This window comes from Xenorhabdus sp. BG5 (assembly GCF_015163665.1).
Classification (GTDB): domain Bacteria; phylum Pseudomonadota; class Gammaproteobacteria; order Enterobacterales; family Enterobacteriaceae; genus Xenorhabdus.
In genome coordinates this window covers 1-48,442 of record NZ_JADEUG010000029.1, presented here as the reverse complement: position 1 = coordinate 48,442, position 48,442 = coordinate 1, and the positions used below count along the sequence as shown (strand labels likewise).

Genomic DNA, 48,442 nt, shown 5'->3' with positions numbered 1-48,442 from the left:
ATATAAATGATTATATAACCCTATTAATTTAATTACATTGGAAACTTTTTCAATATTAATTAATTTATTAATAACAAAATAACCTCAGTAAATAAAATCTACCAATCTCACATTTTCAAAAAAAATCAGATAGATTAAACCTTACCCAAAATGTAAAAAATAAAATAAAAATCAATGAAATAAAAAAAGATATTGACTAATAAACCCTATTATTAGTGAAACAAATAATAATAATTATCATTTACATTATCATTTGAACGGTGTACGTTTTTCTCGCGCGATAGATCAGGCCGTTTTTAAGATTGGGTAACGAGGGATCCCCCACTCCAAACGAGGATAATGATGAAAAAGTTCAACGTATTAATCGCCGCTTTAGGCACATTGGGATTTATGGCACAGGCTCAGGCAGAAGTTGGTTTCGGGCAGAGTCAAATAAGCTCACCATCATATATCAAGGTTGGTGAAACTCAAACAGGTTCAAATTCACACGGTGGTGCGAATGGCGCCCCAGGCATTGGAGTCAGTTCAATCGGTGGAGGAAAACTCATCGGTTTTTCTAGCTTAACTCGCATGGCACCAACGGACAGCAATGGTATTCATAATATCTCAAGAGCAGGTGCACCAGGCTCTCATGGCGGGATGGGGGTATTCCATTTCAGCAAAGTTGCCAATGCTGACGTTTACTTCGGTGAATGGTCTCAGACCGGTCAGGCTGGTGATAGTACCCATACGGTTTACTATGCAGGCAAGGATATCACTACCAATATTCCAACCGACGGTACAGCAACTTATACAGTGACAGGTATTAACCAGTACAGCGGTGACAATGCTCTGGCCGGTACATTTACCGCAGACTTCGGTGAGAAAACCCTGGTCGGTTCCATGGAAAATACCGCAATGACAATAGATATTAGTGCCAATATTGGCGCTGATGCCAAATTCAACGGTATAGCCATAACTGATGATTTGGTTGGCAGCACCAGTGGTCACTTCTTTGGCGATAACGCATCTAGTTTGGCAGGGTATGCGAAATTTGCTGATGATGACACCAAAGATACCGCTTTTGGTGGTTCTAAACAGTAATCGTTAATTTTCCAGAGAACAGTACCATCCTGGGCTGTTCTCTGTTTTTTTTATTCTTAATAACGTGAGCTTTGTGATCTGGTTTCCCGATGTCTGACAATAAAATTACGCCAATATTATCAACGGCACTGGTAGCGCTATGCCTATCCCTACCCGTTTATGCCGATGAAGATACCCCAAGAAAAATCTGGCAAGAAGCACAACATAATCAACAGGAAAATGAAACCAATCTGATTACGCCAGATCCTATTTTTGTTGAAAATAATGCTTCACTGATTGTCATTAACGGGCAAACGTTTCAGGTCGAAAACAATATTAATGATATCGGCCAAGCACTATTCCTGGCTATTAACCATCGACAATGGTCAGATGTCAGACGTTTTCTCTCGGCTTATCAAAAATTGCCGGAACATGATGTAATGTTGGTCAATTTTGCTCAAGGCGGGCTGGCACGTCTTGAGGGAGATTTAGATCTCGCCGCTTATCATTATCAACAAGTTCTGAATCAACAGCCCGATTTTCCTCGTATCGAGCTGGAATTAGCTCGCGTCTATTTTGAGGATCATAAAAATCGGGAAGCTGAGCAACTGTTTACTGGATTGTATAAAGCACAAAAGTTACCAGAAGTCGTGCTGAAAAATATTAACAGCTATCTGGAAGCGATAGATCTGAGAAATAGTTGGCGCGGCTCTTTCTCGGCTGGTTATGCTTATAATGATAATGTAAATATGTCTCCTGATCAGGAAAACCCCCGTTACGATTTTGATCCCATAAAGCAAATACTCTATAAAAGGCAGATACCAAAGGCCATCAAAGCATGGGGTACGTCTTATGACGCAACATTAAGTCGGCGTTATCAACTTACAGGTCATCACGGTATTTTTGGTCGTGGCCTGATTTATGGTGAAAACTATCGTAATTACCATGATGAAAACGAGAATACATTTCAACTGGTTAGTGGATACAGCTACAAAAGCAAAAGTCACGATTTCTCTTTTGGGCCTCTGTTTGAATATAAACAACGAGCAGGCGAACCCTATTACCGTGCGGTAGGTGCCAAAACAGAATGGCGATGGGCGTTCACGCCCAAAACAGCCATGAAAGTTGAACTTGAACACAAACAGCTACGTCATCAGCCAAATTTCCGCCGGAAAGATGGCAGCTTTACCTCAGCCTACCTCACTCTATTCCATTCCATTAGCAAAGACGTTGTCCTGTTTGGCGGCGGCGATTGGGTTTATCGTGACAACGACCAGCATGTCGTGGATCGCTACCAACAATGGGGAATTCGGACAGGGATTGCCGGACAAATCTATCCCGGAATCAATGGTTCTCTGTTTGCCACACTGAAAAAACGTCATTTTGGCGCTTACAGCCCGATGTTAAATGCCACACGCCAAGATAATGAGCAGATTTACAGCGCCGTCATAAAAGTACCCGCCGCCGAAATAGGGGGCATGACACCTTCTTTCACTTTCCGCCATCGACGCAATCACAGCAATGTGGCTTGGATGTACAGCTATAACAAAAACGAAGTGCTAATCAGACTAGAAAAATATTTTTAATCAAATAGTTATTCTTTTCATTTGTGTGATGATAATTGATAAATCGAGGCAAGAGACATCAATGACATACCGAATTAAAACACAGTTCACCCCCACCACAATTGCATTGTCACTGGCACTATCACTGATTGCCCCCCCCCTATTTGCCGAATCCAAACCTACAGTCACAACCTCAAATAGTAAGACGGATCTAGGCAAGATTCGTGTCACGGATAACAGTAATAAAGATGAAGAGGGTTATAACGCAGTCTATGACAAAGATATCTCCAATATTTATATCGGCAAAGAGCAGATAGAGCGCTACAAGGGCGCTTCTCCCGCCGATTTAATTAAAGGTGCTGTAGGTGTATATAGCGGTGACGCCCGCAATAGTGGTGCCTTGGATGTCAATATCCGTGGTGTTCAGGGACAAGGGCGAATTCCCGTCACCATTGATGGCACAGAACAGGCTCTTACCGTCGGGCGTGGTTATCATGGAGCCAATAACCGTAACTACATCGATGCAAATTTAATCAGTAGCATTGAAATCGAAAAAGGCCCTTCACTGAACCGTGGAATTAAAAGTTCGGTTGGCGGCGCGGTATCCATCAAAACATTAAGTATTGATGATGTGGTGCCGAAAGGGGAAACTTTCGGTATCAATACTAAGCTGGAAACCAGTAGTAACTCAGCGAGAGAGCGTACACCATCTCTACAATTGGGGCAGGACTACCGCGATATTCCTAACTTTATCCAAAATAAAATTGAAACCGATCCAGAGTTGCAAATTACGCCTCATTCATCGAAAGACAATAAACTGTTTGGTTTCAAAGATAATGCCTTCCGCATCGCATTAGGAACACGGCAGGAATATTTTGACCTAATGCTGGCCTATGCATACCGTCGTCAGGGTAACTATTTTGCCGGCAAAGGGGGCGCCCATCGCTATGATGAACCCATTACGGAAAACGACAGGGAACTCATGAAGAATGTCTGGACAACACTGGACCCCTATCTGCCTTTTGCTGCTCGTATCTATCGTCCCGGTAATGAAGTTCCTAACACTTCCAGTGAAATGCGTTCTGTATTAATTAAAAATACTTGGCGTTTCACCGAAGATCAGGTTCTACAGTTGGGGTTTCGCAATACCCACATGGAATTTGGCGATATTATGCCTTCACGCCTGGGCTGGGTTATACCCGAAGAAAATAAAGTTCCTCAATGGCCATTAGCGAAAGTTCTCCAGAAAGCTGCCAACCTGACTTATAAATGGCAGCCTGAGAATAACCCCTATGTCGACTTCGACATGAATTTATGGACAACTCGCACCACCAGCAATACCAACACGGCGGGAGGATATCCGCGTACTCCTGTTGACAGAGACTGGCGTTGGGAAGATGGTCTTGAAGGCAGAAACGCCAATATTGATGGCACATTGATCAATACCGCTCTCACTCATTCTCAAAACAATCGTTGGGGTATCGATATTTCCAATAAATTTACCCTACACCCTAGCTTAGAGCTGACTTTAATGGGAAATTTCCAACGGGAACGCCTCGATTCCAATGATGATTATAATTCAACTAACCTATATTTCGACCAGTCACCAGCACGGAGAGGACAACGTCAGGAAATCAACCTCGCCTTTAACTTTAACTGGCAGCCAACTTCATGGTTGGAACTGAATGCTGGAGCCAAGCGTGTTTCTTATTGGTCCCAAGATGATTTGCTTAATGAACGGCGTGCCGTAAAAGATAGCCGTTATCAGAAACAACCGGAAACCATTGGTCATGAAATGAGTTATTGGCGAACAATAACTGAAACTGAATCTAATATGATGAAAAAAAGAAAACAATTTATAAGATCAAACAACAGCTTGAAAATGAGCTCCGCAGAGAGGATTGAGTTTATGAATAAACTCCAAACTGAATACCCTGTGGTTGAGACAACTCGTATTGATTCACGTGATGGCCTAAAGCGTAATATGGTTAGCGAAAAATTCACTTGGAAGTACGATCCTAGCAATGGCAAGCTCAGTAAAAGCGGTAACCCCTATTTCAATGGCCAATTAGACATGAATGAAAAGGTTATTGACCCAATAAGCGGCAAAGAAGTCTATAAATATGAACACGGTGAGAGAGCTGACGCTACTGGCGTACAAGGCCCTGTTGTTGACGATCCCTGGGAGACAGCGCCAAAACGTAAGGATCACGCTTGGGCACCTACTTTCTCTGCGACGACCTATGTCACCGAAGATTTCCGCATTTATGCCCGCTATGCCGAAGCAGTAAGAATGCCCAGCATTTTTGAAGATACCGTTGGTTTTTCAGGTTCTCCAACCAACCAAATAGGCCATAAATTTAAGCCTGAGCGCGCCAAAACCGCGGAAGTTGGCTTAGTCTACGATTTCAGCCAACTAGTCGATGCTGAACGCCATGCTGATATCAAACTCTCCTATTACAACACCCTCATTGAAAATGTGTTCGACCGGGACACTACCTATAAATTCTCCCAATTAGACAAACAGAAAATTGCTGGCTTGGAACTACAGGCACGTTATGACAACGGCAGTTTCTTTGCCGATATGGGGTTGGTCTATAACATGAAAAACAAGGTCTGTGACAGTAATTCTGTCATGAGACTGGATTCCCAGAATCGTTATGGCATACCTGAATGTATTGATGGTGGTTTCCCTGGCGGTTATTTACGCACCTCTATCCAGCCAAAATACTCAGCTAACCTGAGCGTCGGTGGTCGCCTGTTTGATGAAAAACTGGAACTAGGCAGCCGAATGCTTTATCACAGCAAGGCAGAAAACAAAGATGAAAAATGGCTGATGAATGCCTTGCCAGATATTTATAAAGGGCAGTCCAATAACCCAATGCGCTGGAATCCGGTGCTTACGGTTGATGCCTATATTAGCTATCAAATCACTCCTGCTATTTCCATGGAGTTGACTGGCACAAACCTCACCAACCGCTACTATCTCGATCCGCTGACTCGTTCGATGATTCCAGCGCCGGGCAGAACGTTTAAACTCAGTTTGACCAGCCAATTTTAAGGACTTGATGAGAGGATCGTATGACCAACACAGCCATATTAGACAATCCAGCCGCTTGTTTTCCATTGATGCCCAGAAGGAGAGTGCTGGTTGGTATCTTAATCGCCATTTTATTGCATACCAGTCTGATATGGCTGTTTAACCAACATGCTTCATATGATGATGACACGGCACATCATATTAACCATAACGCTTCTACTACGGGGCTATCCATTACAATGATTGCTGCCCCATCGTGGGAAAATAAACCAGAGTCTGTTTCTCTTCCATCCCCACTTTTGACTGCACCGGAATCACCAACAAAACCGGAACTCGTGCTGGATAAAGCCATTCACTCTGAAAATAAGATAGTAAAACAGCCAGAAACCGATAAACCTAAGAAACGCCAAAAGCAGCAGAAAGAAAGACCGCAAGAAGTGGCAGAAAAGAAAACCACCCAATCACCGCAGGTAGAGAAAAACAATCAGACAGAGCAGGAAACGCATGGTAACGATCAGGCTAATTCAGAAGGCAGTATAAGCCGCGCGGCAACATCACAACCTTTGGTGGGGCAAGGAAATAGCGAAGTAGACAATTATTCGGCAAGACTGCGGCAAGAAATAGAACGCCATAAACGCTATCCTCGCAGAGCAAAGAGGATGAAACAACAAGGTATAGTCACAGTCAGCTTTACCCTGCTAGGTGACGGCACCTTGACTGCCGCCAAGGTCGTTAATTCCTCCGGCAATAGCACACTGGATAATGCCGCACTCGATGCGATCAATAGTGCCAATTCAGTTGGCCCTATACCAACGGGCATAAAGCCTGATGTTGTGCTGACACTTGATTTTACATTAAGGTAAGTCCCATCTCTCGCTCCGTTTGGGAGCGAGGATTAATTATCATTGTGGCTAATCAGCTAATGATATTATTGAATCTTACTTCCCAATACAAAAACTGGAAAAAATTCGCCCAAGTAAATCATCGGAAGTAAATTCACCGGTGATTTCACTCAATGCTTGTTGTGCCAAACGCAGTTCTTCTGCCAGCAGTTCCCCTGAACGGGCGAAGACAAGCTGTTGATGGCCTTCCTGCAAATGTTCTGCTGCCGTGTTTAATGCCTGCAAATGACGACGACGGGCAAGGAAGCCGCCTTCTGTATTGCTGTTGAATCCCATGGTTTCTTTTAGGTGATCGCGCAGAAAACCGATACCTTCCCCATCACGGGCAGAGAGGCGAATTAATGTATAACCACTGACTTCTGCAACGCCCGTTTCTTCCTTAGTCATATCTGTCTTATTACGAATGACGGTAACAGGCAGCGATTCCGGTAGCTTAGCCATAAATTCAGGCCAAATTTGTGCAGGCTCAACGGCATCCGTTGTCGTACTGTCTACCATAAACAGCACGCGATCCGCCTGTTCAATTTCCTGCCATGCCCGCTCAATACCGATGCGTTCCACTTCATCACTGGCTTCGCGCAATCCTGCCGTATCAATCACATGCAGTGGCATTCCATCAATATGGATATGTTCACGCAAAACATCGCGCGTTGTGCCGGCAATATCAGTCACAATCGCAGCTTCACGGCCTGCCAGTGCATTGAGCAAGCTGGATTTACCCGCATTCGGGCGACCTGCAATCACGACTTTCATCCCTTCGCGCAACAAGCTGCCCTGACGTGCCTGTGAACGAACGTGCTCCAGTTCTGCGATCACTTCATCCAACTTGGCTTCTATCTTGCCATCAGAAAGGAAATCAATCTCTTCATCAGGAAAGTCAATCGCGGCTTCAACGTAGATACGCAAGTTAGTCAGCGCTTCGACCATTTCATGGACTTGGTTAGAGAATACACCTTGCAGAGAATTCATCGCGGAACGTGCGGCCTGTTCGGAGCTGGCGTCAATCAAATCCGCAATGGCTTCTGCCTGTGCCAGGTCAAGTTTATCATTGAGGAAAGCCCGTTCAGAGAATTCGCCAGGGTTGGCAATGCGTACACCGGAAATCGCCAGAATGCGCTTTAACAGCAAATCCAGAATAACCGGCCCACCGTGCCCTTGAAGCTCCAGAACATCTTCCCCCGTAAATGAGTTAGGGCCAGGGAAGTAAAGTGCAATACCTTGATCAAGTACAGAGCCGTCTGCATCACAGAAAGGCAGGTAATCGGCATAACGAGGTTTCGGGAGTTTCCCCAATACCACCTCAGCAACTTCCGCAGCTTTAGGGCCAGAAATTCGCAGGATGCCTACACCGCCCCGTCCCGGAGGAGTGGCCTGAGCGACTATCGTATCGGTGGTATTCATGAAATTCTCTCTTTTGACCTAATTTCGTTATCTTGCAAAACTAAAATAATAAAGGCGGCCAATGACCGCCTTCCACTTATATTTAAAAAAACCAGTTACTTTTTCTCGCGGGTATGCAATCCGCGCTTTTCCAGACTGCGGAAAATAACTTGCTGCTGGATAATGGTAACCAGGTTACTGACGATGTAGTACAGCACCAGACCAGACGGGAACCACAGGAAGAAAACCGTGAACACGACAGGCATGTAAGTCATGATCTTCTGCTGCATTGGATCAGTCACGGTAGTCGGTGACAGTTTTTGGATAACAAACATGGTCGCACCCATCAACAATGGCAGGATGTAGTAAGGATCTTGAGCAGACAAGTCTTTTATCCAACCAATGAATGGGGCATGGCGCAACTCAACAGAACCCATCAACATGTAATACAACGCCAGGAAGATTGGCATCTGAATCACCAGAGGTAAACAGCCACCCAGCGGGTTCACTTTCTCTGTCTTATACAGTGCCATCATTTCCTGGCTCATGCGCTGGCGGTCATCACCAAAACGCTCACGCATTGCCGTTATTTTTGGCTGCAACAGACGCATTTTCGCCATTGAGGTGTATTGCGCCTTGGTCAGCGGATACATGATACCGCGCACAATAAAGGTAATCGCAATAATAGAGAAGCCCCAGTTACCGATGAATTCATGCAAGAATTTCAGCAACTTGAATAACGGCTGGGAAATAAACCATAACCAACCGTAATCTACGGTCAGATCCAGATGGGGTGCAACCGCTGCCATTTTGTCCTGAATTTCAGGGCCAACCCACAAGGTAGAAGAGATATTCTGCTGGCTGTTTGGCGCAATATTGATGTTTTCACCCTTGTACCCGATGATCGCCATTTTTTGGTTTTTCAGGTCATTGGTATAGAAGGTACTGGTTTTGCCTTCTCCCGGAACCCACGCAGTGGCAAAATATTGCTGGAGCATTGCTACCCAGCCACCTTTTGTGGTCACGGAAAGCGCTTTGCTTTCAATATCATCAAATTTGTATTTTTCGTATTTTTCTTCATCAGAAGAGTAAGCAGCACCACGATAAGTATGCAGGGCAAAGTTGTTACTGCCAGTATCACGATGTTTTGGCAGCTCAACGCTCTGCTTCAACTGACCGAAAAACGCCATCTGCAATGGCTTATCAGTGATGTTATTGATGTTGTAATCAACAGAAACTGCATAGTCACCCCGTTTTAAAACGAAGGTCTTGACATAAACAACGCCGTCCGGCGCGGTATAAGTCATTGGAATACGCAATTCATTCTGACCATCAGCCAAAACAAAACTATTTTGAGTGGCATGATAAAGCGGGCGATCAGCTTGATTATCGGGACCATTGATACCCGTTAATCCACTTTGAGCCTGATAAGTGAATTCAGGGGTTGTTTCCAGCAATTTGAACGGAGTTTTGGAACCGAGAGTATCAGGATAGGCCAGCAGATCAGCCTCCTCGATATCACCGCCACGGGTATTAATGTGCAGTGAAAGCACATCCGTTTTCACGGTGATCAGTTTACCTTGCCCACTGCTTGCTTCGCTACTCAGCGTAGTATTTGTTTGCTGCGTGATCTGGGCCGTTGGTTGTGGGTTTTTATCATTTTCCCACGCCTGCCAGACCAAGAACGAAACAAACAGCAAAGCGATGAGAAGAAGATTGCGTTGCGAATCCATCGTTAATGTTCTCTGTTATCGTCGTTTTTTTTAGGTGGGACAGGATCATCACCACCTTCGTGTAAAGGGTGGCATTTTAATACGCGTTTCACTGTTAACCAACTGCCTTTTATCATCCCAAACCTGCGCAATGCCTCTATGCCATAGTGGGAACAGGTAGGATTGAAACGACAATGAGGCCCCAGCAGTGGACTAATCACTAACTGGTACCCCCTGATCAAAGCAATCAGGAGGCGCGAGCCAAGCGACAGTGACGACGCCATAATTTGCCCAAAGCTTCCGTTAGCTCACGGTTATCAAGCTCAGCGACCCCTTTCCTCACCAAAACCACAAAATCCATTGGAGGCAATTTATGCTGGTTTAAACGAAAACTTTCACGAGCCAGTCGCTTGATACGATTACGCTCATGGGCGCGTTTAACATTTTTTTTGGCGATGGTTAGACCGATGCGGGGATGCCCCAGCTCATTCAAGCGCCCAAGAATCGTTATCTCTGCGGAGCTTGCCCGTTGCGGCTGCTGGAAAACATAAGTGAAATGCTCGGGAGTTAACAAACGTAACTCCCTCGGAAAAGCGAGCTTAACCACTTGGTTGGTTAGCTTTATTACTTAGAAACAGTCAGACGAGCACGGCCTTTCGCACGACGGCGAGCCAGAACCTGACGACCATTTTTAGTGGCCATACGAGCGCGGAAGCCGTGAGAACGGTTACGCTTCAGTACGGATGGTTGAAAAGTGCGTTTCATAGCGATTTCTACCTAGCTTAAAATTTGTTACTGATTCAGCAAATGCGTTGGCGACCAGTGAGAATAAAGTAGACACCGATGCCTCAGTCGCAACATCAATATATAGAAAGAGGCAGGATTGTAATAAAATGTACTATCCCTCGTCAACCTAAGATGACGCGAGCCTGACCGCCTCCCTGTCAGATTTTTTTACTTCAATCAATCACAGACAGGTCAGACTTTTTGCTACCCGAAGTGTGCTAACCCCAAATCCTCACCAGACCTAGCCGGAAAAAATCGTTGGCATAACACGCAGGGTGCAAGATTATACGGACTGTGCAATAAAGCGCAAGGATCATACACAGATAGTTGCCGCTTAATGCGTGATCATAGCATTGTTTTCATATTGAATTTAAAACGATAGTTAAATGAAGTTTGCTATATGCCATGATTACACTACAGTATCTCTTACAGGCCTTTATATTCTGCAAGTGCCAAAGCGTGGTGATCTCCCTGTGGATAAAAAGCGTCAAAGCTGTGTAAAAGAATGAGGATTTGTGTCGTCTTTTGCGTTATGATCGTTGATCCCGATCCCTGACTCTCTATAGACAGATTATGTGGATCTTTGGGGAGCGATGATGTTAAAAATCGCCACAAGGTACATGCTCTGTTCCTCGACACATGAGAAACAGAGAGGAATGATGCCTTGTCCAATATAACGTATCTTTTATTTCGGTTTCTTTTATTCGTCTTGTTTTAGGGGAGTTCGCCGTGTCACTTTCGCTTTGGCAGCAATGTCTTGCCCGATTGCAGGATGAGTTACCTGCCACAGAATTCAGTATGTGGATACGACCCCTTCAGGCAGAACTGAGTGATAACACTTTGGCTCTCTATGCCCCCAACCGTTTTGTGTTGGATTGGGTAAGAGAGAAATATATTAATAATATCAATTTGTTATTAAATGATTTCTGTGGTCCTGAAGTACCGTTACTGCGTTTTGAAGTAGGAAATAAACCTGTTTCGCCAAACCAGTCTACATCTCAGAAAATCATTGCCGATATGCCGGTGGCTGCTGCACCGTCCAGTTCATCAGTACGCCCAAGCTGGGACAACGCCAAGGCTCAGCCAGAGTTATCTTATCGTTCCAATGTTAATCCCAAGCATACATTCGATAACTTTGTTGAAGGTAAATCCAACCAACTCGCCAGAGCTGCCGCCAGACAAGTGGCTGATAATCCTGGTGGAGCATACAATCCTCTGTTTCTTTATGGCGGAACCGGACTGGGCAAAACCCACCTTTTGCATGCTGTCGGTAATAGTATTATGGCACGCAAAGCCAATGCAAAAGTGGTTTACATGCACTCTGAACGCTTTGTTCAGGACATGGTAAAAGCATTGCAAAACAATGCCATAGAAGAATTTAAACGTTACTATCGCTCAGTAGATGCCCTACTGATCGATGATATTCAGTTTTTTGCCAATAAAGAGCGATCCCAAGAAGAATTCTTTCACACGTTCAATGCCCTGTTAGAAGGTAATCAACAGATTATTCTGACATCAGATCGCTATCCAAAAGAGATAAATGGCGTCGAAGATCGGTTAAAATCCCGTTTTGGCTGGGGATTGACCGTTGCTATTGAACCACCGGAGCTGGAAACTCGCGTTGCCATTCTGATGAAGAAAGCTGATGAGAATCAAATCCAGTTGCCGGGGGAAGTGGCTTTCTTTATTGCTAAACGCCTGCGATCTAATGTTCGTGAACTCGAAGGTGCTTTGAATCGAGTCATCGCCAATGCCAATTTTACCGGCCGTGCGATTACGATTGATTTTGTACGCGAAGCATTACGTGACTTATTGGCTCTACAGGAAAAGCTGGTAACCATCGATAATATTCAGAAAACGGTGGCTGAATATTACAAAATCAAGGTTGCCGATCTGCTTTCCAAGCGCCGTTCACGCTCCGTTGCCCGTCCAAGACAAATGGCAATGGCGCTGGCAAAAGAGCTGACCAATCACAGCTTGCCTGAAATCGGGGATGCCTTTGGTGGACGTGACCATACAACCGTACTTCACGCTTGTCGAAAAATCGAACAACTGCGTGAAGAGAGTCACGACATCAAAGAAGATTTTTCTAACTTAATCAGAACATTGTCTTCCTAGCGCTATGAAATTTATCATTGAACGTGAGCAATTATTAAAACCTTTACAGCAGGTTAGCAGCCCCTTGGGAGGCCGCCCGACCCTGCCTATTTTAGGCAACTTATTATTGCAGGTAACAGAAGGTTCCCTGCTACTGACAGGCACCGATTTGGAAATGGAAATGAAGGCGCGGGTTACACTTACTCAGCCCCATGAACAAGGTGCAACCACTGTCCCCGCACGTAAATTTTTCGATATCTGGCGTGGGTTGCCTGACGGAGCAGAAATCAGCGTAGAACTGGATGGCGATCGCATTCTCGTCCGTTCGGGTCGCAGCCGCTTTTCGCTCTCTACGCTACCCGCGTCAGATTTTCCCAATCTCGATGACTGGCAGAGCGAAGTCGAATTTTCTCTGCCCCAAGCCACATTGAAACGCTTAATCGAATCCACCCAATTTTCTATGGCGCATCAGGATGTTCGCTATTACTTGAATGGTATGTTGTTTGAAACGGAAGGCGAGGAACTGCGTACCATTGCCACAGACGGCCACCGTTTGGCGGTTTGTTCCATGAGCATCGGGCAAGATCTGCCGTCCCATTCAGTGATCGTACCTCGCAAGGGCGTCATTGAATTAATGCGTCTGCTGGATGGCGGTGATAATCCACTGCAATTGCAGATTGGCAGTAATAACATTCGTGCTCATGTTGGTGATTTTATCTTCACATCGAAGTTGGTTGATGGCCGTTTTCCTGATTATCGTCGCGTATTGCCCAAAAATCCCAATAAAACGTTAGAAGCCAATTGTGACATGCTTAAGCAAGCATTTTCACGGGCCGCAATTTTGTCCAACGAAAAATTCCGGGGCGTTCGCATCTACTTGAGCGAAAATCAACTTAGAATTACCGCCAATAACCCAGAGCAGGAAGAGGCAGAAGAGATTGTTGATGTTAGCTACCAAGGCACTGAAATGGAAATTGGCTTCAATGTCAGTTACATATTGGATGTTCTCAACGCATTGAAATGCGAACAAGTGAGTCTTCTGCTAACAGATGCCACATCCAGCGTAAAAATTGAGAATTCAGCGAGTCAGGCTGCGACTTACGTCGTGATGCCAATGCGTCTGTAACAAAATTAACTCATTATATGATTCTCTCGCGTTTGCTGATCCGCGATTTTCGTAATATCGCGGATGCTGACCTGCCACTGGCAACCGGGTTTAATTTTCTGGTTGGACCGAACGGTAGCGGCAAAACAAGTATATTAGAAGCCATTTATACCTTAGGCCACGGCCGTGCTTTTCGCAGTATTCAGGCAGGAAGAGTCATTCGTCATGATTGCGAAGAGTTCATTCTTCATGGGCGACTTGATCAGCAACCTCATGAACGTACTTTATCAGTGGGCTTAAGCAAAAACCGTCAAGGCGATAGCAAAGTCAGGATAGATGGCAGTGATGGGCACAAAATTGCTGAATTAGCGAAAATACTGCCGATACAACTTATCACGCCAGAAGGTTTTACGTTGCTAAATGGTGGTCCGAAATATCGTCGGGCCTTTATTGATTGGGGATGTTTTCACAATGAGCCACGCTTTTTTGCTGCCTGGGTTAACCTGAAAAGGCTGCTTAAGCAGCGGAATGCAGCATTGCGACAAGTCACCCACTACAACCAAATCCAGCATTGGGATCGAGAGCTTGCCCCATTGGCAACCGAAATTAGTCAATGGCGGGCTGAATATATTGCAGAAATTTCCGAGGATATAGAAAAAACCTGCAAACAATTTTTACCTGAATTCACACTTAGTATCAGCTTTCAGCAAGGTTGGGACAAAGAGAGTGAATATGCGGAACTGCTCGCGCGGCAGTTTGAGCGCGACAGATCGCTAACCTATACCGCTTCCGGCCCGCATAAAGCCGATCTGCGGATCAGAGCGGACGGTACACCAGTAGAAGATATGCTGTCCCGTGGCCAGTTGAAGTTACTGATGTGCGCATTAAGGTTAGCACAGGGTGAATATTTCACCCGACAGAGCGGGCAAAAATGCCTGTATCTGCTTGATGATTTTGCCTCAGAACTGGATGCCGGCCGTCGTCAGCTATTAGCCGAGCGTCTGAAATCTACGCAAGCCCAGGTGTTTGTCAGTGCAATCACATCCGGGCAAGTTACAGACATGATTGATGTAAATAGCAGGATGTTTCGCGTAGAACATGGCAAAATAGAGGTTCAACCACAGGATTAAGATGAGCGAGAAACGTTGATGTCGAATACATATGACTCCTCAAGTATCAAGGTATTAAAAGGGCTGGATGCCGTCCGTAAACGTCCAGGCATGTATATCGGTGATACCGATGATGGTACCGGCCTGCACCACATGGTCTTCGAGGTTGTTGATAACGCTATCGACGAAGCCCTCGCAGGTCATTGTGACAAAATAACTGTCACTATCCACGCAGATAATTCAGTTTCTGTGCAGGATGATGGCCGCGGTATTCCGACCGACATACACGAAGAAGAAGGTGTTTCAGCAGCAGAAGTCATCATGACCGTGCTGCATGCGGGGGGTAAATTCGATGATAACTCCTATAAAGTTTCCGGTGGTCTGCATGGCGTGGGGGTTTCTGTTGTTAACGCCTTATCGGAAAAACTGGAACTGACTATTCGCCGTGACGGTAAGGTTCACGAACAAACCTATTGTCTGGGCGTGCCACAGTCACCATTGAAAGTCGTCGGTGATACCGAGCAGACAGGAACAACTGTCCGTTTCTGGCCAAGTATGGACACGTTTAAGATTAACACTGAGTTCGAATTCGATATTCTGGCCAAACGCCTGCGTGAATTATCATTCCTCAACTCCGGTGTTGCCATTCGTTTAGTCGACAAACGTACAAATACCGAAGATCTCTTCCACTATGATGGGGGCATCAAAGCGTTTGTTGAATTCCTGAGCCGTAATAAAAACCCAATTCACCCAAATGTCTTTTATTTCTGCACCGAAAAAGATGGCATTGGTGTTGAAATTTCCATGCAATGGAATGACGGTTTCCAGGAAAACATTTACTGCTTCACCAACAACATTCCTCAGCGCGACGGGGGAACCCACTTAGTTGGTTTCCGTACTGCGATGACTCGTACCCTCAATAGCTACATGGACAAAGAGGGTTACAACAAAAAATCCAAAGTCAGCGCAACCGGTGACGATGCCCGTGAAGGCCTGATTGCGGTGATTTCCGTTAAAGTGCCAGATCCTAAATTCTCTTCCCAGACCAAAGACAAGCTGGTTTCTTCCGAAGTGAAGACGGTGGTCGAAACCCTGATGAACGAGAAGCTGGTGGAATACCTGCTGGAAAACCCGAACGATGCCAAAACTGTCGTCGGCAAAATCATTGATGCAGCCCGTGCCCGTGAAGCGGCACGTAAAGCCCGTGAGATGACCCGCCGCAAAGGTGCACTGGATCTGGCCGGATTGCCGGGCAAACTGGCTGACTGCCAGGAACGCGATCCAGCCCTGTCCGAACTCTACCTGGTGGAGGGTGATTCTGCGGGCGGTTCGGCAAAACAAGGACGCAACCGTAAGAGTCAAGCTATCCTGCCATTGAAAGGTAAGATCCTGAACGTTGAGAAAGCACGTTTTGACAAGATGCTCTCCTCACAAGAAGTCGCTACTTTGATCACTGCCCTGGGTTGCGGCATTGGCCGTGATGAATACAACCCAGACAAGCTGCGTTATCACAGTATTATCATCATGACCGATGCTGATGTTGATGGATCGCACATCCGCACCCTGTTGCTGACGTTCTTCTATCGCCAGATGCCGGAAATCATTGAGCGCGGTTATGTCTACATCGCCCAACCACCACTGTATAAGGTGAAGAAAGGCAAACAAGAGCAATACATCAAAGATGACGATGCAATGGAAGCCTACCTGATGTCCATCGCATTGGATGGCGCAGCGTTGTATACCAATCCACATGCACCCGCCCTGAAAGGAGAAGCATTGGAAAAATTGGTGACTGAATTCAATACCGCTCAGAAAATCATCCGTCGCATGGAACGCCTGTATCCGCTGGCTCTGCTGAACAACCTGATTTACCATCCCAAACTGACCGAAGACGCCTTGAACGATCAGGCAAAAGTGGAAGAGTGGGTAAGCACACTGGCTATTCGTCTGAATGACAAAGAGCAGAATGGCAGCACTTACAGCTATCAAATCCATGAGAACCGTGAACGCCAAATTTTCGAACCCATTCTGTGTATTCGCACACATGGTGTTGATACCAACTACAATCTGGATTTCGATTTTATCCACGGTGGCGAATATCGCCGCATTACCAAACTGGGTGAATTGATCGGGAATTTGATTGAGGAAGGTGCATACATCGAACGTGGCGAACGCCGTCAGGCAGTAAGCAGCTTTGAACAGGCTCTGGAATGGCTGACTAAAGAGTCACGCCGTGGTCTTGCCGTCCAGCGTTATAAAGGTCTGGGAGAGATGAACCCGGATCAGTTGTGGGAAACAACCATGAACCCAGAAACCCGTCGCATGATGCGTGTAACAGTGAAAGATGCGATTGCAACTGACCAACTGTTCACGACTCTGATGGGGGATGCGGTTGAACCTCGCCGGGCATTTATTGAAGAGAATGCCCTGAAAGCGGCGAATATTGATATCTAATATTACTGCTTAAATGCGGTGCGGAATGTCGGATAAATATATTAGAGGGATAAAATATTATCCCTCTATATTAATTCTTACAGCAAAATACGTAACATACGGCGCAAAGGCTCTGCGGCTCCCCATAGCAACTGATCGCCTACCGTAAAGGCAGATAAATACTCCGGCCCCATATTCAGTTTACGCAAGCGCCCTACTGGCGTATTCAACGTGCCTGTCACCGCTGCTGGCGTTAACTCCCTCATCGTTAATTCGCGATCATTTGGAATAACGCGAACCCAATCATTATGGGAAGCCAGCAATGTTTCAATTTCATGGAGCGGGATATCTTTTTTCAATTTCAGGGTAAACGCCTGGCTATGACAACGCAATGCCCCAATACGGACACACAAGCCATCAATTGGGATCACGTTATTGCCCGTGTTCAAGATCTTGTTGGTTTCTGCCTGGCCTTTCCATTCTTCGCGGCTCTGTCCATTTTCCAGTTGCTTATCAATCCACGGAATTAAGCTTCCCGCCAAAGGAACGCCAAACTGATCAGTTGGCAACGCACCGCTGCGGGTAAAATCCGTTACACGTTTTTCAATATCTAAAATCGCGCAAGCAGGATTTTGTAGCTCCTCAGCAACCTGATTATGCAGCATTCCCATTTGCACCAGCAGTTCACGCATATGGCGAGCGCCACCGCCAGAAGCCGCCTGATAGCTTGATACCGACGCCCACTCAATCAAATCATTGGCAAACAGCCCTCCCAATGACATCAGCATCAAGCTAACGGTACAATTACCGCCAACAAAGGTTTTGATGCCTTTATTCAGACTATTTTGAATATGTTGATGGTTGACAGGATCAAGAATAATGACGGCATCATCATTCATACGCAGTGCAGAAGCAGCATCGATCCAATACCCCTGCCAGCCGGTTGCCCTCAGCTTGGGATAAATTTCATTGGTATAATCCCCGCCCTGACAGCTAATGATAATATCCAGCGCACCCAGCGCCTCAATATCAAAAGCATCCTGTAAGATGCCTGATTTTCCTGTGCGATTTATTGTAAACTGCGGGGCTGGAAGCCCGTGTTGAGAGGTTGTGAAGAAAACCGGATTTATTTCGTCAAAATCCCGCTCTTCTACCATTCTCTGCATCAATACTGAACCGACCATACCGCGCCAGCCGATAAAACCTACACTCTTACTCATACTTACCCTGCCTTGAAAGATGTTTATCAGATACCACTGATAGCATTAAAACTGACAAAATATGGCAAAAGGTGCAAGTATATTTATGAGCTATAGCACTAGAATTGTTAAAGCGATGTGTCTGCCATTTTTAATCTATAACTTCCACTGTAATGCCGTATCATCAATAACTTGCCCCAATATCTCTTTATCCTTTTTATAATCATGTGAAACATGCCAATTTTGGCTACGTCCCTGACGAGGAAGACCTGATTCACCACGTCTCACATAACCTGAACGCAATTCGCCAAAAATATGTTTATTAACCACGACTTCATCGGGTTGCGCATAGGGTGTGACAACCTTGGCATGGCGGCGATCCATCTCATTTAACAAACGACAAATATATTCGGCTGAGAGATCAATTTTTAATGTCCAGGCATTATTGATATAGCCAACCAGATAAGCAAAATTAGGAATACCCTGTACCAATGTTCCCTTATATAACAATTGGCTATGACTTTGTGGCTTTTGTCCATCAATAAAAAGTTCTATTCCCCCCATAAGATGTAATTGCAGCCCCGTCGCTGTCACTATGATATCTGCGGGTAATTCCTTACCAGATTGCAACAAAATACCATTTGCAGTAATACGTTCAATCTGATCGGTAACGATAGACGCTTTGCCTTCTTTCAGTACTTTAAACAGGTTACTGTCGGGAACAAAACACAACCGTTCATCCCACGGCATGTACTTTGGCGTCAAGTGTTTCATGTCAAAACCAGGGCCAACTTTTCTGCGAGCCAATCCCAATAAAAACGATCTGAGCAGGTTGGGAAAATATCGACTTATCTTATACAATGAACTGAAAAATAATATATTTCTATTTTTACTTAACGTATAAATCCAACGTTGGGGAATAACGCCCTTTAGCAATTCTGCAATCTTATCCCTTCCTGGTATTGATAAAATGTAGCCAGGAGAACGCTGTAGCATGGTGATATGTTCAGTATCATTAGCCATTGCCGGTAGTAAAGTGACCGCAGTCGCGCCACTTCCAATCACAACGACTCGCTTTCCTTTGTAATCCAATTCTTCGGGCCAATATTGAGGATGAATGACTGGGCCTTTGAAATCTTCAAGGCCGGGAAATTGGGGTAAATGAGGTTCATCATAGTTGTAGTAACCTGTCGCCATGATAAGAAAATGGCAGGTAAATTGCCTGGTTTCTTCACTGGCTTCATCAATGGCAGTAACAGTCCATTGGCAAGTTTCATTTGACCAGTCAGTTTGAATAATTTTCAACCCGAACTGTATTTTCTTATCAACTTCATATTCTGTTGCTACTGAATGGATATAGCGCCTAATTGAAGGCCCATCAGCAAAAATATGGGTATCTGTCCAAGGACGAAAGTTATAGCCATAGCTCATCATATCCGAATCTGTACGAATACCTGGATAGCGAAATAAATCCCAAGTTCCCCCTATATTATGGCGACGTTCTAAGATCCCCACTTTTTTATTAGGACATTCCCTTGCCAAATGACACGCCATACCAATACCCGAAACGCCAGCGCCTATGATCAAAACATCATAATGGTGACTCATGTTACTTCTCCTGCAAAAAGATTCTCTTAACCAAATAAGTGGCTTGTTCAATATGTCATGTTATTTTCTATTTGCAGGAGCAACCATTTGCATTTATGTGGGGGGAGTATCAGGATATTAATGATGAGTGAATAGCTGTTACTTTATAGCTGCCAATAAATCCTGAATTTTTAAAAACATGGGAGTTGTTTTATCTGGTGCAGAAATTCCCAATTCAACAAATCCAAGGAGTGTATAAAATGCAATGGCATCAGGATCAGCATCCAAAAATATTCCCTTAATTGGCATCACATTATGAACTTTAATGGCATGCTCTAAAAATTCCCTCATTAAAATATGACCATATCCTTTCTTTTGATGCTTAACTGATACTCCCAGCATCACCAAACGAACAACAGAAAGGTCACTTGGCATCGAGCCGCTTAATACACTACTGAGCCGAGACTTTGCCAGTGAATAGCCAGTAAAACTACAAACTCCAAGTAATTCACCCGTTTTGGTGTCAATTAGGACCTTGGCAACACAATTTCCATTAGCGACGTTGCTCTTAAGACTACTGCGAACGTAACGATTAATAACATGATTGCCACAATCAAAGGCTTTTTGACCCGGATATGTCATATCGCTCTGATAGTTTACACAAATGTATTCAACTGCGATTTCATTTAGTGGCTTTTCCATCTTTTTTCTTTCTCATCAAAGCACATAAAGCAAGTGTTGGAGATGCGGGTTCAGAAATCAATACATTCAAGGTACGCCAGTTTTCTTCATCTAACTCACGGCGTTTTTGATTTTCCAAAACTTCTTCAGCTCGTTCGAAAGCTGTGTTCAAGATAAAAGCACTTAAATCAACCCCAGCAACCTGCGCAGCCTGACGTAAGATTTCTTTTAGCTCGGTGCTGGTTTTTAACTCTATGCGCGCATTTTTAGCCGCTTTGAGCGTTTTTTCCACTGATATCGTTGCCATTCCAGGTCACTCCTGTTGTTTGATAATTACCATTTCTTACTCGTTTGTAGTGATAGCTTTCGTGCATATATTGTACTGATGGAAGATAGCATTTAGTGGAGATAGATGCAATTATATACGGCTGTAAGCCGTACATATAAGATGAAAGTTTAACAATTGAGTGGCATTTGCTGGTTTCAACGCCGTCTAATTGTCGGTTTAGAGCTGTTTGAAACCCTCTAAAAATTTGTATTTAATATAAAAAATCAACTAGATATATCTTCCTCTTCAATGATTCGTTGCATACTTTCAATCCAAGAAACCTTAAAGGCGGGGTCGTTTGCAAACAGTTTGTAAAGCTCCAACTCATTTTTTCGACGTTGCAGCATAATTTCCTTCAATATCTTTTCGAAAGCTAAATCTCGGGTATGTAGGTCAGGGTTGTCTTTATATTTAGTTTTAAAATCAGGATGCTTGCGGACACTGTCAGCAATATTCACAAACTTAACCCTTTGTTCTTCAGAAGTTGCACTCCAGCCTTGGAACCATTTTTCATTAAAATTACGTGAAAATAACTATAATCTGTTTTTTCAGAAAAGAAGTGATAAGTTCGTTGTGCACCTAATCCCAAAACGCGGAGAGATCTGCCTTCTGAAGGCAGATCTCTGACAGTTAACTACAACACCATTACTCCACCGTCACCGATTTCGCCAAATTCCTCGGCTGATCCACATCCGTACCTTTGATCAAAGCAACATGATAAGACAGCAATTGCAGTGGCACGGTATAGAAGATCGGTGCGATCAACTCTTCTACATGTGGCAGAGAGATGATCTTCATGTTTTCACTGTTGGTGAAACCGGCATCCTGATCGGCGAAAACATACAACAAACCTCCACGGGCACGAACTTCTTCAATGTTGGATTTCAGTTTTTCCAGTAGTTCGTTGTTCGGTGCAACGATAATAACCGGCATATCCGCATCAATCAGTGCCAACGGGCCATGTTTCAATTCACCGGCTGCGTAGGCTTCTGCATGAATGTAGGAGATCTCTTTCAGTTTCAGCGCACCTTCAACCGCGATCGGGTATTGATCGCCACGACCAAGGAACAGGGCATGATGTTTTTCGGAGAAATCTTCCGCCAATGCTTCAATCAGCTTGTCTTTGGATAACATGCTTTCAATGCGACTTGGCAGAGCATGTAGAGCATGGACAATGTCTTGTTCCAGTGCTGCATTTGTATCTTTCAGACGTCCCATATAAGCCACCAGCATCAGCAATACAGTTAGCTGGGTGGTAAAGGCTTTGGTGGATGCCACGCCAATTTCTGCCCCTGCTTTGGTCATCAGGGCAAATTCAGATTCACGTACCAAAGAGGAACCGGCAACGTTACAGATAGCCAATGAAGTCAGATAGCCCAGTTCCTTAGATAGACGCAGGGCAGCCAAAGTATCAGCCGTTTCACCAGATTGGGACAAAGTGATCAGCAGGCTGCCTTTACGGCGCGCTGGCTTGCGGTAACGGAATTCAGAAGCGATTTCAACATCACATGGAATACCAGCCAGTGATTCGAACCAGTAACGCGAAACCATTCCCGCATTGTAGGAAGTACCGCAGGCAACGATTTGGATATGCTCAACTTGGGACAGTAATTCCGCAGCATTAGCGCCCAGTTCTGACAGATTTACTTGACCATTGCTCAAACGGCCTTCCAATGTGCTTTTGATCGCCATTGGTTGTTCGTAAATCTCTTTCTGCATGTAATGGCGGTATACACCTTTATCGCCAGCATCGTACTGAACGTTGGATTCAATTTGTTCGCGCTCAACCGCTTCGCCCTGTACATCAAAGATACGAACGGTACGGCGAGTGATTTCTGCAATATCACCTTCTTCCAGATAGATAAAGCGGCGAGTCACTGGCAGTAATGCTAATTGATCTGATGCCAGGAAATTTTCACCCACACCTAAGCCAATGACCAATGGGCTGCCAGAACGCGCAGCAACCAGTACATCAGGATAACGGCTATCCATAATTACAGTACCATAAGCGCCACGTAATTGTGGGATCACACGCTGCACCACTTCCAGCAGCGAACCGCCTTGTTGCTGTTCCCAGTGAACAAGATGGGCAATGGTTTCTGTATCTGTATCAGAAGAGAAGGTGTAACCACGCGCTTTTAATTCTTCGCGCAGTTCTTCGTGGTTTTCAATAATGCCATTATGCACAACAGCAATATATTCAGAAAAATGAGGATGAGCATTGCGCTCGCTGGGTTCACCGTGAGTCGCCCAACGAGTATGGGCAATCCCTGTTCCACCAATGACAGGCTGTTTATCTGCTTCATCAGCCAGCATCTGTACTTTACCCACTTCGCGCAGGCGAGTCATGCGGTTTTCACTGTCAACGACAGCTATACCCGCAGAGTCATAACCACGATACTCCAGGCGACGAAGACCTTCGATCAGTATTTCTGCAATATCCCGTTGTGCTACTGCACCAACAATTCCACACATTTTGTTTTATTCCCAAAAACAGGGCGATGAAGCCCTTTTATGTCGCCAACCTGATTGTGTTTCGGCTTTGCCGTCCCCGAGCTTTGTAGAGATAGGGGATTTTTATTATGGATATATCTTAATTATTTTTTCTTTACTGGACGCTGCCAGTTTTTAATATGAGTTTGCTTTACGCGACTGATAACCAAGTCATTCTCAGCAACGTCTTTTGTTACTGTAGTTCCGGCACCAATCGTCGCACCTTTCGCGACCGTCACTGGCGCAACCAGCTGGGTATCAGAACCAACAAAAACATCATCACCAATGATAGTCTTAAATTTATTGACGCCATCATAGTTACAAGTAATGGTTCCCGCACCAATATTTACATTATTGCCAATTTCAGAATCACCAAGATAAGTCAGGTGACCTGCCTTAGAGCCTTTGCCAAGCGCGGATTTTTTCATTTCAACGAAATTGCCAACATGAGCTTTTTCTGCCAATTTGGAGCCTGGACGTAAACGAGCAAAAGGCCCAATAGTGCACTCAGCCGCAATTTCAGAATCTTCGATGATAGTGTAAGGATCAATGACTGCCCCATCACCAATAACACAATTTTTCAGGATACAGCCAGAACCGATCTGAACATTATTTCCCAGTGTGACATGACCTTTAATAATCACATTGGTATCGATTACCACATCACGGCCATGTTCTAATGTTCCGCGCAAATCAAAACGAGCAGGATCTAACAGCATAACGCCCGCCAGCAGTAATTTTTCCGCTTGCTCAGATTGGTAAATACGTTCCAGAGCGGAAAGTTGTAAGCGATTGTTTACCCCTTCCATTTCACTTAAACGGCTTGGGTGTACCGCTTTGATTTGACGGCCCTCTTTGTGTGCAAGCGCAATAACATCAGTCAGGTAATATTCGCCCTGTGCGTTATTATTTTCCAGCCTGGATAACCAACGTTTCAAATCACCGCCATTCGCCACCAAAATACCCGTGTTAATCTCGTTGATTTTACGCTGTTCTTCCGTTGCATCTTTCTGTTCGATAATACCCGTCACTTCACCATTTTCACGAATGATACGACCATAGCCCGTTGGATTATCCAGAATGGCAGTTAATAAACCGATTCCACCTTCTGGCTTAGCTTCAATCAGACGCGCCAAGGTATCTTTACCAATCAAGGGCACATCACCGTAAAGAATCAAAATATCTTCATCATCCGAAAAATGCGGAGCCGCTTGCTGCATAGCATGACCTGTCCCAAGCTGTTCAGCTTGCAGTACCCAGTTCAAATCCTGGCTGGAAAGTGCCTGTTTCATCAAATCACCACCATGCCCATAAACCAGGTGAACATTTTGGGCGCCCAACTCCATTGCGGTATCAATAACATGCTGAACCATCGGCTTACCAGCCAGCAAGTGCAGAACTTTAGGAAGCGCAGAATACATGCGAGTTCCCTTGCCTGCGGCAAGGATCACGACACTTTTTGTACCGACATTATTTGCGTTGTCATTATTTGCAATTACAGACATAAGAAACCTGACAATCTCAATTTTTAAGTATGAAAGTAAACCTGTTTGCGAAATAAATTGCCACATATTTCGCAATGCAAAAAAGCCAGTTAGTTTCCACCAACTGGCTTTTTATCTAACTGCCTATACCCTTTGGGTATTTATTACATCATTTTTTTTGTCAATTCGATAACACGAAGTTTCGCGATCGCTTTCGACAATTCAGCAGATGCCTGAGCATAATCAACATCGCCGTGAGAATTACGGATGTGTTCTTCCGCCTTGCGCTTGGCTTCAAGCACTTTAGCTTCGTCCAAATCCTTACCACGGATCGCTGTATCGGCCAGTACGATAACGCCATTTGGCTGAACTTCAAGAATACCACCTGACAGGTAGATAAATTCTTCTTCACCAAACTGCTTAACAATACGTATCATGCCCGGTTTTATGGCAGTAAGCAGTGGTGTGTGTTGAGGATAGATCCCCAGCTCACCTTCACTACCTGTCACCTGAATTTTCTGTACCAGCCCTTCAAACATCTGTTTTTCAGCACTGACTACGTTCAGGGAGAACGTCATTGCAGCCATATCAACCTCCCGTCAGCCGTATTAAAGCTTTTTCGCTTTTTCCACAGCTTCTTCGATGGTACCAACCATGTAGAATGCCTGCTCTGGCAGGTGGTCATAATCACCGTCCAGGATACCTTTGAAGCCACGGATAGTGTCTTTCAGAGGAACAAATTTACCTGGTGAACCAGTGAAGACTTCTGCAACGAAGAATGGCTGAGACAGGAAGCGCTGGATCTTACGGGCACGTGCCACAACCAATTTGTCGTCTTCAGACAGTTCGTCCATACCCAGAATGGCGATGATGTCTTTCAGTTCCTGATAACGTTGCAGGATAGACTGAACACTACGAGCCACGTCATAGTGCTCCTGACCAACAACCAGTGGGTCAAGCTGACGGCTGGTTGAATCCAGTGGGTCAACCGCAGGGTAAATACCCAGAGATGCGATCTGACGGCTCAATACGACGGTTGCATCTAAGTGAGCAAAGGTTGTCGCAGGTGATGGGTCAGTCAAGTCATCCGCAGGAACGTAAACTGCCTGTACGGAGGTGATAGAACCTGTTTTCGTTGAGGTGATACGCTCTTGCAGAGCACCCATCTCTTCTGCCAACGTTGGCTGATAACCTACCGCAGATGGCATACGGCCTAACAGTGCAGATACTTCTGTCCCTGCCAGGGTATAACGGTAAATGTTATCAACGAACAGCAGAACGTCACGGCCTTCATCACGGAATTTTTCCGCCATCGTCAAACCGGTCAATGCAACACGCAGACGGTTTCCTGGTGGCTCATTCATCTGACCGTATACCAGAGATACTTTATCCAGTACGTTTGAATCGGTCATTTCATGATAGAAGTCGTTACCTTCACGGGTACGTTCACCTACACCGGCAAATACGGAGTAACCTGAGTGCTCGATCGCGATGTTACGGATCAGCTCCATCATGTTAACGGTTTTACCTACACCGGCACCACCAAACAAACCAACTTTACCCCCCTTCGCAAATGGGCAGATCAAGTCCATAACCTTGATACCGGTTTCCAGCAGTTCCTGAGAGTTAGATAACTCTTCATAGGATGGTGCTGTACGGTGAATTGACCAGCGCTCTTCTTCGCCGATCTCACCTTTCATGTCAATGGGATCGCCCAATACGTTCATGATACGGCCCAGTGTCGCTTTACCCACTGGTACTTCGATTGGGTGTCCTAAATCAGTCACGTCCAAATTACGGCGCAGGCCATCGGAGGTACCCATTGCGATACAACGAACGATACCACCACCTAACTGCTGCTGAACTTCCAGCACCAGTTTCTCTTCACCGTTTTTAACCTCAAGGGCATCGTATACTTTTGGTACGCTGTCCTGAGGGAATTCGACGTCCACCACGGCGCCGATTACCTGGATAATCTTTCCAGTAGCCATCTTGAATCCTCTACGTAATTCGTAAACCTAGCTGTTAAACCGCAGAAGCACCCGAAACGATTTCGGTGAGTTCCTGAGTGATGCTGGCCTGACGAGCCTTGTTGTAAACCAACTGCAACTCTTTGATCAGGTTGCCACCGTTATCGGTCGCGGCTTTCATCGCTACCATTCGTGCGGCCTGTTCACTAGCCAGGTTTTCAACGACGCCCTGATAAACTTGCGATTCTATATAGCGACGCAGCAGGGTATCCAACAGCGCCTTAGGATCAGGTTCATACAGATAGTCCCAAGACTTCTTCTTCAGTGTTTCATCGTCTCCGGCTGGCAGAGGCAATAACTGAGTGATCGTCGGAACCTGAGACATTGTATTCATGAACTTGTTTGTCACTATATACAGTTTATCCAGACGCCCTTCGTCATATGCTTGCATCATGACGTGGACTGGCCCGATTAGTTCGGATAATGACGGGTTATCTCCCATCCCTGTTACTTGAGCAACAATGTTGCCACCAACAGAAGAAAAGAAGGAAACCGCTTTTGATCCAATAAGCGCCAAATCAACTTGGACGTTTTTATCAGACCAGTCTTTCATTTCTATCAGCAATTTTTTGAACACGTTAATGTTCAAACCGCCACATAAACCACGGTCAGTCGAAACAACCACGTACCCAACACGCTTCACTTCACGTTCTTCAAGGTATGGATGTTTGTATTCCAGATTACCTAACGCAAGGTGTCCAATCACATTGCGAATGGTTTCTGCATAAGGACGGCTGGCCGCCATGCGATCCTGCGTTTTACGCATTTTGGACGCGGCGACCATCTCCATCGCTTTAGTGATTTTTTGCGTGTTCTGCACACTGGCGATTTTGGTACGTATCTCTTTTGCGCCGGCCATTTCTGCTTCTCCGAATTCAACCAGACGGCCCAAGTTTTTTCATTAAATAGAATCAAACTGGGCCGAATAGTGTTACCAGGACTGAGTCGCCTTGAAGGATTCCAACAGAGCTTTCAGCTTCGCTTCGATCTCTCCATTGTAATCACCAGACTGGTCAATCTCTTTCAGAAGATCAGCATGTTCACGGTTAGCATATGCCAACAGCGCAGCTTCGAAACTGACCACTTTTGCGATTTCGATATCTTCCAGATAACCACGTTCAGCAGCAAACAGAGACAGAGCCTGCTGTGCAATGGACATCGGCTGATACTGTTTCTGTTTCAACAACTCAGTGACTTTCTGACCATGATCCAATTGCTTACGCGTTGCATCATCCAGATCAGAAGCAAACTGGGAGAATGCGGCCAGTTCACGGTACTGAGCCAGAGCGGTACGAATACCACCAGACAGTTTCTTGATGATCTTAGTCTGAGCAGCACCACCTACACGGGATACGGAAATCCCTGGGTTAACCGCTGGACGGATACCTGAGTTGAACAGAGAAGATTCAAGGAAGATCTGACCATCAGTGATGGAGATAACGTTTGTTGGTACGAACGCAGAAACGTCACCCGCCTGAGTTTCAATGATTGGCAGTGCAGTCAGAGAACCGGTTTTACCCTTCACTTCACCATGAGTGAATTTTTCAACGTATTCAGCGTTAACACGCGCTGCACGCTCCAGCAAACGGGAGTGCAAATAGAAAACGTCACCAGGGTATGCTTCACGTCCAGGTGGACGACGCAGCAACAGGGAAATCTGACGGTATGCTACAGCTTGTTTAGACAGATCATCGTAAACAATCAGGGCATCTTCACCGCGATCACGGAAGTATTCACCCATCGCGCAACCAGAATAAGGTGCCAGATATTGCAGGGCCGCAGATTCAGAAGCGGATGCAACAACAACGATAGTGTTTTCCAGTGCGTTGTGTTCTTCTAGTTTACGAACTACGTTAGCAATGGTAGAGGCCTTCTGACCAATCGCAACGTAGACACATTTAATACCAGAATCACGTTGATTGATGATCGCATCAATAGCCAGAGCGGTTTTACCGGTCTGACGGTCGCCGATTACCAGCTCACGCTGGCCGCGGCCGATTGGAATCATGGCATCAACGGATTTGTAACCTGTCTGGACAGGCTGGTCAACGGATTGGCGATCGATAACACCTGGTGCGATAACTTCTACCGGTGAGAAGCCATCGTTCTCAATAGCGCCCTTACCGTCAATGGGTTCACCCAGTGTGTTAACAACACGACCCAGCAGGCCACGACCAACAGGCACTTCCAAAATACGGCCAGTACATTTGACTTTCATGCCTTCGGCCAAGTCAGAATACGGACCCATCACAACCGCACCTACAGAGTCGCGCTCCAGGTTCAGTGCAATTGCGTAACGGTTGCCAGGCAGGGAAAGCATTTCACCCTGCATGACATCGGCTAAACCGTGGATACGAATGATACCGTCGTTAACGGAAACAATCGTACCTTCATTGTGAGCTTCGCTCACGACATTGAACTGAGCAATACGCTGTTTGATCAGTTCGCTGATTTCGGTGGAATTCAGTTGCATATGCTCCAGTCCCCTTAAGACTGCAAGACGTCTGTTAAACGATCCAGACGGCCACGAATACTGCCATCTATTACCATGTCACCTGCACGGATAATGACACCGGCAATAACAGACTTGTCAATTTTGCAATTCAGCTTAACTTTGCGTGACAGACGTTTTTCCATCGCCGCAGAAATTTTAGCCTGCTGCTGCTCATTCAGTTCGGACGCAGAAGCCACTTCAACATTGATAGTCGATTCAAGTGACGCACGCAATTGGATAAATTGCTGGAAGACTTCTGGTAATACCAGCAAGCGACCATTTTCTGCCATTACACGAATAAAGTTCTGAGCATGCTCATCAACCTGCTCACCACAAAGGGTGATGAAGGTTTTAGCTAACGTTTCCGGTGCTATTGAACCGGAAAGCAGCTCACCAACCTGCTCATTGCGAGTAACCTCAGCAATGAACCCCAGCATGTTCTGCCAGTGTTCGAGAGATTGGTGTTCTACAGCAAAGTCAAAAGCTGCTTTGGCGTAGGGGCGAGCTACCGTAGCGAATTCAGACATGCCCCTCCCTCCTTACAGTTCAGCGACCAGTTTATCAACGATGTCGCTGTTAGCAGCTTCATCCACGGAACGTTCGATGATTTTCTCGGCACCTGCGATAGCCAGCATCGCAACCTGTTTACGTAACTCTTCACGCGCGCGCTTACGTTCAGCTTCAATTTCAGCATGGGCTTGCGCTACAATTCTGTTACGTTCCAGCTCTGCTTCTGCCTTAGCATCATCGATAATTTGGGCTTTTTGTTTATTAGCCTGCTCAATGATAACTTGTGCATCAGCTTTCGCTTTTTTCAGTTGGTCGGTCGCATTGGCTTGCGCTAAGTCCAGGTTCTTTTTGGCACGCTCTGCTGAAGCCAAACCGTCAGCAATCTCTTTCTGACGTTTTTCAATGGCCGCCATGATTGGTGGCCATACATACTTCATGCAGAACAAAACAAACAGGACAAACGCTAAGGCCTGGCCGAGGATTGTTGCGTTAATATTCACGACACAATACCTCTATTTCAATTAATGAATTGGCGTAATTTTAAGTTCTGCTATCTTATTAACCGCCAACAGCGAACATCATAAACAAGCCCAAGCCCACAGCAATCATCGGGATGGCGTCAACCAGACCCATGACGATAAAGAACTGCGTACGCAGCAGAGGAATCAGATCAGGTTGGCGAGCAGCGCCTTCCAGGAATTTACCCCCTAGGATGCCGATACCGATCGCAGCACCGATAGCCGCCAAACCCATCAGAATAGCGGCAGCTATGTACAGCAGATCCATGTTTATATCCATGACAGTCTCCAGTTTGTTTCAAGTTAAAACACAATTATTGATTGATAAAAATTAATGCTCTTCAGATGCCATCGACAGATAAACAATCGTCAGAACCATGAAAATAAAGGCTTGTAACGTAATAATTAGTATGTGGAAAATCGCCCAAGGCAGGCTGAGTAACCACTGTGCTCCCCACGGTAGAAGGGCCGCAATAAGAATAAAGATCAATTCGCCAGCATACATATTACCAAACAGTCGCAGACCGAGTGATATAGGCTTAGACAGCAAGCTGACCCCTTCTAAGATTAAGTTAATTGGAATAAAGAGTGGGTGATTGAAAGGCTGCAATGTTAGCTCCTTCGCAAAACCACGAATTCCTTTCATCTTAATGCTGTAGAATAGAATGAGGACAAAAACACCGAGGGCCATCGACAAAGTGACACTGACATCTGCGGTTGGAACAATACGCAGCGCAGGCAAGCCGAAGAAGTGTTCTCCGATTAAAGGAATAAAATCGATTGGCAGCAAATCCAATGCGTTCATGAGTAACACCCAGACGAACACAGTCAAAGCTAAAGGAGCTATCACTTTGCTCTTGCCGTGATACATATCACGCACAGTGTTATCAACGAAGCCGATTACCATTTCTATTGCAGTCTGAAATTTGCCCGGAACGCCGTCAGTGGCGCGAACCGCGACTCTTCTGAATACAAATAGAAACAACATCCCTAATACGATGGAGAAAAAAAGCGAGTCGATATTCAACGTCCAAAACGTCGCCTCATAACCACTAGCGTGGGGATTGACCAACTCAAAGGTACGTAAGTCCAACTGAAGGTGCTTCAGGTGATGACTTATGTACTCCGAAGTTGAAACTTCTCCTGATGCAGACATGATGCTTTTTACCCTTTTGTTGTTAAAAACGCTAACCGTTCATTACGGCAGGTGCGATGATCTGCACAATCAGCACCGCTAAATAGGCCACACCAAGTGGTGCAAATGCCGCCTTGAACACCCCTAAAGCGACTATCAGCACGGTTATCGTAATGATAACCTTCACCCCTTCGCTAATCGCGAAAAACCATGCAATCCGTACTGGAACCCCTTCTTCTTTTACCTTTTGGAAGCGGCTAAGTAGCATAAAAATGGTATTTGGTAACCAACATGCTAGCCCACCAGCAAAAGCAGAAGCGCCCCACTCTATACTTTTGGTACAAAAAGCTACACTGAGAATAACAAAAGTCATTAACTGCAAAAATAACAGTTTCAGTGCCATTCTACCGCTGTAAAGGGATACAGACATGACTTTTGTGTTCTCCCTGTAGTACACCACCACATATTAGGCTTTGCTGAATGTTGTATAAAACTGGCTTTGCTTAAGAGTGTCAAGTGACAAAAACGTGCAAATTATACGGGCCGACAAAATGAATTCAATCCATAAGTAGCGAAAAAGTGAATAATTATTTAAATTTCTAACTTTGGTGCTAGATCGCTCACAAATACCATTTAATATTCTGCAATGACTAATGGTATGGTCCCAAAATTAAACGTGATATACATCACATTAAACAAAAATCATTAATTATATTTATCATTAAATATGTGATAAAAATCTTTTATTTTTTTTATCGAAAATCAAACTATTAATATAGTACCTACGAAGTTTTATCTGATATATCGATAAAAAAGGTTAAATGATTATTTTCCCACTTTCTCTAAAGTTTATTTATAAAGAAAATCGATAGCAATCTTTGAAAAGAGAAATTCTACCAATATAAAAATAACGTTGGTTTTCTGTGAATCATCAGTAAATAAAGTTGAATCCATGGAAAAGAATAATTAGTAACGCCCGTTACATTTTAAATGTGGTTGACGTCACTAATTATTTAGATTTTTATTGACAAATAGCAAAGTTAGTTTGACTTAAGTATTACCAGATGACGCTGTTCATCTAACTCCGTGACTTGGAGAGGAACAACAGTGTCGAGCACAATTCCCGTTGGCAATTCGGCCAATTCATCTTCCGGCAGTACACCTTTCAAAGCATAAAAACGCCCTTCAAGTGGTTTAGGAAGATGGTTACACCATGACAGCATGTCTTGCAGTGAAGCAAATGCACGGCTAATCACCCCATCAAAAAGAGGTTCAGGAATAAATTCTTCAACCCGGCTCTGCACAGGCTTAATGTTGTTCAAGCCCAATTCATGTTGAACCTGACGCAAAAAGCGAACGCGTTTACCCAAACTATCCAATAAAGTGAAATGAGAATCAGGGCGTACAATTGCCAATGGGATGCCTGGCAAACCTGGACCTGTTCCAACATCAATAAAATGTGTTCCATGCAGGAATGGATTAACAACGATGCTATCCATAATATGCCGAACCAGCATCTGTTCCGGATCACGGACAGATGTTAGGTTATAAGCCTTGTTCCATTTATTCAGCATGTCAACATAGGCAACGAGCTGCTGTTTTTGTGGCAGTGATAACTTAATGTCGGTTTTCGCCAGCAGTGATTCCAATTTGTTAAGCAAAATCTATCCCCTTAGGCGCTACGACGCAATAGACCTTGTTTTTTCAGCCATACCAGCAAAATAGAAATTGCTGCTGGAGTGATGCCTGAAATACGTGAAGCCTGGCCAATTGAACTTGGTTTATGGTCATTCAGTTTTGCAATAACTTCGTTGGAAAGTCCGCTCACTTGTTGATAATCCAAATCAACTGGCAATGCGGTATTTTCATTACGTATCTGTTTTTCGATCTCTTCTTGCTGACGGGCAATATAGCCTTCATATTTCACTTGAATTTCAACCTGATCCGCAGCTTGAGGCTCAGTCAGCCCAGGAGAGAAACGTAGTAACGACGTCAACAATTCATAATTCATCTCAGGGCGGCGCAGCAAATCTTCACCGTTGGCTTCTTTTGACAGCGGTGTTTTCAACATCTGGTTGATATCCTCTAAGTTATCAGAGTGAGGATGTACCCAGATATTGCGCAGACGCTGGCGTTCCTGTTCGATCATTTCAAATTTGTGGCAGTAATGTTCCCAACGGAGATCATCCACCAAGCCAAGTTTGCGGCCTTGTTCAGTCAGTCGGAGATCCGCATTGTCTTCACGCAACATCAAACGATATTCAGCGCGGGAGGTGAACATGCGGTAAGGTTCTTTAGTGCCGAGTGTGCATAGATCATCGACTAAGACGCCAATATAAGCCTGATCACGGCGTGGGAACCAACCTTCTTCACCATTGGCATAACGTGCAGCGTTGAGTCCAGCCAGTAATCCTTGCGCAGCCGCTTCTTCATACCCAGTGGTGCCATTGATCTGACCCGCAAAGAACAGACCGTGAATAAATTTACTTTCCAGTGTTTGTCTCAAATCACGTGGATCAAAGAAATCATATTCGATTGCATAGCCAGGGCGAATAATACGGGCATTCTCCATGCCTTTCATGGAGTGAACAATTTGCATCTGAACATCAAATGGCAAACTGGTAGAAATGCCGTTTGGGTAGATTTCGTTACTGGTCAATCCTTCTGGTTCAAGGAAGATCTGGTGAGCGTTACGATCCGCAAAACGCATAACTTTGTCTTCGATGGAAGGACAGTAACGAGGGCCGATCCCTTCAATGATCCCCGCATACATTGGACTGCGATCCAAGTTATTGCGGATCACTTCATGGGTTTTTTCATTGGTATGTGTGATGTAACACGGGATCTGCCGTGGGTGTTGATCGACATGACCCATGAATGAAAATACGGGTGTCGGGTTATCGCCCAGTTGTTGTTCAAGCTGGCTAAAATCAATGGTTCGTGCATCAATGCGAGGTGGTGTGCCTGTTTTCAGGCGAGCTACGCGCAGAGGCAGTTCACGTAAACGATGAGACAATGAGATCGCAGGAGGATCACCTGCACGTCCTCCACTGTAATTTTCCAATCCGATGTGAATCTTTCCATCAAGGAAAGTTCCTACTGTCAGAACTACAGATTTAGCTTTAAATTTCAATCCCATACGAGTAACAACACCTGTAACAGTGTCGTTTTCAACAATGAGATCTTCAACGGGTTGTTGGAAGATCATTAAGTTAGGTTGATTTTCCAGTGCTGTTCTTACAGCTTGTCGGTAAAGTACTCGATCCGCTTGTGCTCGTGTTGCCCGAACAGCCGGGCCTTTGCTGGCATTGAGTGTTCTAAACTGAATACCGGCCTGATCCGTGGCTTTTGCCATTAGACCACCAAGTGCATCGATCTCTTTTACCAGATGCCCTTTACCGATCCCACCAATGGCTGGATTACATGACATCTGGCCCAAAGTATCAATATTGTGAGTCAGTAGTAAGGTTTGACGCCCCATACGTGCGGAGGCCATCGCCGCTTCAGTACCGGCATGACCCCCGCCGATAATGATGACGTCAAAGTGCTCTGGATAAAACATGTGCGAACCTTCAATAGTGAGAATGCTTCATATGCATTAGGGAGAGAATTCTACTCAAGTTTGGACCTCAGACCAAGAGGTGAGAGATCATCATTATTTAAAAGAAGATCTTTTTATTTAAAGATCTCTTTATTGGATCTTTTATTAGGATCACGATCATCTGTGGATAAGTAGATTTTCCATATAAAGATCATGATGCTGTAAAGGATCATTTGCTGTGAATGATCCGTGATCCAACTCAGTATAAGCTGGGATCTAAAAGCCTAGTTATTCACAGCCACTTGATTTAAACTCAGTTGTTAAATGGATAACTACGGGTTAACCCCTGCTTTTCAGATGAGTTATCCACAGCTGATCGTTATATTTTTAATCAGATCAGAGTAACTTTGCCCATTTTTTGACCCATTCTTCGGCCGGATCTTCGGGAATTTCATGTTGCAGGATGTCGATTTCCAATCGATCGCCGATCCGTTTTGCTCCGTGATCTTCCAATAAGCGTTCCAGTGATCTTATCGCGCCACAGAAGGTGTCATATTCGGAACTACCGATACCGACGGCACCAAATGTGATACTGCTGAGATCCGGTTGCTGTTGTGTGATCTCATCTGCCAGAGGCTGGAGATTATCAGGTAAGTCCCCAGCCCCATGGGTGGAAGTAACCACAAGCCACAATCCTTCAAGTGGAAGATCTTCCAATGAGGGACCATGGAGCATCTCTGTTGAAAAGCCGTCATTTTCTAAGATCTCAGCCATATGTTCTGCAACATATTCGGCGCTACCCATTGTGCTGCCGCTGATTAAGGTTATTGTGCTCATCATGATCCTTGCTAAATTAAAGAATAACTATTGTACGCAGTGAATCTACTGGGATCTACCTGTGGATAATGTGGTTAACTGGTTTTTCGTTTTAAGGTTTTATTGTTCTCATTATCGGGTTTTGCAGGGAGATCAATGTTTCTGTTGACTGGATTTCGTCAATCGTCTGGATCTTGTTGATAAGTACGTCCTGAAGAGCTTCGATGGATCGGCACATGACTTTAATGAAAATGCTGTAGTGCCCTGTGGTGTAATAAACTTCAACGACTTCATCAAGCATATCGAGTTTTTTCAATGCTGCCGGATAGTCTTTGGCACTTTTCAATATGATGCCGATAAAGCAGCACACATCAAACCCCAGTTGTTTGGCGCTGATATCAACCCGAGTTCCCGTAATAATTCCTGATTGCTTCATTTTTTCTACGCGGACATGAATCGTTCCTGGGCTTACTGCGAATTTTTTGGCTAATTCTGTGTAAGGTGTACGTGCGTTCTCCATTAAAGCGTGAAGTATGTCACGGTCTAAATTGTCGATCTGATAAATTTCTGCCATTTTTAACCCCTTTTTTTGAATAATATTCATTTTTATAGTGTAAAAATTATCATTTATAAATCTTATACACTATTTTTATTATCAGATATTGAATTTGTGCCTCATTTTGTTGCTTAATCTATATCAATAGGACACAGGGCCACTAAAAATTTTGAGAGCTGCATCATGAAAACATCCTTTATTGAAAAGCAACAGCAGATTAGTTTTGTTAAATCATACTTTTCCCGTCTGTTAGAGAAAAAACTTGGCTTAATCGAAGTTCAAGGTCCTATCTTGAGCCGTCTTGGTGATGGTACTCAGGACAACTTATCTGGCCATGAAAAAGCCGTTCAGGTGAAAGTAAAAACGTTGCCGGGCGATACCTTTGAAGTGGTTCATTCTCTGGCGAAATGGAAACGTAAGACATTAGGTCGCTTTGGTTTTCAATCTGAACAAGGATTGTATACTCACATGAAAGCTCTGCGTCCTGATGAAGATCGCTTGACACCTATCCACTCTGTCTTTGTTGATCAGTGGGATTGGGAGAAAGTGATGGGTGAAGGTCAGCGTTCACTCGACTATTTAAAACAGACAGTAGGTAAAATCTACGAAGCAATAAAAGAAACACAACAAGCGGTAAGTAAGGAATTTGGTCTGGCACCGTTCCTGCCAGATCAAATTCACTTTATCCACAGTGAAGAGCTTCTGAAACGTTACCCTGATCTGGATGCTAAAGGTCGTGAGCGTGAGGCTGCCAAAGAGTTTGGTGCCATTTTCCTGATGGGCATTGGGGGTAAATTGTCTGATGAGCAGTCACATGATGTACGTGCGCCGGATTATGACGATTGGACTACACCAAACTGTGATGGTTTCTTTGGTTTAAACGGTGACATTATTGTCTGGAACCCAGTTTTACAGGATGCTTTTGAAATTTCTTCCATGGGTATCCGTGTTGATGCAGAGACGTTAAAACGTCAGCTTGCACTGACTGGTGATGAAGATCGTTTGCAATATGATTGGCACCAGGCTCTGATCAAGGGTGATATGCCACAATCTATCGGTGGTGGTATCGGGCAATCCCGTTTGGTGATGTTGCTGCTGCAAATGGCACATATCGGTCAGGTTCAATGCGGTGTTTGGTCACCTGAGGTCATTGAATCCGTTGAAGGTGTACTCTAAGTTTTAATTTCGCCATTTTCTTCGTAAACGGCTTGTAAGCCCGGTATCAAAACGCCAGATATGGTTGAATATCTGCATAATATCGGGCTTTCCATAGTGGGAAAGGGAGACCGCATGGAAGCGGTGTTGTTGATGCTGTTGCAGATTTTTTACCTGATGGATTAGGGAGCCTGGTAAGCGTTGGGCAATGAAATCTGAAATAACAACAGCGTCAGCATCTTCCCAGCTATTTTCTTTCATTTTTTTTACAGTTGCATTTAAACAAGATGCCAGATCGGTTCCTCCCCTAAAGGTTTGCCCCAGAAAATGCATTGCTTGAGTGAGTCCATCCGGTGATGTCAAGTCATAATGGATGAGTTGTGTCGAGAACAACATAATATGACAGTGACGATTATCCGTCAGCGCAATGCGCATCAAAGCCAGACAAAATGCTTTTGCACACTGTTCATTAAACCCCCCCATTGAGCCTGAAGTATCAACACAAACAATAAATGGACCCCGCGGCTGTTTTTCATTGTGGTGGTGTGTCATGGGCTTGAGTGTGGTTTTGGCTTGCCAGTCGTCCCCTTGCAGGCGATACGATAATAATTTTTTCTCCACCAGCCGCCGATAAAATTCGTATTCCAACTCTTTAATACCCAGCATAGCCATTTCGGTGGGCAATAACCTTAAGATATCGTCCCCTTGCCTAATTCCGCTAATTTGCTCAGGTATCGTATCTGGCACTCTTTCAAGTCGGGTGAATGGCTCCAGTACGGGGCTTTCTTTAGGAATTGCTTTTGCTGCCTGACTGCGGCCAAGTAATTGTGCTAGTTTTTCCAGCTCAGCTTGCTGTTCAAGAAAGTCAGCATAACGGGTAAATAGTTGTATATTTTTCGTGGTTAGGTGAAGTTGTCCTTTACTCATATCCCATAATCGTCCTGCCGCGTGATCATTGTGATCAAATATGGGATCAAGGGTGCTACTGAGTGTTAATCGCTTCTGGATCTCTGCAAGGAGTTGCTCTTTTTCTTGTTCTAATAGTGTTTTGTTAAATGTCGTCGCTTGCAGGATCAAGCTGAGGCGCCAGCGTTGGATAAACAACATTTGTCCTGAAGGGGGGTATTCAGAAAATGCTTTGGATAGTGTATCGGCTTCTTTGGTAAAGGGAGATTCAAGTTGTTGAAGTTTTTCCAGGATATTAGGTAACTGTTGATAGAAATCTGTCGTGTTAATTGTCTGTATGTATTGGTATAACTGAAACTCTTCGGCCAATAGGGCGGGGATCAGCGTCTCTTTTATTCTTTGCTGCAATATTTGCTGCCATGCAGGAAGATCTTGCATAAATGCTTGTCTAAGTCTTGGATGTTTTTCAAAGAAAATAACTAACTGAGGGGCACTCAGCAGTATCAAGATGATCTCTTCGATCAGCTCCCCTTCATTGACAGAGAGCAAGAGATCGAGTGTGGTCAGTGTTAACATGAAACAACTCCTATTATTGATCTCAATTTCCCATTGTGGAGCATGTACCAATATTGCAGAAAGGGTCATGTGCTTTGTCGCTAACACTTGTAAAATTCAGTCTATATTTTTTGTCTTCTTTGGTAAATAACATGAGTTATGGTAATTCCTGGTGGGGTAAACAGTGGCTGAACGCTCTCACTAATATAGATTATGGTAACCGATTGCCGCGTGGGCGAACTTACGCCAATAAAGGTGCGGTCAAGAATCTGACATTGAAGGGAGGCACTTTGCAGGCTAAGGTGCTAGGTTCTCGTCCATTACCTTATCAGGTTTTAATTCAAGTCCCCTCACTGACCCAGAAGCAAGTCGATAGATTGCTTGACGCGTTGGTGGATGATCCTAGTGTGATCGCCCGTCTGCTCAATCGAGAATTGGATCCTTCAGTATTAGAGCAAGCTAACCGCTTGGGTATTGCCATCTTTCCATCCCAGTGGAAAGATTTAACAATGAGATGTTCCTGTCCCGACTGGGCGGTGCCTTGTAAGCACTTGGCGGCAACGATTTATTTGATCAGTCGTCAAATTGACAGCGATCCTTTTCTGGTGTTCTCCCTGCGTGGTGTGGATCTGATTCAGCAGCTAAAAGCACGAGGGATTAATATTGAGCGCGAGGTAGTGGTTAGTGTGCCGCGTTTGTCGGCCCTGTTAATGGAAGATGGCGCGTCGGCAGAGGCTAACCTGCCGGATCCAATGGCGCTGGAAATGTTAGCTTATGCTGACTTGCCATCGCTGTCTGAACCGCTATTGTCGGTACTGCCAACACAGACTGTTTTTTTCCCTGACGGCGATCTACGCAAGGTGATGCAGAGAGTACTGACGCGTGTGGCTAAGTTTGCCCGCAAGGTATTGGATGGCAAGATTCTGATGGATATGCCTACAATCACTTTGTTGGCTCCCCACTGTCCTCGTATCACGTTGAGTCGGGAGGGAGACGCCATTATCAGCGGTGTCAACGGCCTGTATTCTATTGAAGAACTGGATGCTGCGCTGGCACAGCTCACGCCAGCAGACTTGCCGGACAGGCAACCAGAGGTGGCCGCACTGTTCCACCTGCGCATGATATCTTTGCATCTGTTGGCTCACGGTGCAGTGGTGCCACAGGTGTTTTCTGTGGAACCGGACGTTCTGGGGGTGCGTTGGTTACCGGCCATGCTCGATAACCGGGTTGCTGAACAGATGGAGCTTCTGGCAAGAGGACTGCCAGTGCAACTGGCCGTGTTGAGTCGGAACCAGACTATTTCTCCGATAATGCAGGCTTGTGCACTATGTGCGGTATTTCTCGGTTATTACCTGCGAATGGAATCGGATTATGTCTGGGAAAAACCGCGCGACAATAAAATCTTGTCCCTGTTATTCAGTGGTGAACCAAAAAGTTTTGATGGTTCGGAGGAAAGTGCTATTGGCCCTGCTTTACAGACTTGGTTTGCACGCTATCATCTAGCCGAACGGGACTATTCTCTCGTGCTGAGCTTGGATGAGGGAGCGTTCGGTGATTTCGACGTGGGGTTGGCTATTCAGCCCAAATCAGCCCTGTTGACACCACCGGTTCCGTTGCACAGCGTGCTGACTGAGCAAGAATGGAGTCAGGCGCGTTTCGGCATCTTGCAGACGGTCATTCTGCTGGCTGAATTTTTCCCATCCCTTAATGACTACTTGAGACAGGGAGCACGCTTTCCTATTGTACTGACGGCTAACCAACTGCCTGAGCTATTATTCAACACACTACCTGTCATTCAACTGCTTGGCATTCGTACTTTGTTGCCCAAGACGCTGGAGCGATTGTTACGCCCTCGGTTATCGATGAATGTATCCAGCCAGGCACAGGGGTTGGGAAGCAATCAATTGAGGGTTGATGAGATCCTGACTTTCGATTGGCGGGTAGCGCTGGGTGAACATTATCTGACTCATGCTGAGTTCGAGCAATTAGTTCAAGGTGCAACGGGCGTGGTACGTTTCAAAGGAGAATATGTTTACCTCGACCCGGCAGAAGTTGCGAGTTTGCAAGCCCAACTGGACCGCTCTCCTAAATTGTCGGGCACTGAACTGCTGCGCACTGCATTGGCTGGCGAATATGGTGGTACACCGGTAAAGCTCGACGACAACACGCTACAATTGCTGGCTGAGTTGAGGGAGTCGGGTGAAGTGCCCTTACCGAGCGACCTCAATGCTACTTTGCGCCCATATCAACAACGCGGCTACGCTTGGATGTTGCGCAATTTACAGGTAGGATTTGGCAGCGTTATTGCTGATGATATGGGGCTTGGAAAAACGCTACAAGTGATCGCTACTCTGCTCAAGCTTAAGCAGGACGGTGCCTTAGAGCAGTCTAAGGCACTGATAGTGGTTCCCACCAGTTTGTTGACCAATTGGCAGAGGGAAATAGCTCGCTTTGCGCCAACGATCAGCATTGACGTATTTCATGGCAGCAAACGTGAATTGGCCAGCGAACGGCCGGACGTCTTGCTGACTACCTACGGTATTATTCGTAGTGCGGCAACCACGCTCAAGGTTATGTCCTGGCGGGTGCTGGTGGTAGATGAAGCGCAGAACATCAAGAACCCGTCGGCCGCGCAAACCAAAGCGATTAAGTCTATTCCTGCTGCTGGCTATATCGCTATGAGTGGTACTCCCGTTGAAAACCGTCTGTCTGAGTACTGGAGCTTAATGGATTTCGTCAATCGCGGTTATCTGGGCACACTTAAACGTTTCGAGAAAGATTACACTACGCCGATCCAGATTAACCGCGATCGGCTGGTAGCGGAACGCTTCCAACGCATCACAGCTCCCTTTCTCCTGCGCCGCCTTAAGTCCGATCGCAACGTGATCAGCGACTTGCCTGACAAGGTTGAAAGTGACCAATACTGCACCTTGACGGCAACGCAAACCGCATTGTACGAATCGGTAGTGCGAGAAAATTTGTTGACCCTTGAAGCCGAAGAAGATCAGTTCAAACGTCAGGGCTTGGTATTACAAATGATCCTGTCGCTAAAGCAGATCTGCAATCATCCTGATCTGTACCTGAAACAACCTGCCAGTGATGCCATGACTTCCGGCAAACTCGAACGCTTGTTCGATCTGCTTGATGGTATACATGCCAGACATGAGAAGACGATCATTTTCACTCAGTTCCGTGAGATGGGGGAATTACTAGCCCACTGGTTGCGGCAGCGTTACGGGCAGTCCCCAATGTTCCTGCATGGTGGCCTATCCCGCTCCAAACGTGATGAAATGGTGGAGAAATTTCAGACCGACCGCACTGAGCGGGTGTTTCTGTTATCCCTCAAGGCCGGAGGCACGGGTCTTAACCTAACTGCCGCCTCAAACGTGATTCATTTCGATTTATGGTGGAATCCTGCAGTGGAGGCGCAGGCTACTGACCGTGCGTATCGCATTGGTCAACAGCGTAATGTGCAGGTGCACCGCTTTATTACCAGTGCCACCTTTGAAGAACGCATTAACGAAATGATCCAGCGCAAGCGTGAACTATCGGATATGGTGGTGGGTAGTGGAGAGCAATGGATAGGCAATCTGGATACGCAAGCGCTTAGAGAACTGTTTGCGCTTGCTTGATGTATGATTTTATCCCAAGGGAGGTGATATTTATCTCTCCCTTGCAGAAGGTCCACACAGTATTACTTCCCCATTTTTGATCTCAACTGTTTCTGTTTTTCGATTAATTGAAGGAAACTTTGTTCAATGCTGGCAAGCCAATGTTCTTCAATAAATAAACAGGGTTGATGTTGGTTGAATAAATTGCGTTGTTGTTGAATTTCATCGCTGATGGATATCAGCTTTTCATGCCATTCTGTATTGGTGTTTTTTGCGAGGCCAGATAAGCAGAGAACGGTGCTATTACGGCTAATATCCAGCACGGTAAGCTGGTTCTTTTCATTGATTTCTGCCGTGATAGTTTGAGGAAAACCAATGCCATTTAAACAGGCAGAGAGTTCTCCTGTATTATTTTTTAGAGCATTTTCCAGTGATTTTTTATCTATTTCGATGAAATTGACTTCAATATTATGCATGTGTAATGAAGGATGTAAAAACAGGACCAGTTTTTCATCTGCAATGTTTTCAGGCAGTGAATAGAAAGCCTTGCGGCCAAACAGAGAGGATTTGGCGACTAATTGCAGGGGATGGCCATTTTCGTCTTGGTTAGACTGTACCCATTGTTGGTATAACTTTTCTATTTTTTGCATGAGGGAATGTTGTCGATAAGCCTGTTCTGTCAATAAGGCATGTAAAAATTGGGACAAGAGTTTTAAGCTATTCAAGTCGTGCCATAGGCAATTTTTTAATAGCACGATATCTAACGGAGATATCTCACTTCTGCCACTGAAAAAGGCACAGGCTTGCAGTAAACGGATGGATTTTTTCCAACGGCGATCTGAGACATCAGCCGTACTTCCAGTCGTATTTACTTGTTGGCGTAATTGATAAATCAGTTCGAAGATATGATCTGGCAGGGATACCTGATTGATCTTGTCTTGCCATTGCTGAAATTCATCATCGGTGATTTGAATATAGGCAGGCACGGGATTGCCATTTTCATTGTTTCGGTCAGTCAGCAAGGCTCGAAAATTTTTCTTTTCCTGAATCTTGTCTAGCCAGAGTCGGATCAACATGCGATCGTAAAGTGCTTCCAGACTGCTATCACTATCAGGGAGTTCATTGGATGCTGTCACCAGTAAACGCATCGGTAGCTGTTCTTCCTGGTTGCCATTTCTGAATTTCTTTTCATTAATCGCGGTGAGTAACGTATTCAAAATGGCGGGTCCTGCTTTCCAAATTTCATCCAAGAAAACGATTTCAGCTTCGGGTAAATAACCTTCGGTAAGGCGCTGGTAACGTCCTTCATCTTTGAGTGCTTGAATGGAAAGAGGGCCGAAGATCTCTTCTGGGGTGGAAAAACGGGTCATTAGGTATTCAAAAGCGTGGGCGTTTTGAAATGCAAACTTGAGCCGACGTGCGATAAGGCTTTTAGCTATTCCTGGTGGCCCAAGAAGAAAAACACTCTCTCCACATAAAGCGGCCAGCAGGCACAGGCGAATGGCCTGCCGTCTTTCATATAGTCCGCTTTCTAGATACTGACTTAATAGGGATATTTTCTCGACCAATCGCATAGTATTTACACCAGGGCTTGAATAGTTACCTTCCTTTATTTATAGATATAGATAAAATTCACCCTATGCAAAGATTTTGGTGATAATTTATTAAGTTCCAATCGCGTGTTTTAAAAAAAATCGATTCAGCTTAACTTATTCAATAAGTTAGTTTTTTTTCTTCTAATTATCACCTTCTTAAACATTTCAATGATGATCACATTTTCGTATCAATCATGTTGTCTTTGATAGTTAGCTTTATATGATGGCGCTCTTAGCGAAACGTTTCGCTAGGCTTATAAAAATGAAAACTATCCTGTTATCTACCCAAGGAATTGATTTAGCGCTAACCTAGGGAACACCCGATCTGTTATTTGTCTTTGATGTTGTTCAGGAAGTACAAGTTGAAGCGGCCATTTTGGCCGCAGAAATTATTGAACACAATCCCGCAATGACATAAGCAAACCGCCAAACGTATTGCTGCTCTCGAAATACAACAGGGAAATGCAATTGCGACAAAGTATGTCAGTCATAGCATTCTGAAAGAGAAAAATGCCACTTTCTGAGGTTATTATGGGGCCATTACTGGCGTTAAAGGGAATTGATAAGGCTTTTCCTGGGGTAAGAGCATTGCAGGCAGCCGGTAAAGAAGATATTGGTTGTCGGATTTGATGGCACTGACGATGCTCTTAAGGCTGTACAGAATAGTAAATTGGGAGCAACGATCGCACAGCGTCCGGATCAAATGGGTATCATCGGCGTTCAGACCGCGGACAAAGTGCTAAAAGGTGAAAAAGTAGATGCCATCATTCCGGTTGAGCTGGAATTAGTTGTGAAGAAATAATCAACGTTATTTATGCAGCCATTAGTTTTAATGACTGCATGATTTTCACACAGGAATAAATGTAATGAGTATGGCAAAACTGGTTGTGATGGGTAGCATCAATGTAGATCACATATTGAATCTCAACGCTTTTCCCCAACCAGGGGAAACAGTGAGAGGAGAACAGTATAAGGTTGCCTTTGGAGGAAAAGGAGCAAATCAGGCCGTTGCTGCTGGTCGTTGTGGTGCGGACATTACATTTATTGCTTGTGTTGGCCAAGATGATGTTGGCATACGTGTTTGCCAACAGTTGGCGAAAGATAATATCAATATTTCCTCAATTGAGGTTGTTGAAGGGGAAACAACGGGCGTTGCTCTGATTTTTGTCAATCGGCTAGGTGAAAATGTTATTGGCATTAATGCGGGGGCGAATGGGAGGCTAACTCCTGATTATTTCCTTCGTCATGATCAAGTTGTCAAAGAAGCTGATGCATTATTATTGCAGCTTGAAACTCCATTAGAAACCGTACAACTTGCTGCTGAAACGGCTAAGAAACATCATGCCAAAGTGATCTTGAATCCAGCACCAGCGCAGAAAATCTCGGATCGATTGCTTTCGTTGGTAGATATTATCACACCGAATGAAACCGAAGCAGAGCACTTGACTGGCATTGCTGTAAGAGATGAAGTCGGAGCGGAAAAAGCAGCTCAGATCTTACATAATAAAGGCATAGAAACGGTCATTATCACATTGGGTAGTCGAGGTGTATGGCTAAGTGAAAAAGGTAAGGAAGGGAAAATTGTTCCTGGGTTTAAAGTAAAAGCTATCGACACAATTGCTGCGGGGGATACATTTAATGGCGCCTTGGTAACGGGATTGCTGGAAGGAAAAGAGATGTTATCGGCGCTCCGCTTTGCTCATGCTGCAGCTGCGATTGCAGTTACACGTCAGGGAGCGCAACCTTCTGTTCCGTGGCGGAATGAAATTGACGCATTTCTGTCTGAACAGGATTAACCGTGGCTACCATGAAGAACGTTGCTCGCCTGGCGGGCGTATCAACATCAACAGTTTCTCATGTGATTAATGGCAATCGTTATGTCAGTGAAAACGTGAAAACATTATTGCAAAAACGCGTCGATGGCTTTTTTAATTATGAATTCCGAACATACATTGCTATCCAAAAATTTTCTATTGCGATATATCAACCAAAAGATGAGTTAGGTAAGCTAGCTATAGATATGTTGCTCTATCGAATGGATAATCCAGATAGTGAACCGAAACAATTAGTACTGACTCCCAAACTTATTGAGCGCGATTCTGTAGGTCAGCGTTGATAACATCATTTTTTAGGTCGCTTTTTCTTAACCAAATTGCTGCCGTCCTCTTTATTTAAATACAAAAAGATAAAAGCAGATGCCAAAGTAATCGTACCTATTGTGATAAATGTACAGTGAAAGTGTTCTATTGTAGAACCAGAGCTCATTGACTCATAAAATCGCAAGATTGCCGCACTGACGGTCACCCCAAAACTGATGGATAACTGCTGAGTGACTGCTAACAGGCTGTTACCGGCACTTGCATTGTTATCATTGAGATCTGCCAAGGTAATTGTATTCATAGCTGTGAACTGTGTGGACATTACCATTCCCAATATAAAAAGAGGGATTATCAAAAATACGATGGGGAGTTCTGGTGTCTGTAGTGAAAATTGTGAAATCATTACACCAATAATAATCGTAACCCAAAAGAGAGTGTTTCGATAGCCAAAGCGGGTCAATATATTGGTGACAAAAGACTTGGCTAAAATTGAACCAACCGCATTCGGTGCCATCATGATGCCAGCAATGACTGCTGAAAATCCAAACCCTACTTGTAGCATCAAAGGAATAATAAATGAGAGCGAGCCAGTACTTAGCCGAGTAGCAATATTGCTGGCAATGCCAATTGAAAATGTGCGTGTTTGGAACAACTGGAGGTCAATAAGGGGATTTGAGTGTCTTTTGGCATGGAAGATATACCCCAATAACATAATGATACCGCCAAAAAATAAAGCGGGGGAAATATAACCAGAGAATGAATGATCCCCAAATAAGTCAAAGCTGACCGAAATCGTTACCAAGCCCATACTAAAAAGCGTGAATCCCAGAAAATCGAAAGGGCATTTGGGCATCGTTAAATTGGGCATATTCTTTCTGGCGTAAATGATACCTAATAAGCCAATGGGAATATTGATGATGAAGATCCAATGCCATGTTGCATAAGTCACTAACAATCCACCGAGCATGGGACCTAAAATCGGGCCAAGTAGTCCTGGCATGGTGACAAAATTCAAAATAGGTAGCAATTCGCTACGTGGATATGTTCTTAGTAAAGTCAGGCGAGCAACAGGCATCATCATCGCCCCACCTATACCTTGAATAACGCGGGATACAACTAAGAAAGAGAGATTGTGTGACAGTGCACAAGCAAGTGAGCCTAAAGAAAAGAAGGAAACAGCATAAATGAATACTGTACGGGTGCCAAACCTATCAGCAAGCCAACCGCTTACGGGAATTAGCATCGCTACAGTTAAGGTATAACTGACAATGGCGGGTTGCATTGCTAGTGGAGAGTGATCAAGACTTTTTGCAATCGCCGGTAGTGCAGTGTTAAGAATTGTGGCATCTAAAGACTGCATAAAAAAAGCTATCGCCGCAATCCAAGGTAACCCCGACATACTGCGTGCGGATTTGACCATTAGATATCCCATTTATTTTTTAATGATAGTGAATACATAATACCTTACTATATCAAACTCAAATCATTTCTTGGTTATTAATCAATCAATAACATCCTCTAAGGCCAATTGACAGTTGCCGTAGGCAATTGCACAACAATCATTGTATAAGAACTTTACCGGTATGATTGTTGTTTAAGTCATCATTTTTAGGATGTAAAATACGCATAATTACCATTTTTGTTGAAAAAAACCACGAGCAGAAAAAAAATTAAAAAAAACTATTGTCAGCGCCGAAAAACGCCCTATAATGCGCCCCCACTGACCGACGCTGCGCTGAAACAGGCCGCGAAGGCCGGTGAGAGAAAAGGGAAAATAATCGCTTGACTCTCAAGGCGAACAGCGTAAGATACGCAGCCTCGCAACCCGGAAGTGATTTACGGTTGCTAACGCTCTTTAACAAGTTAATCAGACAATCTGTGTGGGCACTCGCAAGAGACTATCGATACGCCGAAAGGCGAGCAAGATTCAAGTCTTAAAGAGTGACTAAGCAGTTAAT

At 44.8% G+C, this 48,442-nt stretch carries 39 protein-coding genes and 3 pseudogenes; 14 read left to right on the top strand and 28 right to left on the bottom strand.

Features of this window, described 5'->3' with window-relative positions; translation table 11 throughout:
• Window positions 1-342: 342 nt before the first annotated feature.
• The 4 genes from IQ209_RS14125 to IQ209_RS14110 all read left to right on the top strand — a co-directional run bounded on the left by IQ209_RS14125 (window position 343) and on the right by IQ209_RS14110 (window position 6,530).
• Window positions 343-1,083: a Slam-dependent surface lipoprotein gene (locus tag IQ209_RS14125; protein WP_193851893.1), complete on the top strand. Its 741-nt coding sequence runs from the start codon at window positions 343-345 to the stop codon at window positions 1,081-1,083.
• An 89-nt stretch (window positions 1,084-1,172) separates the two neighbouring features.
• Complete coding sequence (locus IQ209_RS14120; protein ID WP_193851892.1) at window positions 1,173-2,648, top strand: surface lipoprotein assembly modifier; 1,476 nt, start codon at window positions 1,173-1,175, stop codon at window positions 2,646-2,648.
• 61 nt (window positions 2,649-2,709) lie between these two features.
• Window positions 2,710-5,688: a TonB-dependent receptor domain-containing protein gene (locus tag IQ209_RS14115; protein ID WP_193851891.1), complete on the top strand. Its 2,979-nt coding sequence runs from the start codon at window positions 2,710-2,712 to the stop codon at window positions 5,686-5,688.
• Window positions 5,689-5,708: 20 nt separating this feature from the next.
• On the top strand, window positions 5,709-6,530 hold the full coding sequence (locus IQ209_RS14110; RefSeq protein ID WP_193851890.1) for an energy transducer TonB: 822 nt from the start codon (window positions 5,709-5,711) through the stop codon (window positions 6,528-6,530).
• Window positions 6,531-6,605: 75 nt separating this feature from the next.
• Here IQ209_RS14110 and mnmE read toward each other — a convergent pair whose 3' ends face one another.
• The 5 genes from mnmE to rpmH form a co-directional block, all read right to left on the bottom strand.
• Window positions 6,606-7,970 carry a tRNA uridine-5-carboxymethylaminomethyl(34) synthesis GTPase MnmE gene (gene mnmE / locus IQ209_RS14105; RefSeq protein WP_193851889.1) on the bottom strand — a complete coding sequence of 455 codons (1,365 nt, stop codon included), beginning with the start codon at window positions 7,968-7,970 and terminating at the stop codon, window positions 6,606-6,608.
• 95 nt (window positions 7,971-8,065) lie between these two features.
• On the bottom strand, window positions 8,066-9,682 hold the full coding sequence (gene yidC / locus IQ209_RS14100; protein ID WP_193851888.1) for a membrane protein insertase YidC: 1,617 nt from the start codon (window positions 9,680-9,682) through the stop codon (window positions 8,066-8,068).
• A 2-nt stretch (window positions 9,683-9,684) separates the two neighbouring features.
• Window positions 9,685-9,945 (bottom strand): membrane protein insertion efficiency factor YidD, encoded by a 261-nt coding sequence (gene yidD, locus IQ209_RS14095; RefSeq protein WP_193851887.1) that lies wholly within the window; start codon window positions 9,943-9,945, stop codon window positions 9,685-9,687.
• Complete coding sequence (gene rnpA, locus IQ209_RS14090; protein WP_074024322.1) at window positions 9,909-10,268, bottom strand: ribonuclease P protein component; 360 nt, start codon at window positions 10,266-10,268, stop codon at window positions 9,909-9,911. Before rnpA ends, yidD begins: the two co-directional genes overlap by 37 nt.
• A gap of 17 nt (window positions 10,269-10,285) precedes the next feature.
• Window positions 10,286-10,426, bottom strand: a complete 141-nt coding sequence (gene rpmH, locus IQ209_RS14085) for a 50S ribosomal protein L34 (protein WP_000831330.1) — start codon at window positions 10,424-10,426, stop codon at window positions 10,286-10,288.
• A gap of 750 nt (window positions 10,427-11,176) precedes the next feature.
• On the opposite strand from rpmH, the gene dnaA reads away from it, so the two are divergent.
• The 4 genes from dnaA to gyrB are packed head-to-tail and all read left to right on the top strand — an operon-like array spanning window position 11,177 to window position 17,212.
• Window positions 11,177-12,565, top strand: a complete 1,389-nt coding sequence (gene dnaA, locus IQ209_RS14080; RefSeq protein WP_193851886.1) for a chromosomal replication initiator protein DnaA — start codon at window positions 11,177-11,179, stop codon at window positions 12,563-12,565.
• Between the two features lie 4 nt (window positions 12,566-12,569).
• Window positions 12,570-13,670 (top strand): DNA polymerase III subunit beta, encoded by a 1,101-nt coding sequence (dnaN, locus tag IQ209_RS14075; protein WP_193851885.1) that lies wholly within the window; start codon window positions 12,570-12,572, stop codon window positions 13,668-13,670.
• Window positions 13,671-13,687: 17 nt separating this feature from the next.
• Entirely contained in the window at window positions 13,688-14,779 is a 1,092-nt protein-coding gene (recF, locus tag IQ209_RS14070; RefSeq protein ID WP_193851884.1) for a DNA replication/repair protein RecF, read from the top strand.
• 18 nt (window positions 14,780-14,797) lie between these two features.
• On the top strand, window positions 14,798-17,212 hold the full coding sequence (gene gyrB / locus IQ209_RS14065; RefSeq protein ID WP_193851883.1) for a DNA topoisomerase (ATP-hydrolyzing) subunit B: 2,415 nt from the start codon (window positions 14,798-14,800) through the stop codon (window positions 17,210-17,212).
• Between the two features lie 77 nt (window positions 17,213-17,289).
• Here the strand turns inward: gyrB and asd are convergent, their stop codons facing one another.
• From asd to asnC, 20 genes and pseudogenes are all read right to left on the bottom strand, one after another.
• Window positions 17,290-18,411, bottom strand: coding sequence for an aspartate-semialdehyde dehydrogenase (gene asd, locus IQ209_RS14060; protein ID WP_193851882.1), 1,122 nt, complete (start codon window positions 18,409-18,411; stop codon window positions 17,290-17,292).
• A 135-nt stretch (window positions 18,412-18,546) separates the two neighbouring features.
• On the bottom strand, window positions 18,547-19,998 hold the full coding sequence (locus IQ209_RS14055; protein WP_193851881.1) for an NAD(P)/FAD-dependent oxidoreductase: 1,452 nt from the start codon (window positions 19,996-19,998) through the stop codon (window positions 18,547-18,549).
• Between the two features lie 138 nt (window positions 19,999-20,136).
• Window positions 20,137-20,679, bottom strand: a complete 543-nt coding sequence (locus IQ209_RS14050) for a GNAT family N-acetyltransferase (RefSeq protein ID WP_193851880.1) — start codon at window positions 20,677-20,679, stop codon at window positions 20,137-20,139.
• On the bottom strand, window positions 20,660-20,965 hold the full coding sequence (locus tag IQ209_RS14045; protein ID WP_193851879.1) for a DUF1778 domain-containing protein: 306 nt from the start codon (window positions 20,963-20,965) through the stop codon (window positions 20,660-20,662). The genes IQ209_RS14050 and IQ209_RS14045 overlap by 20 nt, the downstream gene beginning before the upstream one ends.
• Before the next feature lie 245 nt (window positions 20,966-21,210).
• Window positions 21,211-21,510, bottom strand: a pseudogene (locus IQ209_RS14040) (hypothetical protein); the annotation flags it as partial.
• 121 nt (window positions 21,511-21,631) lie between these two features.
• A complete protein-coding gene (gene glmS / locus IQ209_RS14035) occupies window positions 21,632-23,461 on the bottom strand; it encodes a glutamine--fructose-6-phosphate transaminase (isomerizing) (RefSeq protein WP_193851878.1) in 1,830 nt (609 codons plus the stop codon).
• A 122-nt stretch (window positions 23,462-23,583) separates the two neighbouring features.
• Window positions 23,584-24,984, bottom strand: a complete 1,401-nt coding sequence (gene glmU / locus IQ209_RS14030; protein WP_193851877.1) for a bifunctional UDP-N-acetylglucosamine diphosphorylase/glucosamine-1-phosphate N-acetyltransferase GlmU — start codon at window positions 24,982-24,984, stop codon at window positions 23,584-23,586.
• A 143-nt stretch (window positions 24,985-25,127) separates the two neighbouring features.
• A complete protein-coding gene (locus tag IQ209_RS14025) occupies window positions 25,128-25,550 on the bottom strand; it encodes a F0F1 ATP synthase subunit epsilon (protein ID WP_045967700.1) in 423 nt (140 codons plus the stop codon).
• 21 nt (window positions 25,551-25,571) lie between these two features.
• Window positions 25,572-26,954 (bottom strand): F0F1 ATP synthase subunit beta, encoded by a 1,383-nt coding sequence (atpD, locus tag IQ209_RS14020; protein WP_193851876.1) that lies wholly within the window; start codon window positions 26,952-26,954, stop codon window positions 25,572-25,574.
• Window positions 26,955-26,988: 34 nt separating this feature from the next.
• Window positions 26,989-27,852 carry a F0F1 ATP synthase subunit gamma gene (gene atpG, locus IQ209_RS14015; RefSeq protein ID WP_193851894.1) on the bottom strand — a complete coding sequence of 288 codons (864 nt, stop codon included), beginning with the start codon at window positions 27,850-27,852 and terminating at the stop codon, window positions 26,989-26,991.
• A gap of 72 nt (window positions 27,853-27,924) precedes the next feature.
• The gene (gene atpA, locus IQ209_RS14010) at window positions 27,925-29,466 is read right to left on the bottom strand and encodes a F0F1 ATP synthase subunit alpha (RefSeq protein ID WP_193851875.1); all 1,542 of its coding nucleotides are present in this window, start codon (window positions 29,464-29,466) and stop codon (window positions 27,925-27,927) included.
• Between the two features lie 14 nt (window positions 29,467-29,480).
• The gene (gene atpH / locus IQ209_RS14005) at window positions 29,481-30,014 is read right to left on the bottom strand and encodes a F0F1 ATP synthase subunit delta (protein WP_193851874.1); all 534 of its coding nucleotides are present in this window, start codon (window positions 30,012-30,014) and stop codon (window positions 29,481-29,483) included.
• A gap of 12 nt (window positions 30,015-30,026) precedes the next feature.
• On the bottom strand, window positions 30,027-30,497 hold the full coding sequence (gene atpF / locus IQ209_RS14000; protein ID WP_047770880.1) for a F0F1 ATP synthase subunit B: 471 nt from the start codon (window positions 30,495-30,497) through the stop codon (window positions 30,027-30,029).
• Between the two features lie 58 nt (window positions 30,498-30,555).
• Window positions 30,556-30,795, bottom strand: a complete 240-nt coding sequence (gene atpE / locus IQ209_RS13995; RefSeq protein WP_045967711.1) for a F0F1 ATP synthase subunit C — start codon at window positions 30,793-30,795, stop codon at window positions 30,556-30,558.
• Between the two features lie 51 nt (window positions 30,796-30,846).
• Window positions 30,847-31,671 (bottom strand): F0F1 ATP synthase subunit A, encoded by an 825-nt coding sequence (gene atpB, locus IQ209_RS13990; RefSeq protein WP_047770879.1) that lies wholly within the window; start codon window positions 31,669-31,671, stop codon window positions 30,847-30,849.
• A gap of 31 nt (window positions 31,672-31,702) precedes the next feature.
• The gene (gene atpI / locus IQ209_RS13985; RefSeq protein ID WP_074024336.1) at window positions 31,703-32,080 is read right to left on the bottom strand and encodes a F0F1 ATP synthase subunit I; all 378 of its coding nucleotides are present in this window, start codon (window positions 32,078-32,080) and stop codon (window positions 31,703-31,705) included.
• 610 nt (window positions 32,081-32,690) lie between these two features.
• Entirely contained in the window at window positions 32,691-33,311 is a 621-nt protein-coding gene (gene rsmG, locus IQ209_RS13980; RefSeq protein WP_193851873.1) for a 16S rRNA (guanine(527)-N(7))-methyltransferase RsmG, read from the bottom strand.
• Window positions 33,312-33,322: 11 nt separating this feature from the next.
• The gene (gene mnmG / locus IQ209_RS13975) at window positions 33,323-35,212 is read right to left on the bottom strand and encodes a tRNA uridine-5-carboxymethylaminomethyl(34) synthesis enzyme MnmG (protein ID WP_193851872.1); all 1,890 of its coding nucleotides are present in this window, start codon (window positions 35,210-35,212) and stop codon (window positions 33,323-33,325) included.
• Window positions 35,213-35,587: 375 nt separating this feature from the next.
• Window positions 35,588-36,028, bottom strand: coding sequence for an FMN-binding protein MioC (gene mioC / locus IQ209_RS13970; protein ID WP_193851871.1), 441 nt, complete (start codon window positions 36,026-36,028; stop codon window positions 35,588-35,590).
• Between the two features lie 91 nt (window positions 36,029-36,119).
• Window positions 36,120-36,581, bottom strand: coding sequence for a transcriptional regulator AsnC (gene asnC, locus IQ209_RS13965; RefSeq protein WP_193851870.1), 462 nt, complete (start codon window positions 36,579-36,581; stop codon window positions 36,120-36,122).
• Window positions 36,582-36,746: 165 nt separating this feature from the next.
• Here asnC and asnA point away from each other — a divergent pair, with 165 nt between their 5' ends.
• A complete protein-coding gene (gene asnA / locus IQ209_RS13960; RefSeq protein ID WP_193851869.1) occupies window positions 36,747-37,739 on the top strand; it encodes an aspartate--ammonia ligase in 993 nt (330 codons plus the stop codon).
• A 3-nt stretch (window positions 37,740-37,742) separates the two neighbouring features.
• On the opposite strand, the gene viaA is transcribed toward asnA, so the two are convergent.
• Window positions 37,743-39,200 (bottom strand): ATPase RavA stimulator ViaA, encoded by a 1,458-nt coding sequence (viaA, locus tag IQ209_RS13955; protein ID WP_193851868.1) that lies wholly within the window; start codon window positions 39,198-39,200, stop codon window positions 37,743-37,745.
• Window positions 39,201-39,331: 131 nt separating this feature from the next.
• Between viaA and IQ209_RS13950 the strand changes: the two genes are divergently transcribed.
• Window positions 39,332-42,811 carry a DEAD/DEAH box helicase gene (locus IQ209_RS13950; RefSeq protein WP_193851867.1) on the top strand — a complete coding sequence of 1,160 codons (3,480 nt, stop codon included), beginning with the start codon at window positions 39,332-39,334 and terminating at the stop codon, window positions 42,809-42,811.
• 62 nt (window positions 42,812-42,873) lie between these two features.
• Here the strand turns inward: IQ209_RS13950 and ravA are convergent, their stop codons facing one another.
• On the bottom strand, window positions 42,874-44,364 hold the full coding sequence (ravA, locus tag IQ209_RS13945; protein WP_193851866.1) for an ATPase RavA: 1,491 nt from the start codon (window positions 44,362-44,364) through the stop codon (window positions 42,874-42,876).
• A 597-nt stretch (window positions 44,365-44,961) separates the two neighbouring features.
• On the opposite strand from ravA, the pseudogene IQ209_RS13940 reads away from it, so the two are divergent.
• The 4 genes and pseudogenes from IQ209_RS13940 to IQ209_RS18790 form a co-directional block, all read left to right on the top strand.
• Window positions 44,962-45,187, top strand: a pseudogene (locus tag IQ209_RS13940) (substrate-binding domain-containing protein); the annotation flags it as partial.
• Between the two features lie 64 nt (window positions 45,188-45,251).
• Window positions 45,252-46,181, top strand: a complete 930-nt coding sequence (gene rbsK / locus IQ209_RS13935; protein WP_193851865.1) for a ribokinase — start codon at window positions 45,252-45,254, stop codon at window positions 46,179-46,181.
• A gap of 2 nt (window positions 46,182-46,183) precedes the next feature.
• A pseudogene (locus IQ209_RS13930) lies at window positions 46,184-46,306 on the top strand (LacI family DNA-binding transcriptional regulator); the annotation flags it as partial.
• Complete coding sequence (locus IQ209_RS18790; protein WP_370588423.1) at window positions 46,289-46,501, top strand: substrate-binding domain-containing protein; 213 nt, start codon at window positions 46,289-46,291, stop codon at window positions 46,499-46,501. The pseudogene IQ209_RS13930 and the gene IQ209_RS18790, both read left to right, overlap by 18 nt.
• 5 nt (window positions 46,502-46,506) lie before the next feature.
• Here the strand turns inward: IQ209_RS18790 and mdtD are convergent, their stop codons facing one another.
• Window positions 46,507-47,904 carry a multidrug transporter subunit MdtD gene (gene mdtD, locus IQ209_RS13920; RefSeq protein ID WP_193851864.1) on the bottom strand — a complete coding sequence of 466 codons (1,398 nt, stop codon included), beginning with the start codon at window positions 47,902-47,904 and terminating at the stop codon, window positions 46,507-46,509.
• Between the last annotated feature and the right edge of the window lie 538 nt (window positions 47,905-48,442).

Coding starts and splice junctions, on each gene's coding strand:
- IQ209_RS14125 (WP_193851893.1), top strand. CDS start 343: ATGAAAAAGTTCAACGTATTAATCGCCGCTTTAGGCACATTGGGATTT.
- IQ209_RS14120 (WP_193851892.1), top strand. CDS start 1,173: ATGTCTGACAATAAAATTACGCCAATATTATCAACGGCACTGGTAGCG.
- IQ209_RS14115 (WP_193851891.1), top strand. CDS start 2,710: ATGACATACCGAATTAAAACACAGTTCACCCCCACCACAATTGCATTG.
- IQ209_RS14110 (WP_193851890.1), top strand. CDS start 5,709: ATGACCAACACAGCCATATTAGACAATCCAGCCGCTTGTTTTCCATTG.
- mnmE (WP_193851889.1), bottom strand. CDS start 7,970: ATGAATACCACCGATACGATAGTCGCTCAGGCCACTCCTCCGGGACGG.
- yidC (WP_193851888.1), bottom strand. CDS start 9,682: ATGGATTCGCAACGCAATCTTCTTCTCATCGCTTTGCTGTTTGTTTCG.
- yidD (WP_193851887.1), bottom strand. CDS start 9,945: ATGGCGTCGTCACTGTCGCTTGGCTCGCGCCTCCTGATTGCTTTGATC.
- rpmH (WP_000831330.1), bottom strand. CDS start 10,426: ATGAAACGCACTTTTCAACCATCCGTACTGAAGCGTAACCGTTCTCAC.
- dnaN (WP_193851885.1), top strand. CDS start 12,570: ATGAAATTTATCATTGAACGTGAGCAATTATTAAAACCTTTACAGCAG.
- recF (WP_193851884.1), top strand. CDS start 13,688: ATGATTCTCTCGCGTTTGCTGATCCGCGATTTTCGTAATATCGCGGAT.
- gyrB (WP_193851883.1), top strand. CDS start 14,798: ATGTCGAATACATATGACTCCTCAAGTATCAAGGTATTAAAAGGGCTG.
- asd (WP_193851882.1), bottom strand. CDS start 18,411: ATGAGTAAGAGTGTAGGTTTTATCGGCTGGCGCGGTATGGTCGGTTCA.
- IQ209_RS14055 (WP_193851881.1), bottom strand. CDS start 19,998: ATGAGTCACCATTATGATGTTTTGATCATAGGCGCTGGCGTTTCGGGT.
- IQ209_RS14050 (WP_193851880.1), bottom strand. CDS start 20,679: ATGGAAAAGCCACTAAATGAAATCGCAGTTGAATACATTTGTGTAAAC.
- IQ209_RS14045 (WP_193851879.1), bottom strand. CDS start 20,965: ATGGCAACGATATCAGTGGAAAAAACGCTCAAAGCGGCTAAAAATGCG.
- glmS (WP_193851878.1), bottom strand. CDS start 23,461: ATGTGTGGAATTGTTGGTGCAGTAGCACAACGGGATATTGCAGAAATA.
- glmU (WP_193851877.1), bottom strand. CDS start 24,984: ATGTCTGTAATTGCAAATAATGACAACGCAAATAATGTCGGTACAAAA.
- IQ209_RS14025 (WP_045967700.1), bottom strand. CDS start 25,550: ATGGCTGCAATGACGTTCTCCCTGAACGTAGTCAGTGCTGAAAAACAG.
- atpD (WP_193851876.1), bottom strand. CDS start 26,954: ATGGCTACTGGAAAGATTATCCAGGTAATCGGCGCCGTGGTGGACGTC.
- atpG (WP_193851894.1), bottom strand. CDS start 27,852: ATGGCCGGCGCAAAAGAGATACGTACCAAAATCGCCAGTGTGCAGAAC.
- atpA (WP_193851875.1), bottom strand. CDS start 29,466: ATGCAACTGAATTCCACCGAAATCAGCGAACTGATCAAACAGCGTATT.
- atpH (WP_193851874.1), bottom strand. CDS start 30,014: ATGTCTGAATTCGCTACGGTAGCTCGCCCCTACGCCAAAGCAGCTTTT.
- atpE (WP_045967711.1), bottom strand. CDS start 30,795: ATGGATATAAACATGGATCTGCTGTACATAGCTGCCGCTATTCTGATG.
- atpB (WP_047770879.1), bottom strand. CDS start 31,671: ATGTCTGCATCAGGAGAAGTTTCAACTTCGGAGTACATAAGTCATCAC.
- atpI (WP_074024336.1), bottom strand. CDS start 32,080: ATGTCTGTATCCCTTTACAGCGGTAGAATGGCACTGAAACTGTTATTT.
- mnmG (WP_193851872.1), bottom strand. CDS start 35,212: ATGTTTTATCCAGAGCACTTTGACGTCATCATTATCGGCGGGGGTCAT.
- mioC (WP_193851871.1), bottom strand. CDS start 36,028: ATGAGCACAATAACCTTAATCAGCGGCAGCACAATGGGTAGCGCCGAA.
- asnC (WP_193851870.1), bottom strand. CDS start 36,581: ATGGCAGAAATTTATCAGATCGACAATTTAGACCGTGACATACTTCAC.
- asnA (WP_193851869.1), top strand. CDS start 36,747: ATGAAAACATCCTTTATTGAAAAGCAACAGCAGATTAGTTTTGTTAAA.
- viaA (WP_193851868.1), bottom strand. CDS start 39,200: ATGTTAACACTGACCACACTCGATCTCTTGCTCTCTGTCAATGAAGGG.
- IQ209_RS13950 (WP_193851867.1), top strand. CDS start 39,332: ATGAGTTATGGTAATTCCTGGTGGGGTAAACAGTGGCTGAACGCTCTC.
- ravA (WP_193851866.1), bottom strand. CDS start 44,364: ATGCGATTGGTCGAGAAAATATCCCTATTAAGTCAGTATCTAGAAAGC.
- rbsK (WP_193851865.1), top strand. CDS start 45,252: ATGAGTATGGCAAAACTGGTTGTGATGGGTAGCATCAATGTAGATCAC.
- mdtD (WP_193851864.1), bottom strand. CDS start 47,904: ATGGTCAAATCCGCACGCAGTATGTCGGGGTTACCTTGGATTGCGGCG.